Origin of the sequence: Streptomyces sp. NPDC026589 (assembly GCF_040638385.1) — a bacterium.
GTDB lineage: Bacteria > Actinomycetota > Actinomycetes > Streptomycetales > Streptomycetaceae > Streptomyces.
Window position 1 is genome coordinate 55,862 of sequence record NZ_JBEZYG010000031.1, and the last position, 45,796, is coordinate 101,657.

A 45,796-nucleotide genomic window follows, 5' to 3' on the forward strand; every position below is an offset into this window, starting at 1 on the left:
TGCGCGAGGGCGTCGAGGAAGGCGTTGCCCGCCGCGTAGCTGCCCTGTCCGGGGCTGCCGAGGGTGCCGGCGACCGAGGAGAAGAGCACGAAGGCGCCCAGGTCCATGTCCTGGGTGAGCTCGTGCAGGTGCAGGGCGGCATCGACCTTGGGGGCGAGCACCTTGTCGAGTCGCGCGGGGGTGAGCGAGGTCAGGATCCCGTCGTCCAGCACGCCCGCCGTGTGGATCACGGCGGTGAGCGGGTGTTCCGCGGGGATCGTGGCCAGCAGCCCGGCCAGCGCCCCGCGGTCGGTGACATCGCAGGACACCACGGTGGCGGAGGCGCCGAGTCCGGCCAGCTCGGCGACCAGGCTCTCGGCGCCCTCTGCCCGCGGACCCCGGCGGCTGACGAGGAGGAGGCGGCGCGCCCCGTGTTCCGTCACCAGGTGGCGGGCGAGCAGTGCGCCGAGGCCGCCGGTGCCGCCGGTCATCAGGACGGTGCCCTGCCAGGCGGCGGGGTCGGCGCCGGTCACCGATACGGTCTTGGTCCTCAGCCGCGGCGTCAGCAGCACGCCGTCACGTACGGCCAGTTGGGGTTCGCCGGAGGCGAGGGCCGCGGGCAGGGCCGGGTTGTCCGGTCCAGCGGCGGGCCGGTCGTGGTCGATCAGGACGAACCGTCCGGGGGCCTCGGACTGGGCCGAGCGGACCAGTCCCCACACGGCGGCGGCGGCCAGGTCGCTCACGTCCCCCTCGGGGCCGGCCGCGATCGCCCCCCGGGTGACGAGAGCGAGTCGGGCGGGGGCCTCGGGCCCTCGGTCGAGCCACTGCTGCAACAGGTCCAGCACCTCGCCGGTGGTGGTCCTGACCGCGGCGGCGAGCTCGTCCGACGCGCCCGCGACGCAGTCCACGACCGTGGTCGCGGCGGTGACGGAGTCCGTGGCGAGGGCGGCGGCCAACTGCGCCGGGGAGGCGTAGTACTGGACGCTCTCCTCGGCGGCCGAGGCCGCGCCGGTGGCGCCGGCCGGCACCCAGTCGACCTGGAACAGCGCGTCGTTGAAGGTACGGCGGTCCCCGCCGATCCGGTCCCCGGCGACCCGGCGGGAGACGAAGGAGTCCACCGAGGCGACGGCGTTGCCCTCCTGGTCCGCGACGGTCAGGGCGATCGAGTCGGGGTTCTCGCGGGAGAACCGCACGCGCAGCGAGGCGGCTCCGACAGCGTGCAGACGTACGCCGTTCCAGGAGAACGGGAGCCGCCCCTCGGCGTCGCCGTCACGGATGCCTGCCCAGGCCAGGGCATGGAGGGCGGCGTCGAGCAGCGCCGGGTGCAGGCCGAAGGCGCCCGCCTCGTCCCGCTGTTCGGCGGGCAGCGCGACCTCGGCGAACAGCTCGTCGTCACGTTGCCACACGGCGCGCAGCCCCTGGAAGGCCGGCCCGTAGCCGAAGCCGGTGTCGGCCAGGCGGTCGTACAGGCCCTCCAGATCCACCTCGGAGGCGTCGTGCGGAGGCCAGTCCGTCAGCCCCTCCGGGGCATCGGCGGTGGGCGGAGCGGCCAGCCAGCCGGCGGCGTGCCGGGTCCAGGCGTTCTCCTCCGCCCCCTCGTCGGGGAGGGAGTGGAGGACGACCGGGCGGCGGCCGCCCTCCTCGTGCGGGCCCACGGTGAGCTGCAGGCGGACGCCGCCCTGCGCGGGAAGTACCAGCGGCTCCTGGAGGGTCAGTTCCTCCACGACGTCGCAGTCGACGTGGGCGGCGGCCCGGGTGGCCAGTTCCAGCAGCGCGGTGCCGGGCACGAGGACCGTGTCGTGGACGACGTGGTCGGCGAGCCACGGGTGCGACTGCCGGGACAGCCTGCCGGAGAACACCACGCTGTCGTCGGAGGCGAGGTGCGTCACCGCTCCGAGCAGCGGATGCTCGGCGGAGCTGAGCCCGACCGCGGTGATGTCCCCCGCCGTGGTGGGCTCGTCCAGCCAGTAGCGCTCGCGCTGGAAGGCGTACGTCGGCAGGTCGACGCGGCGTCCGCCGAGACCGGCGAGGACGGTCTGCCAGTCGGGGGCGACGCCGTGGACGAAGAGCTCGGCCAGCGCGGTGAGCGCGGCCGACGGCTCGGGGCGGCCGCGCCGCGACAGCGGTACGACCAGGGCCTGACGCTCGTCGCCGAGGCAGACCTTGACCAGGCCGGAGAGTGTGCCGTCCGGCCCGATCTCCACGAACGTGCGCACGCGCTCCGCGTAGAGGGTCTCGACGGCGTCGTGGAACCGCACGGGGCGACGCACGTGCTCGGCCCAGTAGCCGGGGCGGCACAGTTCCTCGGCGGTGGCGAGTGCGCCCGTCACGTCGGACACCAGGGGGATCCGGGGTGCCGAGAACGACAGTCCGGCCACCACCGCGGCGAACTCGTCGAGCATGCCGTCCATGTGGGGCGAGTGGAACGCGTGGCTGACCGGCAGGTCCTTGGTCCTGCGGCCCTGATCCCGGAACTTCCCGGCGATCTCGGCCACGACGTCCCCGTCGCCGGACAGGACGACGGACCGCGGGCCGTTGAGCGCCGCGATCGACGCGAGGTGCTCACGGCCGGCGAGGGCGGCCAGCGCCTCCGCCTCGGTCGCCTGGACGGCGGTCATGGCACCGCCGCCGGGCAGTGCCTGCATGAGCCGGCCGCGGGCCACGACCAGCTCGGCCGCGTCGGCCAGGGACAGGACTCCGGCCACGTGGGCGGCTGCGATCTCGCCGATGGAGTGCCCGGTGACGTAGTCGGGTCGAATGCCCCAGGACTCGGCGAGCCGGTAGAGCGCCACCTCGAACGCGAAGAGCGCGGGCTGGGTGAACTCGGTGCGGTTCAGGAGCTGTTCGGGGTCGTCCTCGGCGAAGAGGATCTTGGTGAGCGGTACGTCGAGGTGTGCGTCGAGGGCGTCGCACACGGCGTCGAAGGCCGTGGCGAACGCGGGGTGGGCGGCGTGCAGCTCCAGCCCCATCCGCAGCCGCTGGCTTCCCTGGCCGGTGAACAGGAAGGCGGTGCGGCCGGTGTTGCGGGTGGTTCCGCGCACGACATGCCTCGCGGAGGCGCCGGCCGCGACGGCTTCCACGCCGCGCAGCAGTTCGGCGGCGTCGTCGCCGATGACGACGGCGCGGTGCTCCATCGGCGTCCGGGCGGTGGCGAGGGTGAGAGCGGCGTCCGCCGTGTGCTGGGCCGCGAGTGCCGTGTGCAGCTTGGCCGCCTGGCCGCGCAGGGCCTCGGCGCTGCGGGCCGAGATGATCCACGGGACCAGCGCTCCGTCGACGGGCGGCGGCACGGGGGCCTCCGATACCGGCGGCTCCTCGATGATGACGTGGGCGTTCGTACCGCTGATGCCGAACGAGGAGACACCCGCGCGGCGCGGCCGGCCCGCCCGGGGCCACGGCACCGGCTCGGTCAGCAGGCGTACCCCGCCGCTCTCCCAGTCCACGTGCGAGCTCGGCGCGTCGACGTGGAGGGTCTTGGGCAGCCGCCCGTGTTCCATCGCCTTGACCATCTTGATGACTCCGCCGACACCGGCGGCGGACTGCGTGTGCCCGGTGTTCGACTTGAGCGAACCGAGCCACAGGGGGCTTTCCGTACGCCCTTGTCCGTAGGTGGCCAGGAGTGCCTGCGCCTCGATCGGGTCACCGAGCCTGGTGCCCGTTCCGTGGCCCTCGACGGCGTCGACGTCGGCGGGGGTGAGTCCGGCGGATGCCAGGGCCTCGCGGATCAGCTTCTCCTGCGAGGGGCCGTGCGGGGCGGTCAGTCCGTTGCTGGCGCCGTCCTGGTTGACGGCGGATCCCCGGACGACCGCGAGGACGCGGTGGCCGTTGCGGCGGGCGTCCGACAGCCGTTCGACGAGGAGCGTTCCGGCGCCCTCGGCCCACGCGGTGCCGTCGGCGCCCTCCGCGTACGACTTGGCCCGCCCGTCCGGGGCGAGTCCGCGCTGACGGCTGAACTCGGTGAAGGAGAACGGTGTCGCCATCAGCATCACGCCGCTCACGACGGCGAGCGAGCACTCGTCGCGGTGCAGGGACTGCCCCGCGAGATGCAGGGCGACGAGCGAGGAGGAGCAGGCCGTGTTGACGGTGACCGCCGGGCCGTCGAAGCCGTAGGTGTAGGAGATACGGCCGGAGGCGACGCTGCCGGCGCTGCCCACACCGAGGTAGCCGTCGATGCCCTCGATCGGCGTCTTGAGGAAACGCAGTCCGTACTCGTCGCACATGATGCCCACGAACACGCCCGTGTCGGTGCCGCGCATGTCGTCGGCGACGATCCCGGCGTCCTCGAACGCCTCCCAGGTGGTCTCCAGGAGGAGCCGCTGCTGCGGGTCGATCGTCAGGGCCTCCCGGGGCGAGATGCCGAAGAAGGCCGGGTCGAACTCGGACGCGTCGTGCAGGAACCCTCCGTCCCTGACGTAGCTCTTGCCGATGCGGGACGGGTCCGGGTCGTAGATGTTCTCCAGGTCCCAGCCCCGGTCGGTGGGGAAGCCGGTGATGGCGTCCCGGCCCTCGTCGACCAGGTTCCACAGCTCGTCCGGGGTGCTCACGTCCCCGGGGAAACGGCAGCTCATGCCCACGATGGCCAGGGGCTCGCGGGCGTGCTCCTCGACCTCGCGCAGGCGGGCCTCGGCCTGGTTCAGTCCGGCGGTGGTGCGCTTGAGGTACTGCAGGAGTCTCGCTTCGTCGGACATGCGCTTCATCTCTCTGCTCGGCGTGAGGGGCTGGCGCGTCTGGCGGCGACGGTCAACCGGAGTGCTCGGCCGGGCCGAGCCTGCTGTCGAGGTAGGCGAACAGTTCCGCGGCGGTGGCCTCTTCGATCTGCTCCCGGGCCGCGGCGGCCGGCGGGGCGAGGCGTTTCGCCAGGCTGCCGAGGCGTTCCCTCATCTCGTCACGGAGCGCTTCCTGACCGTTCCCGGCGAGTGCGGGGGCCAGTTCCTCCAGCCGTGCGAGCGCGTCGAACGGATCCGCGGAGTCGGCGGGCGTCCCGTCCAGACGCGTCCAGAGGTAACCGGCCAGGGCCTGGGGCGTCGGGAAGTCGAAGGCCATCGTGGCGGGCAGCCGCAGACCTGTCTCCGTCTGCAGGCGGTCGTGCAGCTCGACCGCGGTGAGGGAGTCGAGGCCGAGGGCGAGGAAGGTCTCGGTGCCGGCGGCGGCACTCACCTGCTCGTCCTCCAGGAGTTCGGCCGCCAGGTCCAGCGCCCGCTCCACCAGTACGGCGCGGGCGGCGTCCGGGCCGAGGCCGGCCAGCCGGGCGGGCAGTGCCGCCTGCTGCGGGGCCCCGGACCCGGCGTCGCCCACCGCGCCGAGCTGGGCGTAGAGGTCGAGCTGGTCGTCGGTGAGCCAGTACTCGGCGATCCGGCCGTCCTCGAAGCGGAGGATGTCCACTCCGCGGAAGGTGACCTCGGTGCCCGGTGCGACCGTGGCGGTGGCGGGCCTGCCCCCTGTCCAGGTGCCGCGGAAGACCCAGCGGCCGATGGCGTAGTCGCCCACGAAGAAGGGGCCGAGCTCGCCCGTGATGGCGGCGTCGTCTTCGTACGAGGACCGGAAGGCCGCTATCCAGGCGGCGATCTGCGGGCCGTCGCCCAGCGTCGCGGGATCGGGCATGCCGAACTCGGGGATGTTGACCCGCATGGTCCGGGAGACGTAGTCGTCGGCGATGGCGTAGTCGCCGTTCCAGAGCCGGTTCCAGGCGTCCCACAGTTCCTGGGGGGCGTGGCCCTCGTTGGTGGTCCGGCTCATCGTGCGACTCCTTCGAACGCGTCGTCGGCGGCCTCGTGGCCGGCGCCCGCCTCGTCCTCGCCCGCCAGTTGCCGGAGCACCGCGTCGGACAGGCCGTGCCCGTTGACCTTCTCCATCTGCGCCACGATCTCGGGGGACAGGAACTCCTCCACCGTCATGAGCCGGGAGCCGAAGGTGTGGAAGTGGGCGGCCATCCGGACGTCGCGTGCGGCGGCGGCGAAGGAGAACTCCTCGATCTCGTTGAACGGACGGGCCGTGGCGAAGTCGGCGATGAGGTGGTGGTGCGGCCCGGTCTCCGCGGCGTGCCGCGCGCTGTACTCCGCGAGGGCGGTGTCGAGGGCGGCGCCGGATGTCGCGTCACCGCCGCCGGTCACGGCGGGAGCGCTCCGGGAGACCAGCCACTGGGCGGACTGCATGGCCCACGCGCAGCCCACGGCCGCCAGCGGGTCGCTGGTCAGGGCGGCGTCGCCGATCAGGGCGTATCCGGCGCCGGCCGGCTCGCGGGAGACCAGCGGGTAGTTGACCGTTCCGATGATCTTGGATATGCGTTCGGCGTCGTCGATGGCCGGGGCGTCGGGCAGGGAGCGTACGAAGTTCAGGTACGCGCCCTCCAGGTCGGCCTTGAACTCGTCCAGGCGCGCTTTGGACACGACGGCCGCGATGACGGTGACGTCGTCCTCCATGGGCATGACGTAGGCGTTGTCGGGCTCCAGGTAGTAGACGCGCGCGGCGTCGCCCACCGGCCGGGCAAGGCCCTTGAAGTAGGCGAAGTAGCTGAAGCGGCCGTTCTCCGTCGTCGCGGTCGGGGCTCCCGCCAGCCGGGCGACCGTCGACTCCTTGCCGTCAGCGCCGACGACGAGTCGGGCGCGCAGGGAGAAGGCTTCCTCGCCCGCGGTCCCGGCGGCTCCCACGACGCGGCCGTCCTCGACGAGGAGTTCGTTCACCGTGTGACCGAGCTTCAGGTCCACGCCCTCGGTTCCGGCGGCCAGGCTCCGCAGCAGGGGGTCGAGGGTTTCCCTGCGCACGCTGTAGCCGTGTGCTCCGGCCGGCTCGTGCGGCGGGGTGATCCAGCCCCAACGGGTCCAGTAGTGGGCCGTGTTGGGAATGGCGCCGACCTGCTCCAGCGCCTTGTCGAGGCCTGTCGCGGCCATGACGGGGTAGGCGGAGGCCTGGATGTAGTGGGTGCACAGGACTTTGTGGGCGTTCATGTCGGAGCGGCGCTCCAGCAGAGCCACCCGGGCCCCTTGCCGTGCGTAGAGAATGGCCGCGGTACATCCGCCGACGCTCGCGCCGTTGATGATCACGTCGTATGCGTTGCTCACTGCTCAGCTTTCCTTTCGCTCCGGCCTGGGGCGCAGGCGCCCGCCGGGAAGAGAAATGACCTGATGCCGGAGGTGCTCCGGGCGGACCCGCCCTGCGGTTACAGGGCTTCCAGGACGGCGCACGACCAGGTGAAACCGCCGCCTCCGCCGAGCACGAGGGCTATGTCGCCGGACTTCAGCGCCTGTGACCTGGCGATGTGCTCGGCGTTGGCCAGCAGGTCGCCGGCGCCGAGGTGACCGCTGGATTCGCGCACGGCGAGGATCTCCGCCCGTACGACGCCGTCCAGCACGGGGCGGTACATGAGGTCGAGAACGCTGTCGCCCAGCCTGGGCAGCGCCACGAGCACGATGCGGGGGTCGTCGGGCTCCGTCCCCGCGTCGGACAGGGCGCGCCGGAGCACGCGGTCCACGCACCCCACGGCCGCGCGCCGGAACTCCTCGATGCCTCCGCGCATTTCCAGGTAGGCCTTCTTGGGGCGCTTCACATCGACGCGGCCGCCGTGGGCGAGCGGAGCGGCACTGAAGGGGTCGCGCCCCCGGTACATCTCCTCGAAGGATGCGTCCGTGGCGAAGGCCAGGGAGCGCAGGAGCAGGGTTCCCGGGTGCTCGTCCGGCGCCCGGCGTCGCAGCAGCGCCGCCGTACCGGCGTCGCCGTACGCCACGCCGTAGTCGGCGGACCACCGGTCGAAGCCGGGGAGGGAGAACCTGTCCGCGGTGGTGACCAGGGCGGCCTCGGCGCCCGGGTCGGCGATCAGCTTCTCCGCCGCCATTCCGAGGGCGGCCGCCCCGGAGTTGGACATCTGCTGCACGCCCACCGGCAGAGCCTCGCTCGCACCGATGCGGCAGGCGATGTAGTGGGCCGGCGACCAGAAGTCGTGCCCCTGGTGGTACGTCCACCCATGGGCGACCAGGCCGATACGGGTGGGGTCCCACCCGGTGTCGGCGAGCACGCGGCCGGCGGCTCGAACGGCCATCTCGGGCGCCGCGAGGTCTTCCGATACCGGCACCTCCGTGAGTGCCAGGTCCTCGGCATCACCGGCCGTCAGGCGTCCGGCGGAAACCATCTCGCTCACGTTTTCCCGACCGCCGGGAATCCACGTGGCGACGTCCAGCAATAATGGCGACGCTAACTTCACTGAAGCCTCTCCCCCGTTTTCAACGGTGCGCAGCCATATGCGCGAACATGATCGTCGCCACATAAGCCAGAGGCCATTCCGCCCACCGGTGATCTTCGCCTCAGACCCTGTCAAGAACCCCGACAGCCTGTCAAGGCAAATCCTGTGGAGCGGTCCCGCCATGTGGGCAGTGGCGCAAGTGCATTGCTTCATCGGCCACGAAGCGGAACGTTCACCGCTACCGATACGGCCCCCCGACACGGCAGCAGCCCCAGAGGGGAAGCGGAAGCGGAACGAATTCGACCGCGTCCCATTCGAAAATCGGCCAAATCTTGAGCAGTCGGCTCACCCTGTCGACCCCCGGCGTTCGAGCCACGGAACGGCCGAGCGGAGACCACGTAAATCGAATGGCATCGCACCGCATGTGAGGACGTTGTGACGGACGACAACGACAGCCCGGGCAAAGATTAATTCAAGGTTTCCTGCTGCGGAAATAAATCTCGCGCTTCCGCCGGCAACGACAAAGCCCCCGGAGCGATTCCGGGGGCTTTGTCGTACCGACGGGTCGGCAGCCGTTTCCGGCCCGACGCGGGAGAACAGCTAGGGCAGGTTGCGCGCCATCACGATGCGCTGGACCTGGTTCGTGCCCTCATAGATCTGGGTGATCTTGGCGTCGCGCATCATGCGCTCCACCGGGTAGTCCCGCGTGTAGCCGTAGCCGCCGAGCAGTTGGACGGCGTCCGTGGTGACCTCCATGGCGACGTCGGAGGCGAAGCACTTGGCGGCGGCGCCGAAGAACGTGAGGTCGCCGTCGACGCGCTGGGACTTGGCGGCGGCCGAGTAGGTGAGCTGACGGGCCGCCTCCAGCTTCATCGCCATGTCGGCGAGCATGAACTGGATGCCCTGGAAGTCCGCGATCGGCTTGCCGAACTGCTTGCGCTCCTGGACGTACCCCTTGGCGTAGTCCAGTGCGCCCTGGGCGATGCCGAGGGCCTGGGCCGCGATGGTGATGCGGGTGTGGTCCAGGGTCTTCATCGCGGTGGCGAAGCCGGTGCCCTCCCCGCCGATCATCCGGTCGGCGGGGATGCGCACGTTGTCGAAGTAGACCTCGCGGGTCGGAGAGCCCTTGATGCCGAGCTTCTTCTCCGGGGCGCCGAAGGAGACGCCCTCGTCGGACTTCTCGACGACGAACGCGGAGATGCCCTTGGAGCGCTTGGCCGGGTCGGTGACGGCCATGACCGTGTAGTACTCGGAGACGCCCGCGTTGGTGATCCAGCGCTTCACGCCGTTGAGGACCCAGAAGTCGCCGTCGCGCACGGCCTTCGTCTTCATGCCCGCCGCGTCCGAGCCGGCGTCCGGCTCGGAGAGGGCGTACGAGAACATCGCGTCGCCCTTGGCGAGGGGGGCCAGGTACTTGCGCTTCAGCTCCTCGGAGCCGGAGAGGATCACCGGGAGCGAGCCGAGCTTGTTGACCGCCGGGATCAGGGAGGAGGAGGCGCAGGCGCGGGCCACCTCCTCGATCACGATGACCGTGGCGAGCGCGTCGGCGCCGGCGCCGCCGTACTCCTCCGGGACGTGGACGGCGTGCAGGTCCGAGGCGACCAGGGCGTCCAGCGCCTCCTGCGGGAAGCGGCTCTCCTCGTCGACCGCGGCGGCGAAGGGGGCGATCTTCGTCTCGGCGAGGGCGCGGATGGTCTCGCGGAGCATGTCGTGCTCCTCGGCCGGACGGTACAGGTCGAAATCGGTCGAACCCGCCAAGACGCTCACTCCCCAGATGCTAACTACCGTTAAGTAACCCAATTTTAGTGTGCCGACCGCCGGACGGCATACGTGCCGCGTACGTGAGCTTCCCGACATGGGTGGGACATATGCGATGCGGTGGACAGATGGAGCGGTGAATTCCGGCCTTCCGCTGCCCGACTATGCTCGGTCCGCACGTCCGTCCGCATCTCCCAGGAGCACTCCATGGCCCTCAGGATCACCGTGATCGGCACCGGCTATCTCGGCGCCACCCATGCCGCGGCCATGGCCGAGCTGGGCTTCGAGGTCCTGGGGCTCGATGTCGTGCCGGAGAAGATCGAGCTGCTCTCCACCGGCCGCGTGCCGATGTACGAGCCGGGTCTCGAGGAGATGCTCCAGCGGCACGTCGCCGGTATCGAGGGATCCACCGGGCGGCTGCGCTTCACCACCTCCTGGGAGGAGGTCGGGGAGTTCGGCGACGTCCACTTCGTCTGTGTGAACACCCCGCAGAAGCACGGCGAGTACGCCTGCGACATGAGCTACGTCGACAGCGCCTTCGACTCGCTGGCACCGCACCTGACCCGGCCCGCGCTGGTCGTCGGCAAGTCGACCGTCCCGGTGGGCTCCGCCGCCCGCCTCGCCGCCCGCCTCGCGGAGCTCGCTCCGGCGGGCGCCGACGCCGAGCTGGCCTGGAACCCGGAGTTCCTCCGCGAGGGCTTCGCCGTGAAGGACACCCTGCACCCCGACCGGATCGTCGTCGGCGTCGCGAGCGAGGGGGCCGAGAAGCTGCTGCGCGAGGTGTACGCCGGGCCGGTCGCGGAGGGCTCGCCGTTCGTGGTGACCGACTTCCCGACCGCCGAGCTGGTGAAGACCTCCGCCAACTCCTTCCTGGCCACGAAGATCTCCTTCATCAACGCGATGGCCGAGGTGTGCGAGGCCGCCGACGGGGACGTCGTGAAGCTCGCGGAGGCCATCGGGCACGACGACCGCATCGGGAAGAAGTTCCTGCGGGCCGGGATCGGCTTCGGCGGCGGCTGCCTGCCCAAGGACATCCGCGCCTTCATGGCGCGCGCCGGCGAGCTGGGCGCGGACCAGGCGCTCACCTTCCTCCGTGAGGTCGACTCCATCAACATGCGCCGCCGCGGCCACATGGTGGAGCTGGCCCGGGAGGCGGTCGGCGGCGACTCGTTCCTCGGCAAGCGGGTGGCGGTGCTGGGCGCGGCGTTCAAGCCCGACTCCGACGACGTACGCGACTCCCCCGCGCTCAACGTCGCCGGACAGATCCACCTCCAGGGCGGCCAGGTGACCGTGTTCGACCCGAAGGGGATGGACAACGCCCGGCGGCTGTTCCCGACGCTCGGCTACGCGGACTCCGCGCTGGAGGCGGTGCGCGGGGCGGACGTGGTGCTGCACCTGACGGAGTGGCGCGAGTTCCGCGAGCTGGACCCGGCGGAGCTGGGCGAGGTGGCCGCCCGCCGGATCATCCTGGACGGCCGCAACGCCCTGGACAGCACGGTGTGGCGCGAGGCCGGGTGGACGTACCGGGCGATGGGCCGCCCGAAGGCCTAGGAGTTTCGAAAGTCCCGCCTGCTCGGCGACGCCTGGCACGCACGCTCGCCGTGCGGGCGAGCGCTTCAGGACGCTCACCCTCACGGCGCTGGGCGTGGAGCCTCCCGGCGTCAGCCGAGCGGGCCGTCCAGCTCCGCGATCGTCGCGTGGGACGGAGCGCGCCGGCTCTGCTCGTCGCGGGCCACGGCCTCCGCGTCGCGCAGCACCCGCACGGTGTTGCGCCAGGTCAGCTTGGCAAGGTCGCCCTCGGACCACTTCCGCCGCAGCAGTTCCGCGATGAGGTTCGGGTAACCGGAGACGTCCTCCAGGCCGCGCGGGGTGAACGCCGTGCCGTCGTAGTCGCCGCCGATGCCGATGTGGTCGACGCCCGCGACCGCGCGCATGTGGTCGAGGTGGTCCGCGACGGTCGAGACGGTGGCCTCGGGGCGCGGGTTCGCCGCCTCGAAGTCCTCGTGGACGCGCATCGCGGTCGGGGTGGTGTCGAGGTGGTGCAGTCCGTGCTCGCGCATGTTGCGGTCGGCGGCCAGGGTCCAGGCGACCGCCTCGGGCAGCACGAACTTCGGGACGAAGGTCGCCATCGCGACGCCGCCGTTGGCCGGGAGGGCCGCGAGCACGTCGTCGGGGATGTTGCGCGGGTGGTCGCAGACGGCGCGGGCCGAGGAGTGCGAGAAGATCACCGGCGCGGTGCTGGTGGCGAGCGCGTCGCGCATGACGCCGTCCGCGACGTGGCTGAGGTCGACCAGCATGCCGACGCGGTTCATCTCGCGGACGACCTCGTGGCCGAAGGCGGAGAGGCCGCCGAGGCGCGGCAGGTCCGTGGCGCTGTCGGCCCAGTCGATGTTGTCGTTGTGGGTGAGCGTCAGGTAGCGGACGCCCAGGTCGTACAGGGCGCGCAGGGTGCCCAGCGAGTTGTTGATGGAGTGGCCGCCCTCGGCGCCCATCAGGGAGGCGATCCGGCCCTCGGCGCGGGCCTTCTCCAGGTCGTCGGCGGTGAGCGCCCGCCGCAGACGCGTCGGGTAGCGGGCGATCAGCTCGCCGACGACGTCGATCTGTTCCAGGGTGGCGCTGACGGCCGCGTCGCCGGTCAGGTCGGTGCGGACGTACACCGACCAGAACTGGCCGCCGACCCCGCCGGCCCGCAGCCGGTTCAGGTCGGTGTGGAGCAGGCCGCGCTGGTCGGCGGCGATGTCCCGGGCGTCGAGGTCGTAGCCGACCTGTTCGCGCAGGGCCCAGGGGAGGTCGTTGTGGCCGTCGACGACGGGGTGGACGGCGAGGATCTCGCGGGCCCGCTCCAGGTAGGCGTCGTTCATGTGGCCGCCCCCTACTTTCCGAAGCCGAAGGAGTCCGCGCCCTGGACCTTGGCGCGCAGACGTTTGCCCTTCTCGGTGGCCTGGTCGTTCAGCTCCTGCAGGAACTCCTGCATCCGCTCCTGGAGCGCGGGGTCCGACGCGGCGAGGATCCGCGCGGCCAGCAGGCCGGCGTTGCGCGCGCCGCCGACGGAGACCGTGGCGACGGGGACCCCGGCCGGCATCTGGACGATGGAGAGCAGACTGTCCATGCCGTCCAGGTACTTCAGCGGCACGGGAACACCGATGACCGGCAGCGGGGTGACCGAGGCCAGCATGCCGGGCAGCGCGGCCGCGCCGCCCGCGCCCGCGACGATCGCCTTGAGGCCCCGGCCCGCGGCCGCGTCGCCGTAGGCGATCATCTCGCGCGCCATGCGGTGGGCGGAGACGACGTCGACCTCGTAGGGGATCTCGAACTCGTCGAGCGCCTTGGCGGCGGCCTCCATGACGGGCCAGTCGGAGTCCGAGCCCATGACGATGCCGACGAGAGGGGCGGCGGGGGAACCGGTGCCGGGGGAAGTCATTCGGTGATCGTTCCTCGCAGGTAGTCGGCCGCGTGCCGGGCGCGCTCCCGCACGTCCGCCAGGTCATCGCCGTAGGTGTTGACGTGTCCGACCTTGCGGCCGGGCTTCACGTCCTTGCCGTACATGTGGATCTTGAGCTGCGGGTCGCGGGCCATGCAGTGCAGATACGCCTGGTACATGTCCGGGTAGTCGCCGCCCAGGACGTTGCACATGACCGTCCAGGGGGCGCGCGGGCGCGGGTCGCCGAGGGGGAGGTCGAGGACCGCCCGCACGTGGTTGGCGAACTGCGAGGTGATCGCGCCGTCCATGGTCCAGTGGCCCGAGTTGTGCGGGCGCATCGCCAGCTCGTTGACCAGGATGCCGGGCTTCCCGCCGGGTCCGCGGGTCTCGAACAGCTCGACCGCGAGGTGTCCGACGACGCCCAGCTCGGCGGCGATGCGCAGCGCGAGCTGCTGGGCCTCGCCGGCCAGGGCCTCGTCCAGTTCGGGGGCGGGGGCGATCACCGTGTCGCAGACGCCGTCCACCTGGATGGACTCGACGACCGGGTAGGCGACGGCCTGGCCGTGCGGCGAGCGGACGATGTTCGCCGCCAGCTCCCGTACGAAGTCGACCTTCTCCTCCGCGAGGACCGGGACCCCGGCGCGGAACGGGTCGGCCGCGTCCGCCTCGGAGCGCACCACCCACACGCCCTTGCCGTCGTAGCCGCCGCGCACGGTCTTGAGGATGACGGGGAAGCCCCCGACCTCCTCCGCGAACGCGGCGGTGTCGGCCGGGTCGCTCACGATGCGGTGGCGGGGGCAGGGGGCGCCGATCTCCAGGAGCTTGGCGCGCATCACCCCCTTGTCCTGGGCGTGCACCAGGGCATCGGGGCCTGGGCGCACGGGGATGCCGTCCGCCTCCAGGGCCCGCAGATGCTCGGTCGGCACGTGCTCGTGATCGAAGGTGATCACGTCGCAGCCGCGCGCGAAGGCGCGCAGCGTGTCCAGGTCGCGATAGTCGCCGATGACGACCTCGCTCACCACCTGGGCCGCCGAATCCTGGGGGGTGTCACTGAGCAGCTTGAATTTCAGGCCGAGGGGGATACCCGCCTCGTGGGTCATGCGGGCGAGCTGACCGCCGCCGACCATGCCGACTACCGGGAACGTCACGTCCCCAAGGATATCCGCCACGCCGGTGCTCCCCGGACGGCCGTACGGATGCCGTGCGGCCACGACCCCCGCGGACTCACGGGCGTCACACGGGTGGGCTGGTTAGCATGGCGGAGTTGACGTGCTTGCGTCGACACGTCTTCCAGACGCCTTCCGACGGACGGGGCCAGCGATCACCATGAGCGAACGGGGCGCACTGCGAACCCGGCTTGAGCTGCTGGCCCGGGAGGTCGCCAAGTTCGGCGCGGTCGGCGCTTTCGGCCTGCTGGTCAACATCGCGGTCTTCAACCTGCTGCGGCACACGACGGACCTCCAGGTGGTCCGGGCGAGCGTGGTGGCGACGTTCGTCGCGATCCTCTTCAACTACGTGGGCTTCCGCTACTGGACCTACCGGGACCGCGACAAGACCGGCCGGACCCGTGAGCTGGCCCTCTTCCTGCTGTTCAGCGCGGCGGGCGCGGTGATCGAGACGGGCGTGCTGTACCTGGCGACGTACGGCTTCGGCTGGAACACCCCGGTCCAGAGCAATGTCTTCAAGATCGTCGGCATCGGGGTCGCCACCCTGTTCCGCTTCTGGTCCTACCGGACCTGGGTCTTCAAGACCCTGCCCGCCAAGGAGGCCATGCTCAACGCGGAACGGTTTCTGGAGCAGCGCAGGCCGGCGGAAGAGCGGGTAACGCCCGACGCCGTACGGAACTGAACCGGCGCCCGGCCCCGTACCAAACTGAACCGGCGCCCGGCCCCGTACGGAACTGGCCCGCGGCACCTTTGCGGAACTGGCCCGCGTAACCTCTGCGGAACTGGCCCGCCGCGCCCGTACGGGAACCGGTTCGCCGCGTCCGTCGTTGTTCAGCGCACCGGGCGCTCAGGGGTCCTGCGGTCGACCGGGACCCGGCTGAGGAAGAGCGCGAAGACCGCCGGGTGCTGCTGGAGCAGCTCCAGCCGGCCGCCGTCCGCCTCCGAGAGGTCGCGGGCGACGGCCAGGCCGATGCCGGTGGAGTTGCGGCCGCTGATGGTCCGCTCGAAGATCCGCGCACCCAGTTCGGCGGGGACGCCGGGGCCTTCGTCGGTGACCTCGATGACCGCCTGGTTGCCGGTGACCCGGGTGCGCAGGGCGACGGTGCCGCCGCCGTGCATGAGGGAGTTCTCGATCAGCGCCGCCAGGACCTGGGCGACCGCGCCCGGGGTGCCGACGGCCTTCAGCCCGTGCTTACCGGAGCAGACCAGTGCGCGGCCGGCGCTGCGGTAGGCGGGGCGCCACTCCTCGATCTGCTGTTTGACGATCTCGTCGAGGTCGAAGACGACGGCGGAGCCGGTGCGCGGGTCGCGGGAGTTCGTCAGGAGCCGTTCGACGACGTCGGTGAGGCGCTCGACCTGGGTGAGGGCGATGTTCGCCTCCTCCTTCACCGTGTCCGGGTCGTCGGTGACGGAGATCTCCTCGATCCGCATGGACAGGGCGGTCAGCGGCGTCCGCAGTTGGTGCGAGGCGTCCGCGGCGAGCCGGCGTTCGGCGGTCAGCATCCGGGCGATCCGCTCGGCCGAGGAGTCCAGGACGTCGGCGACCCGGTCCAGCTCGGGCACCCCGTACCGCTTGTGGCGCGGGCGGGGGTCCCCGGAGCCGAGGCGCTCCGCGGTCTCGGCGAGGTCGGTGAGCGGGGAGGCGAGCCGGTTCGCCTGGCGTACGGCGAGCAGCACGGCCGAGACGATCGCCAGGAGCGCCACCGCACCGATGATCAGGAGCGTGCGCCCGACCTCGCGGGTGACGGCCGAGCGGGACTCCTCGACGGTGACGGTCTCGCCCTGCTCGCCGGTCTCGACGGCGCGCAGGACGCTGCCGACGGGTCGCTCGCCGACGGCGATGGGCTCGCGGCCGGGGATCTCGACCAGGGCGTACCGCTTGGGGTCGATCTGCTCGGCCAGCACCCCGGGATTGATCCGCTCCGCGCCCAGCAGCCGGCTGTCGACCACGCTGATCAGCCGGAGCGCCTCGGACTCGACGCTCTCCTGGGCGCTGGCGCTGATGGTGCGCGTCTCGACGATCACCAGCGAGACGCCGAAGACGGCGATGACGACGAGCACCACGGCGAGCGTGGAGTTGATCAGCCGGCGGCGCATACCCGCCTCTTCAGGTCGTCGGGACGCACGTGGCCATCCGCGTCGGGGTGGTGTCCGGAGCGGTCTTCAGCGTGCACGGGGGTTTCAGCGTGCACGGGGGTTTCGGGTGCGTGGGAGTTTCGGGTGCATGGGGGTTTCGTACGTCAGCTCTTCTCGAACCGGAAGCCGACGCCCCGGACGGTGGCGATATAGCGCGGATTGGCGGCGTCGTCGCCGAGCTTCTTGCGCAGCCAGGAGATGTGCATGTCGAGGGTCTTGGTGGAGGACCACCAGGTGGTGTCCCAGACCTCGCGCATCAGCTGGTCGCGGGTGACGACCCGGCCGGCGTCCCTTACCAGGACCCTCAGCAGGTCGAACTCCTTGGCGGTGAGCTGGAGTTCCTCCTCGCCCATCCAGGCCCGGTGCGACTCGACGTCGATCCTGACCCCGTGGGTGGCGGGCTGCGGCACGGGCTCGGAGGCCCCGCGGCGCAGCAGGGCTCGGACCCGGGCCAGCAGCTCGGCGAGCCGGAACGGCTTGGTGACGTAGTCGTCGGCGCCCGCGTCCAGACCGACGACCGTGTCGACCTCGTCGGCGCGGGCCGTCAGGACCAGGATCGGAATGGTGTGGCCGCCGGCCCGGAGCCTGCGGGCGACTTCGAGACCGTCCATCCCGGGCAGCCCCAGGTCGAGGACGACCAGGTCGATGCCGCCCTGGAGTCCGGCGTCGAGCGCGGTCGGACCGTCCTGGCGGACCTCGACCTCGTAGCCCTCCCGACGCAGTGCGCGGGCCAGTGGCTCCGAGATGGACGCGTCGTCCTCGGCGAGCAGTACACGGGTCATGGACTGATGGTAGTCCGGACGGGGGGTCCGAGGTGAGGCCCACGACGTCACCTGCGGGTCAGCGCCACAAAGCGGACGGAGGCCTTTGAATATGGGAGCGTGGTTCCATCAGGGCCTGTGATCCATGTCTCAAGTCCTTCCATATCCCGCTGTGTCGTGTCGTATGGTGTCCCAACGCCTGTTGCACTACTCAAGGACCTTTGGGCAGCCATGAGCGCCAAGGGTCTCTTTTGTGTGCGGGGCCGGTTCCCGCCGGCTCCTGAGTGAATGACCTGTGAGCCGGGCCCGGAGCGCGAGGACGCGCGACGGGCGTGGATCCCGACGCGGTTCTTCCCCGCTCCGCCGCCGTATCTCCGTCAGGAGCCCGGCCGCACGGAGCACGTCCCCCTCAGGCGTGGGGCCGGGGTTTGCCGCGCCGGTGCCGGCTGCCCCCCACCGGGCGCGTACAGCTCACGAGGCGTCGCGTCCCGACCAGCAAGGATCGACCATGGCGTCCAGCCTGACGAAGGACTCGCCCAGTTCCGGCGAGAAGACCTTCTTCGGCCACCCCCGCGGTATGGCCACCCTGTTCATGACGGAGATGTGGGAACGCTTCTCCTGGTACGGGATGCGCGCCATCCTCACCCTGTACTTGGTGGCCGCCGTGCTCGACGGCCCCCTTGAGGACCGGGAGGCGCTCGCCGCCTCCATCTACGGTGTCTACAACGCCGTCGTCTACATGGCCGCGATGCCCGGCGGCTGGGTCGCCGACCGCCTCTGGGGCGCACGCAAGGCCGTTCTGGTCGGCGGCATCGTCATCGCGCTGGGCCACTTCACCCTGGCCCTTCCCAGTGACATCGCGTTCTTCATCGGTCTGGCGCTGATCGCGGCCGGTACGGGTCTGCTGAAGCCGAACATCTCGGCGATGGTGGGCGCGCTCTACGAGAACCAGTCCAGCGCCCGCCGTGACGCCGGCTTCACCCTCTTCTACATGGCGATCAACATCGGTGGCTTCGCCGCTCCGCTGCTGGTCGGCTACCTCGGGGAGAACGTCAACTGGCACCTCGGCTTCGGTGTCGCCGGTGTGGGTATGACCTTCGCGGTCATCCAGTACGTGCTGGGCTCCAAGCACCTCGGCGAGATCGGCAAGCTGCCCGCGAAGCCCGCCTCCCCCGAGGAGCGGCGGCAGATGCTGCGCAAGGTGGGCCTGTGGTCCGGCGTCGCGGTCGCCGCGCTGCTGATCGACCTGGCGCTGGGCACGTACGACATCGAGCACATCGTCAACGTCCTGGCCGTCCTGGGCGTCGTCGTGCCGGTCGTCTACTTCATCTCGATCTTCCGGAACCCGGCGCTCACCAAGGAGGACCGGCCGAAGATCAAGGCGTACGTGTGGTTCTTCATCACGGCCGTGCTCTTCTGGATGATCTACGACCAGTCCGGTTCGCTGCTGACGATCTTCGCCGACAACAAGACGGACCGCTTCATCGGCGGCTGGGAGTTCCCGGCCTCCTGGCTGCAGTCGGTCAACCCCGCACTGGTCATCATCCTGGCCCCGATCTTCGCCACGATCTGGGTCAAGCTGGCCACACGCAACCGTGAGCCCAGCACGCCGATGAAGTTCGCACTGGCGATGCTCCTCATCGGCGGCTCGTTCGGCATCATGGGCCTGGCGGGCGCGGCCGCCGCGAACAGCGAGACCGGCAAGGTCACCGTCTTCTGGCTGCTCGCGGTCTACCTGGCGCAGACCATGGGTGAGATGTGCCTCTCCCCGGTCGGCCTCTCGCTGTCCACGAAGCTGGCGCCCAAGATGTTCATCGGCCAGATCATGGGCCTGTGGTTCCTGGCCACGTCGACGGGCAACGCCCTGAACGGCTGGACCACGAAGCTCAACGCCCCGCTGGGCGACGCCGCGTACTACACGTTGCAGGCGGTCGTGGCCGTCGCGGCGGGCATCGCCTTCATCGTGGCGGGGCGCAAGATCCGCGCTCTCATGGGCAACGTCAAGTAGCTGCCCCGGTCCCGCTCACGCTCGGGACACGCCAGCGGTGATGCGGGTACGTTCCGAGCATGACAGGGGCCCCGCCCGGAGAAGCGTTCTCCGGGCGGGGCCCCCGCTCGTGGTCCCGGCTCAGCGGGCGCCGCGCAGCCTCCGCCACGGGGTGAACGTGAACACCGCGCCGCCCAGCAGGATCGCCGTGCCGGCGACCAGGCCGAGCGCCCTCAGCGCGCCGTCGTCCTCGGCCCCGGTGGCGGCCAGGCCGCCACCGGAGTCCGTGCCGCCGCCGGACACCGCGGTACCGCCGGAGTCCGCCGCGCCGCCGCTCCCGCTGCCTCCGGACGCGCCGCCCGGCTGGGCGGAGGTGTCCAGCTCCAGGGAGACGGCCACGCCCGCGGGCGGGGTGCAGGTGGTCGTCGTACCGGCGGCCATCACGGTGAGGACGCCGGGGCTGAGCGTGGATGTGCCGTTCGCGCCGGGCTTGTACGTGCCGGTGAGGTCGGGGATCTCGATCGGGGCGCCGGTTTTGATGACCTCCTTGTTGACGGGTCCTTCGACCTTGACCGTGCCCTTGTCCGCCCCGCCGAGCCCGACGTCCATGGACGGCTTCACCTGGCCCGCCGGGATGTCGATCGGGCTGTCCATCACGGACTTGCTGAACTCCACTGTCAGGTTGTAGTCGCCGCCGCTCTTCCTGGCGCTGATCCTGACCGGTGAGGTGGCGTTCTTGTCCCCGATCGGGGTCTTGCACGCGTAGGCGACGGACACCTCCTTGCCGGGGAAGTCGGTCTCCCCGCCCCCGCCGCCGGTGCTGCCGCCGGACGCGGTGCCCCCGGTGTCCGCGCCGCCGTCCGAGCCGCCCGACGTCGTGCCTCCGGATGTCGTGCCGCCGGACGTGGTTCCTCCGGTGTCGGCGCCGCCGGAGGAGGTGCCTCCGGCGTCCGTGCCGCCGCTGTCCGCACCTCCGGATGTCGTACCTCCGGAGGTTGTGCCGCCCGTGGTGGAGCCGCCGCCCTCGGTGACCTTGATCGTGGCGCCCGCCCGCACCTCTTCCTTCGGCGCGCACTTGGTGTCCGTGGAGATCGGCTTGGACACGTTGATGTCGTACGCGCCCGGCGTCAGGGTGATCTCCCCCGCGGTCTCCAGCTTGAGCGTGCCCTTCATGTCGGGCAGCACCATGGGGCTGTTCTTGGGAATCGGCGGGTTCTGCCGGGGGCCCTCCAGCTTCAGTTCGCCGCTCGCCGAACCGCCCAGGGTGACGGTTCCGGTCGGCTTGACGGTGTCCGCTGCCAGATCCAGCACGTCCGGGTTCTTGGACGCGGCCTCGACCGTCTTCCAGACGATCTCGATCTCGTCGCCCACCTTCGCCTCGGCCGGGGCGGACAGCTCCACCTTCGTGGTGCCCTGCACCGCGGGCAGTCCCGAGATCGGCGGCGGAACGCACTCCGTCGCGTAACTGACCTCGGCGGCCTGGGCCGGACTCGCGGCCATCAGGATGCCCGCGCCGCCGAGCATCAGCGCGACTCCGGCCGCGCTCATCCTCCGTTGCGTGCTCACGCTTGTCCCTTCGTCGTGGGTCGGGGTCGGTTCTCCGACGGTGCGGAATCCGGGGTGAACCACGGCAGCACGGCCGTGGTCGCGTCTGTGGTCGCGCCCGGGGCCGTGGCGGCGTTCGTGGTCGCTTCAGTGGGCGCGCCCGGGGTCGTGGTCGCGTTCTGGCCGGCGCTCGCGCCGGTGCGCCCGCGCCGCTTCGGCCTCCGTCTCGTGGCCGGCGTACGCGTACGGTGCGAGCCGGCGGGACGCGGCCGGACCTTGTCCACGACCGCCATGCCGATACGGAAGACGGCCGCCGGGACGACCAGGCAGAGCAGGACCCAGAAGAGCGTGACGCCCCAGGGGCGGCCGACCCCCCACGGCTGTTCGGCCAGCACCTTCTGCCCGTACCGCAGGGACACCTGGTAGTCGCCGTGCGCGCCCGCCGACAGTTCGACCGGCAGTTTGATCCGCGCCTTGGCGCCCGGGGCGACCGTGCCGCGCCACTGCCGCTCCTCCCACTGCGGCGCGTAGACGCCGTGCGCGGTACCGATCTCGAAGACGGGGTCCTTGACGGGCGCGGACCCGAGATTGCCCACGGTGAAGACGAGCCGACGGGCCGGCGGGGCCCCGAACCAGGTGAGCAGGGAGCTGTCGCCCTCCAGGCGGGTGGTGGCCAGCACCGCGAGCTTTCCGCCGCCGGTCTGCTTCGGCAGATCCGCCGTGGGGTGGCCCGCCACCGTGAACACCGCGTCGGCCAGCGCCTGTTCACCGGTCACCGTGGCGACGTGCACCACGCAGGGACACGGCTTCGGCGGTTCCGTGACCGGCAGCTTCTTGCTGAAGGCGCCCTTCTCGTCGGTCGTGACGGCGCGGCCGTCGGCATTGGCACAGGCGTTGGTGCCGCCGACCACGCCCCGCTCCGGCGTGGACTGACCACAGATCAGCAGCATCAGCAAGGCCTCGGCGCGCCAGCCGCTGCCGCTGACGGTGATCTCTCCGCCCTTGCCCGCCTCCTTCTTGGACAGGCTGACGGCGGGATCGCCGTCGGCCGCCCGCGCGCCCGGCGCCGCCAGGACGGACAGGGCGGGCAGGAGGGCCAGGAGGGTGGCCGCCAGGAGCAGGAGGACGGGTGGTGCGGTGCGCCGGGAGGCTCGGGGGCCGGGCTGCCACGTCACGATTCCGCTCCCGCCTTCACCAGGGGTCCCGCGTTCGCCAAGGGGCTCGTCCCCGTGGCCGGTCTCCCGTCGTCGGCCGGTTCCGCGGCCGCCGGTTCGGGGTCGCCCCGCCCGCTGCGCCGCCGGTACGCGCGGGAGCCGAGCAGGGCCAGGCCGCCGAGGACCAGCAGCCCGGCGCCGACGGCCGGGGCCACCGGGACGTACGTCGCCGAGGCCTCGGCCTCGTCCCGGGCGCCCCCCGGGGCGGTGACCCGCAGCCGTACGGTGACCGCGTCCAGGGCCGGGGCGTCGGGCCAGGGTTCGGCCCGCTCCACCCGCCGGCCGGGGGCCAGTTCCAGCGGCAGGGGACGTTCCGGGAGGTCCAGCAGCGTGCCGAACATCCCGTCGGCGCGTACCGCGAGCCGGGGCTCCAGTGTCGCGTTGCCCCGGTTGACCAGGGCGTACCGGATGGTCCCGCCGGATATCTCGACGTCCTCGACGGTGAGCGCCGCCAGCGTCGGACCGCCGATCCGGACCCGGACCGGTACGCGGACCTCCGCGTCCCCGTCGTCGGCCACGACCTCCCCGGAAGCGTCGCCGGGCACCGCGTCGGGCGGCACCGTGAGGGCGAGCGGCACCTCGGCGCGGGTCCGGGCCGGGACGGTGACGGTATCCGCGGCGAACCCGATCCAGGCCCCGGCCCGGCCGTCGCCCCGTAGCCGTACGGTCAGCGGGGCGCGGCCCGGGTTGGTCACCGCGAGACGGTCCTGGAGGGCCGTGCCGGGGGTGCCCTCCAGATAGACGTACGGCCGGGCGTCCCGGCCGGCGCCTCCGCCGGCGGGCCGGGCCGACCAGCCCGCCGGGGCGTCCGCGTCGGCAGGGGTGGTGTCGGCCGGGGAGGCGGTCTCGGGCGGAGCGGCGGTGTCGGCCGGAGCGGCGGTGTCGGGCGGAGCGGCGGTGTCGGGCGGGGCGTCCGCGAGGGCCGGGACTTCTGCGGCGGCCGGGGGCGGGGTGAGCGCGCACAGTTGCGCGGCGAGCACCGCCGTGAGGACGAGCAGCGCCCGGCGGAGGCGCGGGGTGGACGGCGACATGGGGCGGCTCCTCTGCCTTCCGGCGGCGATGCTGCGCTGGACCGTGCCGGTCTCAGCCCGCGGAGCGCTGTCCTCGCCGGGTCAGCCAGAGCACGCCGGCCGCTCCGCTCAGCAGCACGGTGCCGCCGAGCGTGCCGAGAGCAGCCGCCGAGTCCAGCGGGCCGGTGCGGGGCAACTCACCGCCACCCGAAGCGCCACCGGTCGCACCGCCGGTCGCACCGCCGGTGGACGCGCCGCCCGTCGAACCGCCGCCGGTGGAGCCGCCGCCCGATGAACCGCCCGCCCCCTGGACGTCGAGTTCGAGGGAGGGGCCGGGGCTGTTCTTCGGCGTACAGGTGGTGGTCGTACCGAGGGCCTTGATGGTGAGGACCCCGGCGGTGAAGGTGACCTTGCCGCTCTTCTTCGGGGTGTACGTCCCCGACAGATCGCTGATCTTGATCGGGGCGTTGGCCGGAATCGCCTCGCTGTTCGCCGGCCCTGTGACCTGGACCTTCCCCTGCTCCGCGCCGCCCAGTTCGATCACGGCGCTCGGGTTCATGGCCCCCTTGCCCAGCTCGACCGGGCTGGAGGAGACGCCCTTCTGGAAGGACATGGTGAGCTTGTAGCCGTCGCCGCTCTTCACGCCCTTGATATCGATGGGCGAGACCGCCCCCTTGGGCCCGATGGGCGTCACGCACTGGTAGTTGACATCCACGACCTCGGCGTGCGCGGCGGGCGCGCCCGCGACCACGATCGAGCCCGCCAGCGCAGCCGCCAGCGCGAGAGTGGTCCGCTTCTGGTTCGACACCTCGTGTTCCCCTCAGCCGGACGCCGCCGCGCGCCACGACCCGTACGGGCGCACATTACTGACGGCACATCAGATTCGGCGCCCAAGGTACGCCCGGGGTCTGATGGAGGGAAGACAAAGAGCGCGCCGATCCGGCGCGCTCTTTGCGGTGCGGGTGAGAGGTGCGCCCGAGGCGTACCGGTGGGGTGTACGGGTGAGGGGTGCGGCTAGGCGGGGGCGGCGAGCTCCGCCCAGACGGTCTTGCCGGGTGCGTCCGGAGTGCGCAGGACGCCCCAGTCGAGGCAGAGGCGCTGCACGATGAACATGCCGTGCCCGCCGGGCCGGCCGGCGCGGTGCGGCGTACGGGGGGCGGGCTGACCGGCTCCCCGGTCGACGACCTCCACTCGCAGCACCTTGGGCGTGTGGCCGATCCGGAGCTCCTCGGGGCCCTCCGCGTGCAGACAGGCGTTCGTCACCAGCTCGGAGACGACCAGCAGGACGTCCTCGGCGGCGGCCCTGCGGTCCGCGGTGGACGCCGGGAGCCAGCCCCAGTCGTGCAGCGCCTGCCGGGCGAAGTCACGGGCCGTCGGAACAATGCCGGCGGCCTGCCCGAGTGAGAGCGTGCGCCACTGCCGCTCGGCCGGGACGGTCGAGGCTGCGCCCGCTCCGTCCGGCTCGCGACCGAGGTCGCCCGGCGGATGCTGCCGGGTGGTGCTCATCAGCGCTTCACCTCACCGATTCGCCATGTCGCCATGTCGCCGTTCAACAGATAGTGATCAGTTACCGAGTGTGCCGGAGCCCTTGCGGGGCACCGCCGGGGTGTCTCCTGCCCTGCCGTGTCGCAACAACACCCACTTGAGGCACACGATCGCGTGACACAGGCGACATCGAGGACGTCCGCGGTCGCACGCTCTCGCCGGCTCAGGTGGCCAGGGCCTCTTCGAGCGTGGCGTGGACGGTGAAGACCGCCTCCGCGCCGGTGATCTCGAACACCCTCGCCACGACGGGCAGCATTCCGGCCAGATGAACCCCTCCGCCGGCCGCCTCCGCCTTGAGGCGGGCGCCGAGCAGGACGTTCAGCCCGGTGGAATCGCAGAAATCCAGCCGAGAGCAGTCGACCACCAGGCGTGACCGCCCCTGCTCGACCGCGTTCTCCAGGGGCTCGCGCAGCAGATCGGCGGTGTGGTGGTCGAGCTCACCCACCGGCGTCACGACCTCGCTGCGCCCCTCGGTCCGGGCCTCGACCTGAAGTCGACCCCGGTTAGCACTGCCGACCGTCCCGCGGTCCATGCCTGACCCTCTTCGCCGTTCGTCACCGTGCGCGTCACTGCCTGTGCGGCTATATGCATAGCTGCCGCGACGTGCCTAAAACATTACGCGTTCCGTTCGCCACGCGGTAGTCGGAGACCTCAACAAACCGGACATATGGCGGCAATTGGCGCTTGTCACTGCTGGCCAGGACCGGGTATGGGTAGAGGGACACCAGAAACACAACCGGCTTTGGAGGCGCCGCTTCACCGCAGGAACACGTATGGGCATCGGCAGCCATATGCCGAGAACGATGGAGGAGACCCATGTCACCCCGGCTCGACGAAGCGCGTACCCACAACGCGCCGTCGGCATGTCCTCAGGGACCGACCAATTCCGACTCTCCCGCCGCGAGCGCCGTTCCCGGCCCGCGCACCAGCACCACCAGCACCACCTCCGGCGCCACTGACGCCACCGGCACCACCTCAGACTTCTCCGGCGCGGCCGGCGAGGGACTCGAAGGGCTTCCCGAGATCCCGCCCTACGCCGAAGTGGGCGCTCTGGACGCCAGGGCCCTGTCGAAGACGCTCTTCGAGCGGCTGGAGTCCCTCGAAGAGGGCACCCATGAGTACAGCTACGTCCGCAACACCCTCGTCGAGCTCAACCTCGCGCTCGTCAAGTTCGCCGCCTCCCGGTTCCGCTCGCGCAGCGAGCCGATGGAGGACATCGTCCAGGTCGGCACCATCGGCCTGATCAAGGCGATCGACCGGTTCGAGCTGAGCCGCGGCGTGGAGTTCCCCACGTTCGCGATGCCGACGATCGTCGGCGAGATCAAGCGCTTCTTCCGTGACACCAGCTGGTCCGTGCGCGTACCGCGCCGGCTCCAGGAGCTGCGGCTCGACCTGGCGAAGGGCGGCGACGAGCTCTCGCAGCGGCTGGACCGCGCGCCCACCGTGGCGGAGCTGTCCGAACTCCTCGGCATCAGCCCGGAGGAGGTCGTCGAGGGCATGTCCGCGAGCAACGCGTACACCGCCAGCTCGCTGGACGCCAAGCCCGAGGAGGACGACAACGAGGGCGCCCTCGCGGACCGCATCGGCTATGAGGACCACGGTCTCGAAGGCATCGAGTACGTCGAGTCGCTGAAGCCGCTGATCGCCGCGCTGCCCGCCAGGGACCGGATGATCCTCTCGCTCCGCTTCGTCAGCAACATGACGCAGTCGGAGATCGGCGAGGAGCTCGACATCTCTCAGATGCATGTGTCCCGGCTGCTCTCCAGGACGCTGGCCAAGCTCCGCAAGGGACTGACCGTGGAGGAGTGACCCCGACCCCGACGCGGCCCGCAGTCCTCCCAAGGGGCTCCACGGCCGTTCGAGCAGCACCGCGGAAGGACCCGCCCCGGACGCCGGGAGCGGGTCCTTCCGCGTGCGGGGGCACGGTGCCGGTGCCGGTTGCGAGCCCGCCCCGGGTGCTCGCCTGCCCCGGGCGCCGGCCTGTTCCGGGCGCGGCTGACGTGCCGATCCTCAGGGCGCCAGTCTCCGGGTGAGTTCGCGCACCTGCTGTCGCAGCGCGGCCGTCCACTCCTTCGCATGAGGTCCCGCGATCTTGAGGTAATCGCTCTCGGCACTCTCGGCGGCCCGCCAGTCCACGTCGATGTTCGCCTTCTCGGCCAAGGCCAGCACCGTGGCGACGAACCCTGCGGACAGGGTGGCCATGACGGCGTGCCTCGTTTCGGCGTGCCAGGCGAGCAGAGCGTTGGCGAACGCCGCGAATACGGTGGGGTCGATCTGGCACTCGTCGGCCTCCATGGGGCCGATGCCGGATGTCAGACCCAACTCGGCTTGATAGAGGGCTACCTGACGCGTGAACAGCCGAGATGCGCCGCTCGACGGGTTCCACAGGGTTCGGTGACCCATTTTGTAGTACTGACTCACGTCACCCTCTCCCTGTTGGCCACGGGGGCCGACCTTACGTCTTGTCAGACCCTCACGGAAGGCGAGCCGGGGCCCGTTCCCGTGGAGCGTTCGATCATGAACGCGCCCCGGCCCCGGCCCCCGGGCCGCCGTCACACCACCCGCTGCCCGCTCCGCCAGACCGCGCTGACCAGCGGGACGCCCGGGCGGTAGGCGAGGTGGACGTGGCTCGGGGCGTCGAGGAGGACCAGGTCGGCGCGGGCGCCGGGGGTGATCCGGCCGATGTCCGAACGCCGCAGAGCCGCGGCCCCGCCCGCGGTGGCGGACCAGATCGCCTCGTCCGGGGTCATCCCCATGTCGCGCACGGCCAGCGCGACGCAGAACGGCATGGACGAGGTGAACGACGAGCCGGGGTTGCAGTCCGTGGAGAGCGCGACGGTGGCTCCCGCGTCGAGGAGCCGGCGGGCGTCGGGCCAGGTGGCGCGGGTGGAGAACTCCGCGCCCGGGAGCAGCGTGGCCACCGTGTCGCCCTGGCCGAGCGCGTCGACGTCCGCGTCGGTGAGGTGGGTGCAGTGGTCGGCCGACGCCGCGTCGAGCTCGACGGCGAGCTGGACGCCGGGGCCGTACGTCAGCTGGTTGGCGTGGATCCGGGGGTGCAGCCCCTTGGCGCGGCCCGCCGTGAGGATGGCGCGGGCCTGGTCGCCGTCGAAGGCCCCCTGCTCGCAGAACACGTCGATCCAGCGGGCGTGCGGGGCGCAGGCCTCCAGCATCGGGCCGGTCACCAGGTCGACGTACCCGGCGGGGTCGTCGGCGTAGTCGGGGGAGACGATGTGGGCGCCGAGGTAGGTGACCTCGTCGGTGTGGCGGGCCGCGATCCGCAGGGCGCGGGCCTCGTCCTCCACCGTGAGGCCGTAGCCGGACTTGGTCTCGAAGGTGGTGGTGCCCTGGCGCAGGGCCTCGGCGAGGTAGCGGGCGACGTTGGCGGAGAGCTCCTCGTCGGAGGCGGCCCGGGTGGCGGCGACGGTGGTGCGGATGCCGCCGGCGCGGTAGGGCTGCCCGGACATGCGGGCGTTGAACTCCTGGGTGCGGTCGCCCGCGAAGACCAGGTGGGAGTGGGAGTCGACGAAGCCCGGGATCGCCGCGCGGCCGGCCGCGTCGAGGACGTTGTCAGTGGCGGGTGCTTTGCTGGATTCACCGGTCCAGACGATGCGGTCGCCGTCGATGACGACGGCCGCGTCCTGGATCAGGCCCAGGGGGGTCCCGTTGCCGAGGGAGGGGTCATTGGTGACCAGGCTGGCGATGTGGGTGACGGCGGTGGTCGTCATCTGGAGAGTGTTCTCCTTGCGTTCCGGGGAGTCCGATTCCGGTTCTGCGGGCGGATTCCGGTCCGGGGTCTCGGGCGGGTTCCGGTCCGGTTCTGCGGGTGGGGTTCCGTCCGGGGGCTCGGGCGGGGTCCGGTCCGGGGTCTCAGGCGAGTTCCGGTCCGGTTCTGCGGGCGGGGTTCCGTCCGGGGGCTCGGGCAGGTCCGGGGTCAGTGGTGCAGGGCGGCCACGGCCTCGGCGAGTGCCCGGGGCACGTCCTCGATCCGGGTGTGACGGCCGTCCCGGACGATGTGCCGGCCCGCCACCACCGTGTGCCGCACATCAGCGGCGGAGGCGGCGAATACGGCGGTCTCCGCTGCCAGTCGGGGCACCGGCCCGGCCGTCCTGACGGAGTCCAGGGCGACGGTGGTCAGATCGGCGGGGGCGCCCGGCTCCAGCACGCCCGCGTCGGGGCGGCCGAGTGCGGCGTGCCCGTCGGCGGAGGCGGCCCGGAGCAGGGCGGCGGCCGTCCAGTGGCCCCGGATGTGCGTGCGCAGCCGCTCGTTGAGCTCCATCGCGCGCGCCTCCTCGAAGAGGTCGATCACGGCGTGGCTGTCGCTGCCCAGCGAGAGCGGCGAGCCCGCCTTCTGGAGGGCGGCGGCGGGGCCGATGCCGTCGGCCAGGTCGCGTTCGGTGGTGGGGCACATGCAGGTGCCGGTGGCCGAGGAGCCGAGCAGCTCGATGTCCTCCTCGGTCAGGTGCGTGTTGTGGATGCCCGTGGTGCGCGGGCCGAGGACCCCGTGGTCGGCCAGCAGCCGGGTGGGGGTGCGGCCGTGGGCGGCCCGGCAGGCGTCGTTCTCCGCCGTCTGCTCGGAGAGGTGGACGTGGAGCGGGGCGTTCCGCTCCTCGGCCCACCGCACGACGGTGGCCAGCTGTCCGGCGGGGACCGCCCGGACGGAGTGGACGGCCGCACCGATGAGGGTGTGGTCGTCGCCCTTGAGGAGGTCGGCGCGCTCCGCCCAGGCCTCGGCGGTGGTGTCGGAGAAGCGCAGCTGGTGCCGGTTGGGCTTCTCGCCGAATCCGGCGGCGAGATAGGCGGTGTCCAGCAGCGTGATGCGGATCCCGGCCTCGGCGGCGGCCGCGATCAGCGCTTCGCCCATGGCGTTCGGGTTGGCGTAGGGCGTGCCGCCGGGGGTGTGGTGCAGGTAGTGGAATTCGCCGACGGCCGTGATCCCGGCCAGGGCCATTTCGGCGTACGTGGCGCGGGCCAGGTCGAAGTAGGTGTCCGGGGTGAGCCGGGAGGCCGTCCGGTACATCAGCTCGCGCCACGTCCAGAAGGTGCCCGAGCCGACCTGGACGGTGGCGCGCAGGGCCCGGTGGAAGGCGTGGGAGTGGGTGTTGGCGAGGCCGGGAAGGGTCAGGCCGCGCAGCGCGGTCGCGCCGGGCGGCGGGGTCTCGACCCCGGTCCTGATCCCGGCGATGCGGCCGTCCGCGACGTCCAGGGTGACGCCCGGCTCGACGTGGGTGCCGAGCCAGGCGTGGTCCATCCAGTACGTCGCGGTGACGGGTGCGCCCGCCGTCCGGTGTGTCAGCTGCACGCGAGACCTTCCAGTACGTCGGCGAGCGCCCCGACACCGGCCGTGCAGTCGTCCTCGGTGGCGTGCTCGGCGGGTGAGTGCGAGATGCCGGTGGGGTTGCGCACGAAGAGCATGGCGGTGGGCGCCGAGGCGGACAAAATACCCGCATCGTGGCCCGCGCCGGTGCCGAGGACGGGCAGAGGACGCCCCGTGTCGCCGCTCGCCTCCAGGATCTTGCCGAGCTCGTCGCGCAGGGCGTGCTCGAACGCGACGACGGGCGTGAACGACTCGCGGACGACGTCGAGGTCGATCCCGGCCCGCTCGGCGTACTCCCGGGCGGCCCGCTCGATTCCGGTGACGACTGCGTCGAGGGTGGACTGGTCGGCGGCGCGGGAGTCGAGCCAGCCGCGCACGAGTGAGGGGATGGCGTTGACCCCGTTGGGCTCGACCGCGATCTTGCCGAAGGTGGCGAGAGCCCCGGTCAGTTCGGCTTCGCGGCGGGCGGCGAGCACGGTCTCGGCGTACGTGAGCATCGGGTCGCGGCGGTCGGCGAGGCGTGTGGTGCCCGCGTGGTTGGCCTCGCCCCGGAAGTCGAACCGCCAGCGGCCGTGCGGCCAGATGGCGGAGGCGATGCCGACGGGGTCGCCGGTCAGGTCGAGGGCGCGGCCCTGCTCGACGTGGAGTTCGACGAACGCGCCGATCCGGGCGAGCCGTTCCGGGTCGGGGCCGATGGTCCCGGGGTCGTATCCGGCGGCTTCCATGGCGGCGGGCAGGGTGGCCCCGTCCGCGTCGCGCAGCCGGTGGGCGTCGGCGACGGCGAGCTGCCCGGCGGCGAGCCGGGACCCGACGCACGCCAGGCCGAAGCGGGCGCCCTCCTCGTCACCGAAGTTGGTGATCGCCAGCGGCCGGGTGAACTCCACTCCCCTGCGGTGGAGTTCGTCGAACGCGGCGAAGGAGGACACCACACCGAGCGGGCCGTCGAAGGCGCCGCCGTCCGGGACGGAGTCCAGGTGGGACCCGGTGACGACGGCGTCCCCGGCCAGGGGGTCGCCGAGCCAGGCCCACTGGTTGCCGTTGCGGTCGGCCTCGTACGCGAGACCGCGTGCCTCGGCCTGCGCGCGGAACCAGGCCCGGCAGTCGAGGTCCGCCGGTGACCAGGCGTAGCGCCGGTAGCCGCCGCTGTCGGAGTGGCGCCCGATGGGGGTCAGCTCCCGCCACATCGAGAGGAAGGAGTCACCCGCGCGCCACCGCTCCCGGGCGCCGGAGGAGGTGGCGGACTCGCCCCCGGGGGTGCCGGGAGTGCCCCCAGGCGTGCCGGGAGTGCCCCCGGGTGTGCCGGACGGCATCAGTTGCCCTCCGTCATGGGGACGCGTACACCCTGGTCGGCGGCGACGTTCTCGGCGATGTCGTACCCGGCGTCCACGTGGCGGATGACGCCCATGCCCGGGTCGTTCGTCAGCACGCGGCGGATCTTCTCGCCCGCGAGCTTCGTGCCGTCCGCGACGGAGACCTGGCCCGCGTGGATGGAGCGGCCCATGCCGACGCCGCCGCCGTGGTGGAGGGAGACCCAGGAGGCGCCCGAGGCGACGTTGACCATGGCGTTGAGCAGCGGCCAGTCGGCGATGGCGTCGGAGCCGTCGAGCATGGCCTCGGTCTCGCGGTACGGGGAGGCGACCGAGCCGCAGTCGAGGTGGTCGCGGCCGATGGCCAGCGGGGCGGCCAGCTCGCCGCTCGCGACCATGTCGTTGAAGCGCTCGCCGGCCTTGTCGCGCTCGCCGTAGCCGAGCCAGCAGATGCGGGCGGGCAGTCCCTGGAAGTGGACGCGCTCGCCGGCCATCCTGATCCAGCGGTGCAGCGACTCGTTCTCCGGGAACAGCTCCAGCATCGCCTTGTCGGTCTTGTGGATGTCGGACGCCTCGCCGGAGAGCGCGGCCCAGCGGAAGGGGCCCTTGCCCTCGCAGAAGAGGGGGCGGATGTAGGCGGGGACGAAGCCGGGGAAGTCGAAGGCACGGTCGTACCCGGCGAGCCGGGCCTCGCCGCGGATGGAGTTGCCGTAGTCGAAGACCTCGGCGCCGGCGTCCATGAAGCCGACCATGGCCTCGACGTGGCGGGCCATCGACTCGCGGGCGCGCAGGGTGAAGTCGGCGGGCTTGTCGGCGGCGAGGTCGGCCATGTCGTCGAAGTCGACGCCGAGCGGCAGATAGGCCAGCGGGTCGTGGGCGCTGGTCTGGTCGGTGACGATGTCGATGGGCGCGCTCTCGGCGAGCATCCGGGGCAGCAGTTCGGCGGCGTTGCCGAGGAGGCCGATGGAGAGCGGGCGGCGGGCGTCGCGGGCCTCGACGGCGAGCTGGAGGGCGTGCTCCAGGCTGTCGGCCTTCACGTCCAGGAAGCGGTGCTCGATCCGGCGCTCGATGGCGCGCGGGTCGCAGTCGACGCAGATGGCGACGCCGTCGTTCATGGTGACGGCGAGCGGCTGGGCGCCGCCCATGCCGCCGAGCCCGGCGGTCAGGGTGATCGTCCCGGCCAGCGTCCCGCCGAACTTCTTCGCGGCGACGGCGGCGAAGGTCTCGTAGGTGCCCTGGAGGATGCCCTGGGTGCCGATGTAGATCCAGGACCCGGCGGTCATCTGGCCGTACATGGTGAGGCCGAGCGCCTCCAGCCGGCGGAACTCCTCCCAGTTGGCCCAGTCGCCGACCAGGTTGGAGTTGGCGATGAGCACGCGCGGCGCCCACTCGTGGGTCTGCATGACGCCGACCGGCCGCCCGGACTGGACGAGCATCGTCTCGTCCTGCTTGAGCGTCTCCAGAGTGCGGACCATCGCGTCGAACGAGCGCCAGTCGCGGGCGGCCTTCCCGGTGCCGCCGTAGACGACGAGCTTGTCGGGGTGCTCGGCGACCTCGGGGTCGAGGTTGTTCTGGAGCATCCGCAGGGCGGCTTCCTGCTGCCATCCCAGGGTGGTCAGCGCGCTGCCGCGCGGTGCCCGTACGGGGCGGGGTCCTGACATGGCGGTGCCTCCTCGCGACGGTGAAAATCTATTCACATCCTGATGCTCTGAATAGTCGTAGTCAACAGGTGCGGTTCGCGCCGCGGCCGGGAACAGGTTCTGCCAGTGATGCGCAGCATGGACCGGAGGCGTCGATGAGCACTGCCGAATCCCCCACGACCGGCGATCCCACGAACCCTGGAGGATCGCCGCCGCTCAAGCGCGCCCTCGGCACCAAGCTGCTGATCCTCTTCGTCATCGGCGACATCCTGGGCACCGGCATCTACGCGACCACCGGAAACGTGGCGGGCAAGGTCGGCGGCGCGCTGTGGCTGCCGTTCGCGATCGGTTTCGCCGTCGCCCTGCTGACGGCGGCCTCGTACGTGGAACTCGTCGGCAAGTACCCGAAGGCGGCCGGGGCCGCGCTCTACACCCAGAAGGCGTTCAAGGTCCCGTTCCTTACCTTCGTCGTCGCCTTCATGGTGATGTGCTCGGGCCTCTCCTCGGCGAGCGCGGCGGCACGGGCGTTCAGCGGCGACTATCTGGCGGAGTTCACCGACGCGGTGCCGCCGACCCTGATCGCGATCCTGTTCGTCCTCGCCCTCGCCGCGATCAACCTCCGCGGGGTCGCCGAGTCGGTGAAGGCGAACGTCGTCCTGACCCTGGTCGAGGTCAGCGGACTCGCGGTGATCCTCGCGATCGGCGCGTACGCCGTGTTCAGCGGCGACGGCGAGCCCTCCCGGCTGACCCAGATCGAGACCGGCGGCACCGGGTACGCCCTGGTCACCGGGGTGCTCGGCGCCACCGCCCTGGGCTTCTTCGCGTTCGTAGGCTTCGAGGACTCGGTCAACATGGCCGAGGAGACCAAGAACCCCGCCCGCGCCTTCCCCCGCGCGATCTTCATCGGGGTGGGCATCACCGGCACCGTCTACGTCCTGGTCGCCCTGGTCTCCTCGCTCCTGGTCGACTCCCGCACCCTGGCGGGCTCCAGCGGCCCGCTGCTGGAGGTGGTGAAGGCCGGGGGCGTCGACTTCCCGCCGAAACTCTTCGCGCTGATCGCCCTGTTCGCCGTCACCAACTCGGCGCTGATCAACATCATGATGGCCTCGCGGCTCTGCTACGGCATGGCCAACGAGCGCATCCTGCCGCCCGCGATGGGCAAGGTGCTGGCCGGCCGCCGCACCCCCTGGGTCGGCATCGTCTTCGTCTCCCTCCTGGCCATCGGCCTGGTCTCCACCGGCGAGATCGAGGGGCTCGGCGACACCACCTCGTTCCTGCTGCTCTGTGTCTTCGCCGTCGTCAACGTCGCCGTTCTGGTGCTCCGCAAGGACCGGGTGGACCACCACCACTTCCGTACACCCACGGCGCTTCCGGTGCTCGGCGCGCTCACCTCGCTGATCCTGGCGAGCCCGCTGGCCGACCGGGGCTCCGACGTGTACGTCCGGGCCGGGATCCTGCTGCTGATCGGGATCGGACTGTGGGTGCTCAACAAAGCGGTGATGGCGGCCCGCGAGAGGTCCGGCGCCCCGGACGCCTGACGGACACTGCCCACCGCCACCGCGTTTCGGCCGCTCCTTTACACCGCGGGCCGCATGTACCAAAGGAAAATGCCAGAACCTCCACCCGTCGTAAGCACGTTGCGTAGCCTCTGCGTTACAGCCGTACGCCACGTCGGGAGGGGAGATCCGCGTGCCCGGAATCGACGAGTGCCTGCTCGAAGTCATGAGGCTGCCCGGCGCCCGGGGCGCCTCGGTGGTCGACTGGACGAGCGGCCTCGCCCTCGGCACCATCGGGGAATCCCCCAACGGCGACCACGAGGCGACCGCCGCCGAGACGGCGGAGGTCGCCCGGATGACCGCCGAGCAGCCGGCCTTCGCCCACCTCGCCCCGGACGGCGGCGCACAGCACCCCGGAAAGGCGCCGAGCACCCCCGTCGAGGACGTCATCGTCACCACCCACGACGGCTACCACATGCTGCGGTTCGTCGAGACCGCCTTCGACAGCAGCGTCTTCCTGCACCTGTGGCTGGACCGCTCCGAGGGCAATCTCGCGCTCGCCCGGATGCGCCTGGGCGAGCTGGCCGAGCGCCTGGTGCTGGCATGAGCGCGATAGCCGCCGACCCCGACGCCCCCGGTACGGAGCGCCTCCCGGTGCTCTCCCCGATGCTCCAGCGCCTCGCCGCCGAGCGCGCCACCGGCGCCCTGATGCGCGACCGGGGCACGCTCTACCTCGCCGACGGCGAGGTGGTGCACGCCGAGAGCCCCGCCACCCCCGGCATCGACGTCCTGCTCACCGTCGGCGGGACCCTGCGGCACGAGGGCTGGTGGGACGCCGTGGCCCAGGCCGGGGCGCACCGCCGGGTCGGCCGCTATCTCGTCGACAGCGGTCATGTGCCGGGCGGCGCACTGGAGTTGTGCCATCTCGGCGCGCTGTACGACGCCGCGTTCTTCGCGCTCGCCCCGACCGGGACGCCCGCCCGTTTCCGCTACGGGGTGGCCCACTGGATCGGTCCGGTGCGGCCGGTCCCGGTGGCCGCCGTGGAGCGCGAGACACTGCGCAGACGGGAGTTCCTGGACCGGATCTGGCCCGACCCCGCCTGCGACGGCGCGCCACTGCTGCGGACAGCGGCGCATCCGTCCGACGCCCCGCTCCCGGCCCGGCAGCGCCGCCTCCTGGAGCTGGCCGACGGGGTCCGTACCGCCTCGGACATCGCGCGGGCGCTGGGCCGCTCGGCGTTCCACATCCTGGTCGACCTGCGGCGCCTCGCGGCGGCCGGCCTGGTGGAGGCGGTCCGCGTCCAGCCCCTGCCGGCCTCGTCCCCATACGACCGGATCGCGCTCCCCGAGGTGACGGCCGACCCCGACATCGCCCTGTTGCGCCGGCTCCGAGACGCATTGGAGGCCCTGTGATACGCGCGCTCAGACAGCGTGCCGGGAGGAGACAGCTGATGGTGCCCGAGGCCGAAGTGCGTGATGTCCTCGTCGAGCTCCAGCGGTTACGCGCCCGGGTCCCGCTGCTCTCCGGGGCGCTGGCCGCCTCCACCGACGGTCTCGTCCTGGCCCACGACACCCCGGGCGTCGAGGCGGAGGGCGTCGCCGCCCTCACCGCGGCCGCCCTCGGCGTCTCCATCCGGATGACCGACGCCACCGGCCGGGGCGGCTTCCGCGAACTGCTCGTCCGCGGCGACAGCGGCTACATCGCCACCTACGCCGCAGGCTCCTCCGCCGTCCTGACCCTGCTGGCCGAGGACCGCATCAACGTCGGCCGGCTCCATCTGGAGGGCCGCCGCGCGGGCGCCCGTATCGGCGAACTCGTCGACGCCGCGCTGCCACGCACGGAGCGTCCCGTCACCGCCGCACCCCCGCGCCCCGCCACCGCGCCCGGCCGCACCCTGCCGCAACGCCCCACGTAGGCGGCCCGATCCCCCCGCCCGCAGCGTCACCACCACCACCGGGACTCACGCCATCACGCAGAAGCCCGCGCACCGGCCCGCACAGCAGCCACCACAGAAACGGACCCGGTCACCACGACCGGCCAGGGAAAGGAAACGAGCCTCCATGGCGAACACCGAAGCGACACTGAAGGAAGCGATGAGCTCGATCGAGGGCGCCACGGGTGTCGCCCTCGTCGACTACACGAGCGGGATGGCCCTTGGCACGCTCGGCGGCGGCAAGGACTTCAACCTGGAGGTCGCCGCCGCGGGCAACACCGACGTGGTCCGCGCCAAGCTCCGCACCATGGAGCACCTGGGCATCAAGGACGAGATCGAGGACATCCTGATCACGCTCGGCACCCAGTACCACCTGATCCGGCTGCTCAAGACCCGTGGCAACAACGGTCTGTTCCTGTACCTGGTGCTGGACGCGAGCCGGGCGAACCTGGCGATGGCCCGCCACCAGCTGAAGAAGATCGAGGCGGGCCTGGAGGTCTGACGCGGGCACGGCCCGACCCCTGCGAGGTCAGGCTGAAGGTCTGCCCCCGGCACGGTCCGGCCTCTGCGAGGTCTTCGGTTCGGCCCTGAGAGGTCCGACCTCACCGGCGGCGACGCCGCGCCCCGCCCGGCGCGGCGTCCCCCGCCTCCGGCCCCGTCGTCCGGTACGCCTTCACCCGCTTGCCCACCGGCCCCCCGTGCCCGGTCCAGTCGGTGCGCACCCAGTACAGGACGTCGTCACGGCGCTCCCGCTGTCCGATGCGCACGGCCTTCAGCCACAGGCCCGCACCCGCCCCGGCGAGCAGCAGCCCGCCGGTCCCCGGCAGCGCGAACGAGGACGCCACCGCGACGACGAACGCCCCCAGCAGCCACCACCTGCGCCCGCGCCGCCACATCCGTACGGTCACGGCCCGGTCCTGGAGGAAGTCGCCCCGCCCGGCGCGGGAGGCGCTCCGGGCCAGTTCCGCGTACCGCTTCCCACGCGCCAGGGCCACGACGGCCGCGGTGACGATGAAGAGCGCCGCCCCGGCCAGCAGCCCGATCCGACGCCCGGTCAGACCCGGGACGAACGCCCCCGCCGCCGCGGCCACCAGGCCCGCCCACCACAGTGGCGCCGACCCTGCCCGTACGGCCACGGCCACTCTCGCCAGCGACTGCCCTCCGCGCCCCACGTCCGTACCCCTCTCGCTCCACGACGCCGCGATGCCGCGAACCCGCGTCCCCGGTTCCCGCGATCCATGATCCCGCGCACCGCCGATGCCGCGGTGCTTCTGGGCGCGGAGATTAACCGCCGCAGATGAGCGATGCCTGAGAAATCCGCGAAGCCTGGCGCGGGCCCTCACTCCACGAACAGACCGCGGGCCGCCGCCCGGGCGTCGAACTCCTCCAACCGGGCCTGGGCGTCGGGAAGTCCGTCGCACATCGCCTCCAGCAGCACCCGGCCGAGGAGCATCGGCGCGCAGACGGTGTCGAAGGAGAGCCCGGAGCCGATCGCCGCCGGGAGCAGCAGATCGCTGTGCTTGGCGACGGGCGCGAAGGCGGAGTCGGCGACCGTCACCACGGTCAGCCCCTGGTCCCGGGCGTACGCGAGCGCGTCCACGCTCTCCTTGGAGTGGCGCGGCAGCGCGAAGCACATCAGGACGGTGGCCCCGGCCCGACGGGCGGAGTCGATCCGGTCGGGCAGCATGCTGCCGCCCTCGTCGAGGACCCGGACGTCGGGGTGCACCTTGGCGGCGAAGTAGCCGAAGCCGCGCGCCTGCGAGGAGGCGGCGCGCAGCCCCAGCACCGGCAACGGCCGGGAGCCGGCGAGCAGCCGCCCGGCCCGCTCGACGGGCGCGGGGTCGGCGAGCACGTCACAGAGGTGCTGGAGGTTCTCGATCTCGGCGCGGACCGCCTGCTGGTACTCGTTGTACGTCTCCCCCGGGTCGTCCTGCTCCCCGTCGGCGGGCGCGACCTCGCGCAGGTGCCTGCGCAGCGCCGGATAGCCGTCGAAGCCGAGGGCGACGGCGAAGCGGGTGACGGAGGGCTGGCTGACCCCGGCCAGTTCGGCCAGCTCGACGCTGGAGAGGAACGGCGCGTCGGCGGCCCGGCGGACCATGCAGTGCGCGATGCGCCGCTGGGTGGGCGTGAGCCGGTGGCCCTCGAAGAGCCGCTGCAACCGTGCGGCGGGGCTGCTCCCACTCATGCCTGTCCCCTTGCTGGATCCGTCGCGCCACGACCGGCGCCGACCGTTCTATTCAGCCAGGAAGGTCGTTGTATGTCCATATGCAGTGCGGTGGGGGCGGGCGGGGAGGGGTGTTCCGGTTCGAGAGCCGAAGCCCGGACTAACGCCATTCCGCTGGGATGCGGGCCAGTTGCTCAAGGAGGCCCCAGCCCTGGGGCTTGAGGGAGGGGGAGTGCCATGCCGCACCGCTCCCTGTCCAGTAGCCGCGGTAGTTCCGGACCCCCATGAGACTGGTGTCGGACACATCCGACTCGTTTCCGCAGCACACGCAGATGAGCGCTGTGGGCCATCCGTCTTCCCAGAAGAGGTCGCCGTCGTCGTGTCCGCACACCCGGCAGGCGGATTCCTCGTCCGGACCGGGGGGAACGAGGCCGTCCTGCGGCATGGAGTCGTCCTGCGGCATGGAGTCGCCTTTCATCCCTGTCAGCGCTCTCGCCGGCCTTTCGCCTTGAGGCAGTGCTCCAGCGTAGGCCACCGGCCGGAGTCGAAGCCGCGTGGGACGGTAGGACTCGGAGGGGGGTTAGCCCCACGAAACTCGGGGGTTAGCCCCACTGTCACCGCGCCTCGGCCTCCGTACCGTCGGAGGCATGGAAGCCCGTGACCACGAGCTCAAGAAGGAGCTCGCCGCCACCCTCCAGGCCCGCGGCGAGCTGGGCGCGGAGTACGAGACCGCGCTCATCGACTCGTTCCTGGAGAAGGTCGAGCAGCGGCTCGACACCACGCTCGACCGCCGGGTCCGCCGTCAGCTCGCCGAACAGCAGATGTCCGTCGCCCGGGGGGCGCGTCCGGCGGAGCCGTGGAGCTTCGGGGAGCGGCACGGTCTGGGGATCGTCTCGCTGATCCTGGCCATTCCGCTGTCCGCGATCGGCGTCGCGAACGCCGGGATCGAGGGGCTGGTCGTGGCCTGGCTCGGCATCGTCGGCGTCAACGCGTTCCAGGCGGCGCGGGGCGGCGGCCTGTTCCGCCGCCGGGAGGAACGCGCGCCGTCCGACTGGAGGGACTGAGCGCCGCCACGATCACCCACGACGGGCGCGAGCCTCCAGGAGCCTGGCCGAGGCCCGGGCATGACAGCGCGGCCGGGCCCACGGGGAGTCCGGCCGCACTGTCGTCTGCGGGGTCTGCGAAGTCTGTCGCGGGGACCGCCGCACCCCCGGTCACCCGGAGGGCGGGACGACGGCGGTCCCCGCGAGGGACGCGGTCCGGGTCAGGGCCGGTTGCCCGCGTCCGGGCGACGGTGGAGGTCCGGGAGCCGCTCCGTAGTCCGGTGTCGCCGTTCTGGGGGCCGGCGGGTTTCCCTGCCGACACCCACCAATGTGCCGGAGCCGTGTTAAGCGGGTGCTGCGCGGACGTGACGCGCTCGTACCGTTTTCGCGAAGGCCCGCCCCTTCCGCGAAGGCCCGCCCCTTCCGCGGAGGCCCGCCGCTCCAGCGAAGGCCCGCCGCTTCCGCGAAGGCCCGCGGCAGGGCCACCGCAGGACCGTCAGGTGCCGCGGCCCGGTCCGTGCTTCCGGCCCGTCAGGCCCTCGCCGTGCCCGCGTCCTTGGCGAGGAACGCCAGCAGGTCCTGCCTGCTCACGACGCCCTTGGGCTTGCCCTCGACGAGCACGATCGCCGCGTCGGCGCCGTCCGCGCCACTGAGCACGGCCATCAGGTCCTCGACCGGTTCGCCGGAGCCGACCTGCGGCAGCGGGGCCGACATGTGCTTCTCCAGCGGGTCGGCCAGCGAGGCGCGCTGGGTGAACAGCGCGTCCAGCAGCTGCCGCTCCACGACCGATCCGATGACCTCGGCGGCCATCACGTCCGGGTGACCGGCGCCCGGTTTCACGATCGGCATCTGGGAGACGCCGTACTCGCGGAGCACCTCGATGGCCTCGCCGACCGTCTCCTCCGGGTGCATGTGGACCAGGGAGGGCATCGGGCCCTCCTTGAAGTCCAGGACCGCGCCGACGTTGGCGGAGGTGCCGGTGTTCTCCAGGAAGCCGTAGTCGGCCATCCACTCGTCGTTGAAAATTTTGCTCAGGTAGCCGCGCCCGCTGTCGGGGAGCAGCACCACGACGACGTCCTCGGGGCCGAGCCGCCTGGCGACCTCCAGGGCCCCGACGACCGCCATGCCGCAGGAGCCGCCGACGAGCAGCCCCTCCTCCTTGGCGAGCCGCCGCGTCATCTGGAAGGAGTCCTTGTCGGACACCGCGACGATCTCGTCGGTGACGGTGCGGTCGTACGCGCTGGGCCAGAAGTCCTCGCCGACGCCCTCGACCAGATACGGCCGCCCGGAGCCGCCGGAGTAGACCGAGCCCTCCGGGTCCGCGCCGATGACCTGGACCGCGCCCTCGCTGACCTCCTTGAGGTAGCGCCCGGTGCCGCTGATCGTGCCGCCGGTGCCGACGCCCGCGACGAAGTGGGTGATCTTCCCCTCCGTCTGCTCCCACAGCTCGGGACCGGTGGTCTCGTAGTGCGAGCGCGGGTTGTTCGGGTTGGAGTACTGGTCGGGCTTCCAGGCGCCCGGCGTCTCGGTGACCAGCCGGTCGGAGACGTTGTAGTACGAGTCCGGGTGCTCGGGGTCAACGGCGGTGGGGCAGACGACGACCTCCGCGCCGTACGCGCGCAGCACGTTGATCTTGTCCGTGGACACCTTGTCCGGGCAGACGAAGATGCACTTGTAGCCCTTCTGCTGGGCGACGATGGCGAGGCCGACGCCCGTGTTGCCGCTGGTCGGCTCGACGATCGTGCCGCCGGGCTTCAGCTCCCCGCTCCGCTCGGCCGCCTCGATCATGCGCAGCGCGATGCGGTCCTTCACCGACCCGCCGGGGTTGAAGTACTCGACCTTGGCCAGGACCGTCGCCTGGATGCCTGCCGTGACGTTGCGCAGCCTCACCAGCGGGGTGTTGCCGACAAGACTGATCATCGAATCGTGGAATTGCACCGTGTACTCCGGGATCTCCGAGATGGTCCGGCCCAGAGTATGCGTACGGGACGCACTCCGCGTACGGGAAGGAGTACACCGAGCCCCCAGCGGGGCAAGTAGGTACGTGTACGGCTGTACGGCGAGGAGGAGGTGGACCGGACTGTGTCGAGAGCAAGGGTGGCACGGCGGATCGCGGCGGGCGCGGCCTACGGCGGTGGCAGCATCGGGTTGATCGGTGCGGCGGCCGTGGGCGTGTTCCTGGCGGAGGTCCAGCTCGCGAAGAGGCAGGTGGGCAGCGGGGCCGCGCCGGTCCCGCCGAGCGCGGACGGGCGGTACGGAGTGGCGTTCGCCGGGCCGAACGACGCGATGCGGCTCGGGATGCTCGGGGACTCGACGGCCGCGGGCCAGGGCGTGCGGCGGGCCGGGCAGACCCCGGGCGCGCTGCTGGCCTCGGGGCTCGCGGCGGTGGCCGAGCGGCCGGTGGACCTGCGGAACGTGGCCCTGCCGGGGGCCAGGTCGGACGACCTGGAGCGGCAGGTGTCGCTGCTGCTGGCGGACCCGGCACGCGTCCCGGACGTCTGCGTGATCATGATCGGGGCGAACGACGTCACGCACCGGATGCCCGCGACCCAGTCGGTGCGCTGTCTGACGACGGCGGTGCGCAGGCTGCGGACGGCGGGGGCGGAGGTGGTCGTCGGGACCTGCCCGGACCTGGGCACGATCGAGCCGGTCTACCAGCCGTTGCGCTGGGTGGCCCGACGGGTGAGCCGGCAGCTGGCGGCCGCGCAGACCATCGGCGCGGTGGAGCAGGGCGGGCGCACGGTGTCGCTGGGCGATCTGCTGGGCCCGGAGTTCGCGGCGAACCCGCGCGAGCTGTTCGGCCCGGACAACTACCACCCTTCCGCCGAGGGCTACGCCACGGCGGCCATGGCGGTGCTGCCCACGCTGTGCGCGGCGCTGGGCCTGTGGCCGGAGACCGACCGGCTGGACGGCGCACGCCGCGAGGACATCCTCCCGGTGGCGAAGGCCGCGTCCCAGGCGGCCCGGGAGGCCGGTACGGAGGTCACGGGGGCGCGCGCTCCCTGGGCCCTCCTCAAGCACCGCCGGCGGCGGCGTCTGCCCGCCTCCACGGAACCCGCTCCGCACCCGCACCCGGACGCCGCCCACAGGCACACGTAGGGGGTCGTCGCCACCCGGCGGGAGTTCGGCAGGACAAGCGGCAGGACATCCTGAGCAAGCGCTTAGAAAAGAGTCCCGCATCACACGGCCTGCCGGGTGACCCCGACGATACGTCCGGGTAACTTCCAGAGGAGTTCCGTCCGCCCACACAGCCTTCCAGCCCCCTTGGAGCCGCGTGATGCCCGAAGCCGTGATCGTCTCTGCCGCCCGTTCGCCGATCGGCCGCGCCTTCAAGGGGTCCCTCAAGGACCTGCGCTCGGACGACCTGACCGCCACGATCATCCAGACCGCGCTGGCCAAGGTCCCGGAGCTGGACCCGAAGGACATCGACGACCTGATGCTGGGCTGCGGTCTGCCCGGCGGCGAGCAGGGCAACAACCTCGGCCGCATCATCGCCGTGCAGATGGGGATGGACCACCTTCCCGGCTGTACGGTCACCCGCTACTGCTCCTCCTCGTTGCAGACCAGCCGCATGGCGCTGCACGCGATCAAGGCGGGCGAGGGCGACGTCTTCATCTCGGCCGGCGTCGAGATGGTGTCCCGCTTCGCCAAGGGCAACTCCGACAGCCTCCCGGACACGCACAACCCGCTGTTCGCCGACGCCGAGGCCCGCACCGCCGCCCGCACCGAGGAGTCCGGCGCGAGCTGGCACGACCCGCGCGAGGACGGCCTCGTGCCGGACGCGTACATCTCGATGGGACAGACGGCGGAGAACCTGGCCCGGTCCAAGGGCGTCACCCGCCAGGAGATGGACGAGTTCGGCGTACGGTCGCAGAACCTCGCCGAGGAAGCCCTGAAGAACGGCTTCTGGGAGCGGGAGATCACCCCGGTCACCACCCCCGACGGCACCGTGGTCGCCAAGGACGACGGCCCCCGCGCGGGCGTCACCATGGAGGGTGTGCAGGGCCTGAAGCCGGTCTTCCGCCCCGACGGACTGGTCACCGCGGGCAACTGCTGCCCGCTCAACGACGGCGCCGCGGCCCTGGTGATCATGTCCGACACCAAGGCACGCGAGCTGGGCCTGACCCCGCTGGCCCGGATCGTCTCCACCGGCGTTTCCGGCCTCTCCCCCGAGATCATGGGGTACGGCCCGGTCGAGGCCAGCAAGCAGGCGCTGAAGCGGGCCGGCCTGACCATCGACGACATCGACCTCGCCGAGATCAACGAGGCGTTCGCCGCCCAGGTCATCCCCTCCTACCGGGACCTCGGCCTGCCGCTGGACAAGGTCAACGTCAACGGCGGCGCGATCGCCGTCGGCCACCCCTTCGGCATGACCGGCGCCCGCATCACCGGCACGCTGATCAACAGCCTCCAGTTCCACGACAAGCAGTGGGGCCTGGAGACGATGTGCGTGGGCGGCGGCCAGGGCATGGCGATGGTGATCGAGCGGCTGAGCTGAGCCGCAGCGGAGGGTAGGGGTCGCGCGAGGTACGCGTGCGGCACCTGCCCGCAGCGGAGGCGAAGCTCAGCGCGACCACCAGCACGAGCGGCTGGGTTAACCCCACCGAGCCCCGACCGTGACCGAATCTCCCCCAGGATGTGATGTGCGTCCCGGGGGAGAGTCGTTTCCGCAGGTCAGCGCCGGTATGGGGCTAAACATCGGACCGAAAGACCTGTCCATTTCGTGACGTAATGCACTGACAGCACGTACCGGTACAGGCCAAGCTGATGTAGGAAGTCGGGGGTATCGATAGAAACCGGGAGTATGTCAGTGAGCGCCATGTCATTTGCCCTGTTGCTGACCACCGCCGCTGCCACGGCCGTCGGCGCCGCCGCACTGCACGCCGCTCACGGGCTGCGCAAGCAGGTCGCGGCGCTGCGCACGGAGCTGGCCGCCGGTCACGCCCTCCATGCTTCCGTGCCTCCACAGAGCCGCGGTACGGCCACCCCCGCCGAGGAGATACGCGCGGCCGTCGCCGAAGCGCTCGCCGAGGAGCGCGAGCGCGAGCTGGCCGAGGCGCGCGCCTTCTGGGCCGCCCAGGAAGCCCGTGACGCCGCCGACGCCCCGTCCCTGCTGGGCGGCCTGTCCGGCCTCGGCGACGACGCCCCGTACTACCTGCCCCGGCAGGCCGACTTCGCCGGCCTGGAGTCGATGGACCTCGAAGCGGCCGAGGCGATGGAGGAGCTCGCGGAGCTGAGCGAGCGGACCCTCGCGGAGCACGAGATCGGCGAGCTGACCGACCTCCCGGAGATCGCGGAGTTCCCCGAGGACTCCCCCGAGCTGGCCGCCGCCCGCCGCCGCCACCCCTCGCACCCGGACTTCATCCCCGTACAGACACCTGTGGTCACCGACCACGAGCGCACCGTGAACCGGCTGGAGGAGCTGGCCGACACGGCGACCGAGCTGACCGACGTGCGGCCCGGCCCACTGGGCACGCTCGACGTGTACGTCTTCGCCGACGGCACCACGCTCTGCATGACCCCCGGTCACCGAGAGACCGCCGAGCGCCTCGCCGACGCCCTGCGGGCGGGCCGGCAGCCGGTACTGCTGGGCGGTTCGGGAGTCTCGGGCGCCTACGCGCTGACCTTCTCCTGCGGCGAGGACAACGTGTACATCCTCGCCGACCGCGTCATCGCCTCGCTCTGACCGCCGGGCGCGGGCCCCGCACACGCATCACGCGAACGCCCGCGCCGCCGCTTCCCCGACATACCGCACGGCCTCGTCCAGCTCCCGGGACGGGGCCGTTTCCAGTGCCACGGCCAGGTCCCGCCCGGCCACGGCGAGCTGGTCGCCCACGGCGAACATCCCGGCGTCCGGCAGCTCACGCGGCTCGGCGTCCGGGTTCTCCAGGCGCTGGGCCCGGGCGGCGAGTTCGCGGGCCGCGGCCAGCGCCTCGGCGGCCGCACCGCGCTGGAGGCGGCTCTGCGGGGCCGAGCGCAGCCGGTCGGCGAATCGGTCCACGGCCAGGATCAGGGGCGTCGTATCGAGCACCCGGCCGACCCTACGCGGCCCTCCCGCCCGGCTGCCAACGCCCCGGGGCGCACGGAACGCGGAACGGCCCGCAGGCACGAGGCGGTTTCTAGGGATCGTCGCAACACGTGGTCGTGTTGGTCAGGCCGCGAGTAGTTTATGCAGGCGCTCGGCTGGGGTTTCCCAGCCGAGCGTT

At 71.9% G+C, this 45,796-nt stretch carries 39 protein-coding genes (1 of these 39 only partly in view); 13 read left to right on the forward strand and 26 right to left on the reverse strand.

All coding sequences use genetic code 11. The features are described from left to right. The 5 genes from AB0F29_RS36285 to AB0F29_RS36305 all read right to left on the reverse strand — a co-directional run. Window positions 1-4,664, reverse strand: the 5' portion of a protein-coding gene (locus tag AB0F29_RS36285) for a type I polyketide synthase (RefSeq protein ID WP_361881639.1). Its footprint begins 1,468 nt before the window's first position; only the first 4,664 of its 6,132 coding nucleotides appear in the window; the start codon lies at window positions 4,662-4,664; its stop codon lies beyond the left edge, outside the window. A gap of 52 nt (window positions 4,665-4,716) precedes the next feature. Next, window positions 4,717-5,712 carry a phosphopantetheine-binding protein gene (locus tag AB0F29_RS36290; RefSeq protein ID WP_361881642.1) on the reverse strand — a complete coding sequence of 332 codons (996 nt, stop codon included), beginning with the start codon at window positions 5,710-5,712 and terminating at the stop codon, window positions 4,717-4,719. Then, entirely contained in the window at window positions 5,709-7,034 is a 1,326-nt protein-coding gene (locus AB0F29_RS36295) for an NAD(P)/FAD-dependent oxidoreductase (protein ID WP_361881645.1), read from the reverse strand. The genes AB0F29_RS36290 and AB0F29_RS36295 overlap by 4 nt, the downstream gene beginning before the upstream one ends. A gap of 98 nt (window positions 7,035-7,132) precedes the next feature. Continuing rightward, a complete protein-coding gene (locus AB0F29_RS36300; RefSeq protein WP_361881727.1) occupies window positions 7,133-8,098 on the reverse strand; it encodes a ketoacyl-ACP synthase III family protein in 966 nt (321 codons plus the stop codon). 651 nt (window positions 8,099-8,749) lie between these two features. Next, window positions 8,750-9,907 (reverse strand): acyl-CoA dehydrogenase, encoded by a 1,158-nt coding sequence (locus AB0F29_RS36305; protein ID WP_361881730.1) that lies wholly within the window; start codon window positions 9,905-9,907, stop codon window positions 8,750-8,752. Between the two features lie 207 nt (window positions 9,908-10,114). On the opposite strand from AB0F29_RS36305, the gene AB0F29_RS36310 reads away from it, so the two are divergent. After that, window positions 10,115-11,458 carry a UDP-glucose/GDP-mannose dehydrogenase family protein gene (locus tag AB0F29_RS36310; protein WP_361881648.1) on the forward strand — a complete coding sequence of 448 codons (1,344 nt, stop codon included), beginning with the start codon at window positions 10,115-10,117 and terminating at the stop codon, window positions 11,456-11,458. Window positions 11,459-11,568: 110 nt separating this feature from the next. On the opposite strand, the gene AB0F29_RS36315 is transcribed toward AB0F29_RS36310, so the two are convergent. From AB0F29_RS36315 to AB0F29_RS36325, 3 genes are read right to left on the reverse strand one after another with little or no spacing between them, the layout of a single operon-like run. Further along, entirely contained in the window at window positions 11,569-12,768 is a 1,200-nt protein-coding gene (locus AB0F29_RS36315; RefSeq protein ID WP_361881651.1) for a dipeptidase, read from the reverse strand. An 11-nt stretch (window positions 12,769-12,779) separates the two neighbouring features. Beyond that, window positions 12,780-13,328, reverse strand: a complete 549-nt coding sequence (gene purE, locus AB0F29_RS36320) for a 5-(carboxyamino)imidazole ribonucleotide mutase (RefSeq protein WP_007450124.1) — start codon at window positions 13,326-13,328, stop codon at window positions 12,780-12,782. After that, window positions 13,325-14,476: a 5-(carboxyamino)imidazole ribonucleotide synthase gene (locus AB0F29_RS36325; protein WP_361881655.1), complete on the reverse strand. Its 1,152-nt coding sequence runs from the start codon at window positions 14,474-14,476 to the stop codon at window positions 13,325-13,327. The genes purE and AB0F29_RS36325 overlap by 4 nt, the downstream gene beginning before the upstream one ends. 178 nt (window positions 14,477-14,654) lie before the next feature. Between AB0F29_RS36325 and AB0F29_RS36330 the strand changes: the two genes are divergently transcribed. Next, window positions 14,655-15,176, forward strand: a complete 522-nt coding sequence (locus tag AB0F29_RS36330; RefSeq protein WP_361881658.1) for a GtrA family protein — start codon at window positions 14,655-14,657, stop codon at window positions 15,174-15,176. A gap of 149 nt (window positions 15,177-15,325) precedes the next feature. Here the strand turns inward: AB0F29_RS36330 and AB0F29_RS36335 are convergent, their stop codons facing one another. Together AB0F29_RS36335 and AB0F29_RS36340 are read right to left on the reverse strand one after the other, a co-directional pair. Continuing rightward, window positions 15,326-16,591, reverse strand: a complete 1,266-nt coding sequence (locus AB0F29_RS36335) for an ATP-binding protein (RefSeq protein ID WP_361881660.1) — start codon at window positions 16,589-16,591, stop codon at window positions 15,326-15,328. A 143-nt stretch (window positions 16,592-16,734) separates the two neighbouring features. After that, window positions 16,735-17,412 carry a response regulator transcription factor gene (locus tag AB0F29_RS36340; RefSeq protein WP_007450117.1) on the reverse strand — a complete coding sequence of 226 codons (678 nt, stop codon included), beginning with the start codon at window positions 17,410-17,412 and terminating at the stop codon, window positions 16,735-16,737. A gap of 487 nt (window positions 17,413-17,899) precedes the next feature. On the opposite strand from AB0F29_RS36340, the gene AB0F29_RS36345 reads away from it, so the two are divergent. Next, the gene (locus tag AB0F29_RS36345) at window positions 17,900-19,399 is read left to right on the forward strand and encodes a peptide MFS transporter (RefSeq protein ID WP_361881663.1); all 1,500 of its coding nucleotides are present in this window, start codon (window positions 17,900-17,902) and stop codon (window positions 19,397-19,399) included. 120 nt (window positions 19,400-19,519) lie between these two features. On the opposite strand, the gene AB0F29_RS36350 is transcribed toward AB0F29_RS36345, so the two are convergent. The 6 genes from AB0F29_RS36350 to AB0F29_RS36375 form a co-directional block, all read right to left on the reverse strand. After that, window positions 19,520-20,926 carry a hypothetical protein gene (locus AB0F29_RS36350; RefSeq protein WP_361881733.1) on the reverse strand — a complete coding sequence of 469 codons (1,407 nt, stop codon included), beginning with the start codon at window positions 20,924-20,926 and terminating at the stop codon, window positions 19,520-19,522. Window positions 20,927-20,940: 14 nt separating this feature from the next. Next, window positions 20,941-22,098 carry a hypothetical protein gene (locus tag AB0F29_RS36355; protein ID WP_361881666.1) on the reverse strand — a complete coding sequence of 386 codons (1,158 nt, stop codon included), beginning with the start codon at window positions 22,096-22,098 and terminating at the stop codon, window positions 20,941-20,943. After that, window positions 22,095-23,168, reverse strand: coding sequence for a hypothetical protein (locus AB0F29_RS36360; RefSeq protein WP_361881668.1), 1,074 nt, complete (start codon window positions 23,166-23,168; stop codon window positions 22,095-22,097). The genes AB0F29_RS36355 and AB0F29_RS36360 overlap by 4 nt, the downstream gene beginning before the upstream one ends. 52 nt (window positions 23,169-23,220) lie before the next feature. Beyond that, window positions 23,221-23,955, reverse strand: a complete 735-nt coding sequence (locus AB0F29_RS36365; RefSeq protein ID WP_361881671.1) for a peptidase — start codon at window positions 23,953-23,955, stop codon at window positions 23,221-23,223. Window positions 23,956-24,161: 206 nt separating this feature from the next. Next, a complete protein-coding gene (locus AB0F29_RS36370; protein WP_361881674.1) occupies window positions 24,162-24,653 on the reverse strand; it encodes an ATP-binding protein in 492 nt (163 codons plus the stop codon). 202 nt (window positions 24,654-24,855) lie between these two features. Next, window positions 24,856-25,224, reverse strand: a complete 369-nt coding sequence (locus AB0F29_RS36375; RefSeq protein ID WP_118899212.1) for an STAS domain-containing protein — start codon at window positions 25,222-25,224, stop codon at window positions 24,856-24,858. A gap of 284 nt (window positions 25,225-25,508) precedes the next feature. Here AB0F29_RS36375 and AB0F29_RS36380 point away from each other — a divergent pair, with 284 nt between their 5' ends. Then, on the forward strand, window positions 25,509-26,501 hold the full coding sequence (locus AB0F29_RS36380) for an RNA polymerase sigma factor SigF (RefSeq protein ID WP_361881677.1): 993 nt from the start codon (window positions 25,509-25,511) through the stop codon (window positions 26,499-26,501). Between the two features lie 201 nt (window positions 26,502-26,702). Here the strand turns inward: AB0F29_RS36380 and AB0F29_RS36385 are convergent, their stop codons facing one another. The 5 genes from AB0F29_RS36385 to hutU all read right to left on the reverse strand — a co-directional run bounded on the left by AB0F29_RS36385 (window position 26,703) and on the right by hutU (window position 32,974). Next, entirely contained in the window at window positions 26,703-27,248 is a 546-nt protein-coding gene (locus tag AB0F29_RS36385; RefSeq protein WP_361881680.1) for a DUF6086 family protein, read from the reverse strand. Beyond that, complete coding sequence (gene hutI, locus AB0F29_RS36390; protein ID WP_361881683.1) at window positions 27,245-28,417, reverse strand: imidazolonepropionase; 1,173 nt, start codon at window positions 28,415-28,417, stop codon at window positions 27,245-27,247. Before hutI ends, AB0F29_RS36385 begins: the two co-directional genes overlap by 4 nt. A 206-nt stretch (window positions 28,418-28,623) precedes the next feature. Then, window positions 28,624-29,991, reverse strand: coding sequence for a formimidoylglutamate deiminase (locus tag AB0F29_RS36395; protein ID WP_361881686.1), 1,368 nt, complete (start codon window positions 29,989-29,991; stop codon window positions 28,624-28,626). Continuing rightward, the gene (locus AB0F29_RS36400; RefSeq protein ID WP_361881736.1) at window positions 29,982-31,190 is read right to left on the reverse strand and encodes an allantoate amidohydrolase; all 1,209 of its coding nucleotides are present in this window, start codon (window positions 31,188-31,190) and stop codon (window positions 29,982-29,984) included. The genes AB0F29_RS36395 and AB0F29_RS36400 overlap by 10 nt, the downstream gene beginning before the upstream one ends. A gap of 125 nt (window positions 31,191-31,315) precedes the next feature. Continuing rightward, complete coding sequence (hutU, locus tag AB0F29_RS36405; RefSeq protein WP_361881689.1) at window positions 31,316-32,974, reverse strand: urocanate hydratase; 1,659 nt, start codon at window positions 32,972-32,974, stop codon at window positions 31,316-31,318. Window positions 32,975-33,108: 134 nt separating this feature from the next. On the opposite strand from hutU, the gene AB0F29_RS36410 reads away from it, so the two are divergent. The 5 genes from AB0F29_RS36410 to AB0F29_RS36430 all read left to right on the forward strand — a co-directional run bounded on the left by AB0F29_RS36410 (window position 33,109) and on the right by AB0F29_RS36430 (window position 36,885). Further along, window positions 33,109-34,491: an APC family permease gene (locus AB0F29_RS36410; protein WP_361881692.1), complete on the forward strand. Its 1,383-nt coding sequence runs from the start codon at window positions 33,109-33,111 to the stop codon at window positions 34,489-34,491. 151 nt (window positions 34,492-34,642) lie between these two features. Then, window positions 34,643-35,056 (forward strand): hypothetical protein, encoded by a 414-nt coding sequence (locus tag AB0F29_RS36415; protein WP_361881695.1) that lies wholly within the window; start codon window positions 34,643-34,645, stop codon window positions 35,054-35,056. After that, window positions 35,053-35,862 (forward strand): helix-turn-helix domain-containing protein, encoded by an 810-nt coding sequence (locus tag AB0F29_RS36420; protein ID WP_361881698.1) that lies wholly within the window; start codon window positions 35,053-35,055, stop codon window positions 35,860-35,862. The genes AB0F29_RS36415 and AB0F29_RS36420 overlap by 4 nt, the downstream gene beginning before the upstream one ends. A gap of 38 nt (window positions 35,863-35,900) precedes the next feature. Then, entirely contained in the window at window positions 35,901-36,365 is a 465-nt protein-coding gene (locus tag AB0F29_RS36425) for a roadblock/LC7 domain-containing protein (protein WP_361881701.1), read from the forward strand. 145 nt (window positions 36,366-36,510) lie between these two features. Further along, window positions 36,511-36,885, forward strand: a complete 375-nt coding sequence (locus AB0F29_RS36430) for a hypothetical protein (protein WP_018961313.1) — start codon at window positions 36,511-36,513, stop codon at window positions 36,883-36,885. A 100-nt stretch (window positions 36,886-36,985) separates the two neighbouring features. On the opposite strand, the gene AB0F29_RS36435 is transcribed toward AB0F29_RS36430, so the two are convergent. The 3 genes from AB0F29_RS36435 to AB0F29_RS36445 all read right to left on the reverse strand — a co-directional run bounded on the left by AB0F29_RS36435 (window position 36,986) and on the right by AB0F29_RS36445 (window position 39,010). Continuing rightward, a complete protein-coding gene (locus AB0F29_RS36435) occupies window positions 36,986-37,525 on the reverse strand; it encodes a hypothetical protein (RefSeq protein WP_361881739.1) in 540 nt (179 codons plus the stop codon). A 197-nt stretch (window positions 37,526-37,722) separates the two neighbouring features. Then, on the reverse strand, window positions 37,723-38,568 hold the full coding sequence (locus AB0F29_RS36440; RefSeq protein ID WP_361881704.1) for a MurR/RpiR family transcriptional regulator: 846 nt from the start codon (window positions 38,566-38,568) through the stop codon (window positions 37,723-37,725). 139 nt (window positions 38,569-38,707) lie between these two features. Next, window positions 38,708-39,010 (reverse strand): hypothetical protein, encoded by a 303-nt coding sequence (locus AB0F29_RS36445; protein WP_361881707.1) that lies wholly within the window; start codon window positions 39,008-39,010, stop codon window positions 38,708-38,710. A gap of 184 nt (window positions 39,011-39,194) precedes the next feature. Here AB0F29_RS36445 and AB0F29_RS36450 point away from each other — a divergent pair, with 184 nt between their 5' ends. Next, window positions 39,195-39,611, forward strand: coding sequence for a hypothetical protein (locus tag AB0F29_RS36450; protein WP_361881710.1), 417 nt, complete (start codon window positions 39,195-39,197; stop codon window positions 39,609-39,611). 510 nt (window positions 39,612-40,121) lie between these two features. On the opposite strand, the gene AB0F29_RS36455 is transcribed toward AB0F29_RS36450, so the two are convergent. Then, window positions 40,122-41,528, reverse strand: coding sequence for a cystathionine beta-synthase (locus tag AB0F29_RS36455; protein WP_361881713.1), 1,407 nt, complete (start codon window positions 41,526-41,528; stop codon window positions 40,122-40,124). A gap of 159 nt (window positions 41,529-41,687) precedes the next feature. Here AB0F29_RS36455 and AB0F29_RS36460 point away from each other — a divergent pair, with 159 nt between their 5' ends. The 3 genes from AB0F29_RS36460 (at window position 41,688) to AB0F29_RS36470 (ending at window position 45,276) form a co-directional block, all read left to right on the forward strand. Then, entirely contained in the window at window positions 41,688-42,689 is a 1,002-nt protein-coding gene (locus tag AB0F29_RS36460; protein ID WP_361881742.1) for an SGNH/GDSL hydrolase family protein, read from the forward strand. A 178-nt stretch (window positions 42,690-42,867) separates the two neighbouring features. Next, window positions 42,868-44,088 (forward strand): acetyl-CoA C-acetyltransferase, encoded by a 1,221-nt coding sequence (locus AB0F29_RS36465; RefSeq protein WP_361881716.1) that lies wholly within the window; start codon window positions 42,868-42,870, stop codon window positions 44,086-44,088. 336 nt (window positions 44,089-44,424) lie between these two features. Then, a complete protein-coding gene (locus AB0F29_RS36470) occupies window positions 44,425-45,276 on the forward strand; it encodes a hypothetical protein (protein WP_361881745.1) in 852 nt (283 codons plus the stop codon). 27 nt (window positions 45,277-45,303) lie between these two features. Here AB0F29_RS36470 and AB0F29_RS36475 read toward each other — a convergent pair whose 3' ends face one another. Next, window positions 45,304-45,621 (reverse strand): hypothetical protein, encoded by a 318-nt coding sequence (locus tag AB0F29_RS36475; RefSeq protein ID WP_361881719.1) that lies wholly within the window; start codon window positions 45,619-45,621, stop codon window positions 45,304-45,306. Window positions 45,622-45,796: the final 175 nt, after the last annotated feature.

Excerpts from the sequence above, each read along its gene's own strand:
- AB0F29_RS36440 (WP_361881704.1), bottom strand. The coding sequence starts at position 38,568 with ATGAGTGGGAGCAGCCCCGCCGCACGGTTGCAGCGGCTCTTCGAGGGC.
- AB0F29_RS36335 (WP_361881660.1), bottom strand. The coding sequence starts at position 16,591 with ATGCGCCGCCGGCTGATCAACTCCACGCTCGCCGTGGTGCTCGTCGTC.
- AB0F29_RS36340 (WP_007450117.1), bottom strand. The coding sequence starts at position 17,412 with ATGACCCGTGTACTGCTCGCCGAGGACGACGCGTCCATCTCGGAGCCA.
- AB0F29_RS36430 (WP_018961313.1), top strand. The coding sequence starts at position 36,511 with ATGGCGAACACCGAAGCGACACTGAAGGAAGCGATGAGCTCGATCGAG.
- AB0F29_RS36370 (WP_361881674.1), bottom strand. The coding sequence starts at position 24,653 with ATGAGCACCACCCGGCAGCATCCGCCGGGCGACCTCGGTCGCGAGCCG.
- AB0F29_RS36290 (WP_361881642.1), bottom strand. The coding sequence starts at position 5,712 with ATGAGCCGGACCACCAACGAGGGCCACGCCCCCCAGGAACTGTGGGAC.
- AB0F29_RS36465 (WP_361881716.1), top strand. The coding sequence starts at position 42,868 with ATGCCCGAAGCCGTGATCGTCTCTGCCGCCCGTTCGCCGATCGGCCGC.
- AB0F29_RS36400 (WP_361881736.1), bottom strand. The coding sequence starts at position 31,190 with ATGTGGCGGGAGCTGACCCCCATCGGGCGCCACTCCGACAGCGGCGGC.
- AB0F29_RS36375 (WP_118899212.1), bottom strand. The coding sequence starts at position 25,224 with ATGGACCGCGGGACGGTCGGCAGTGCTAACCGGGGTCGACTTCAGGTC.
- hutI (WP_361881683.1), bottom strand. The coding sequence starts at position 28,417 with ATGACGACCACCGCCGTCACCCACATCGCCAGCCTGGTCACCAATGAC.
- AB0F29_RS36315 (WP_361881651.1), bottom strand. The coding sequence starts at position 12,768 with ATGAACGACGCCTACCTGGAGCGGGCCCGCGAGATCCTCGCCGTCCAC.
- hutU (WP_361881689.1), bottom strand. The coding sequence starts at position 32,974 with ATGTCAGGACCCCGCCCCGTACGGGCACCGCGCGGCAGCGCGCTGACC.
- AB0F29_RS36345 (WP_361881663.1), top strand. The coding sequence starts at position 17,900 with ATGGCGTCCAGCCTGACGAAGGACTCGCCCAGTTCCGGCGAGAAGACC.
- AB0F29_RS36410 (WP_361881692.1), top strand. The coding sequence starts at position 33,109 with ATGAGCACTGCCGAATCCCCCACGACCGGCGATCCCACGAACCCTGGA.
- AB0F29_RS36360 (WP_361881668.1), bottom strand. The coding sequence starts at position 23,168 with ATGTCGCCGTCCACCCCGCGCCTCCGCCGGGCGCTGCTCGTCCTCACG.
- AB0F29_RS36425 (WP_361881701.1), top strand. The coding sequence starts at position 35,901 with ATGGTGCCCGAGGCCGAAGTGCGTGATGTCCTCGTCGAGCTCCAGCGG.
- AB0F29_RS36420 (WP_361881698.1), top strand. The coding sequence starts at position 35,053 with ATGAGCGCGATAGCCGCCGACCCCGACGCCCCCGGTACGGAGCGCCTC.
- AB0F29_RS36350 (WP_361881733.1), bottom strand. The coding sequence starts at position 20,926 with ATGAGCGCGGCCGGAGTCGCGCTGATGCTCGGCGGCGCGGGCATCCTG.
- AB0F29_RS36300 (WP_361881727.1), bottom strand. The coding sequence starts at position 8,098 with ATGGTTTCCGCCGGACGCCTGACGGCCGGTGATGCCGAGGACCTGGCA.
- AB0F29_RS36450 (WP_361881710.1), top strand. The coding sequence starts at position 39,195 with ATGGAAGCCCGTGACCACGAGCTCAAGAAGGAGCTCGCCGCCACCCTC.
- purE (WP_007450124.1), bottom strand. The coding sequence starts at position 13,328 with ATGACTTCCCCCGGCACCGGTTCCCCCGCCGCCCCTCTCGTCGGCATC.
- AB0F29_RS36310 (WP_361881648.1), top strand. The coding sequence starts at position 10,115 with ATGGCCCTCAGGATCACCGTGATCGGCACCGGCTATCTCGGCGCCACC.
- AB0F29_RS36445 (WP_361881707.1), bottom strand. The coding sequence starts at position 39,010 with ATGCCGCAGGACGACTCCATGCCGCAGGACGGCCTCGTTCCCCCCGGT.
- AB0F29_RS36330 (WP_361881658.1), top strand. The coding sequence starts at position 14,655 with ATGAGCGAACGGGGCGCACTGCGAACCCGGCTTGAGCTGCTGGCCCGG.
- AB0F29_RS36380 (WP_361881677.1), top strand. The coding sequence starts at position 25,509 with ATGTCACCCCGGCTCGACGAAGCGCGTACCCACAACGCGCCGTCGGCA.